Genomic DNA, 56,646 nt, shown 5'->3' with positions numbered 1-56,646 from the left:
TCCGATTATCAAATCAGCCTTACAAGCACAAGCTGATTACCTCGAGGCATTAGAACAATGGCCAGCCGATAGCATGAGCTACTGGTTAAAATGCCGCGATAATGCTTTAAAGCAAGATGCCACTCTAATCGATGATGTGACGCGCTGGCGACAATCAGCATTACACTATGCCATGACCGATCTGGGTTTTTCAGCAGAGCAAGCTCGTTTGCACGCCGAAAACGCTTATCAGGCATTCGCAGATGCCCGCAGTCAAATAACTGTTACTGATGAAGTACTTGAATTACTTGCTAACCTCAGTAAACACTACCGCCTCATCGCCATCACCAATGGTAATGTCGAAGTAGAAAAGTTTAACCTTAATGGTGTGTTTGAGTTAGTTTTACAAGCTGGCCCACACGGAAAAGCAAAACCTCACAGCGCCCTTTTTGATAACGCAGCAAAGCAGTTAGAGGTTACCCACAAGGAAATTTTGCATATTGGCGATAGCTTAGATACTGATGTACAAGGCGCCAATAATGCGGGCTGTCAAAGCGTATGGCTAAACAACCAGGCAACGCAATATCGTTATCAAGGATTAGCGGATATTGAAATAAGTAATATCATGGCACTCAATCATTTGGTTAAAAAGTAACGATTTTGAAAAATTTGTTTTATGCTGAGTAAGTAGGCAACGAAGATGTAAAACTGATGGGCGAAACGGATGAATGCTTTACTTAAATTAATATTGCTACTTTCTCTTAGTTTAAATGGTTACTTTATTTGGCAACTTTTTAACCCAGCAAAGCCGTTAGAAATAGAAACTGTCGCACCAGCGCCTAAAGTACAAAAAGGCACGGCGTTACCAGCCCACTTCCAGCAGGCAGTTGCACTATTTAGCAATCAGTTATTTGATAAAGCAGTTGCTGAGTACACTCAATTACTTGTGAATGAACCTCGCTATGCAAGGCAGCTAAAACGAGCTTGGCAACAGCAATTAGAATCATGGCTTTCCCATCAAAAATTCACTTTAAGTGAGCAATTTTTAACGGCCTTTTTAAATAGCCACCCTTACGATGTCGCTATGCTTGAGCTTGATGCTAAGCGTTTAATAGCACAAGGTGATACCCAACAAGGGATCATCAATTTACTGGCTCTTAGCAACCAATTAGACAGCAATGATAAGCAACAACTTAACAAACAAATTAATGAGATAAGCACATCCTATATTGATGAACTTATTGCGACGCAACAATGGCAAGCCTTACTTAACAGCAGTCAACAATGGCTTGATTACGCGCCAGGTAACGCGCATTACTTATATATCCATGCATTAGCTAACTATCATTTAGAAGATTATGTCGCAAGCCAAATTACCCTAGATCAACTGCCTGAAGATCATGACTATAAACCACAGGCTGAGCAATTACACCTGTTGATTCAACAAGCCTTAGCAGGTGTTGAAGTTATAGAGTTAACCGCTCGAGGTTCACACTTTTTAGTAAACAGTATTATCAACGATGATATTGAAACCGAGCTGATGATCGACACAGGCGCTAGCTTTACTGTAATTAACCAAACATTATTGAACTCGCTTAACACCCCAGCCAATTACCTTGGCACCTTGCAAGTAAACACAGCTAATGGAATTGTTGAAGCACAGCGTTATCAGCTCGAATCATTTCAAGTCGGTCAACAACGTATTCGTGATTTTGAAGTGCTGGTAATAGAAAATCATGCTGGCTATGGCTTATTAGGTATGAACTTTTTAGAGAGTTTTAAGTTTAATATCAATCAGCAAGTGAATGAGTTAGAGTTGATAAAGAACAATTTTTAAGGACAAACAATGACTCTTAACGAATTCCTGGCGACATTAGCAAGCACACCACAGCAAATTGAGTTTACCGATACCATGGCGGTTATAGACAGCAATTATGATTTTACCCCAAGCGGTTTTAACAATCATGGCTTGCTTAGTGAGGCAAATGAAAATAATGGCTCATGTAAAATTTTTGCCTTTGCAAAGCTTAATCAACTAAGCAAACAAAATACCCTAGATTGTTTTGGCGCGTTTTATCGTGATGACGTATTACACAATCCTGAAGGGCAAGACCATATGAACATTCGCACCTTTATGCTTGCCCCTGAAGCGACCCCTTTCTTAGGCATTACTTTTACCGAGCAAGACGTGCTTAAAGCGAAGTGATTAAAACCAATAATTAAAGGGTTTTTTCCATAAAATAACGGCAGCCGTCGAGTGGGTAGTTTTTCATCTCGTATTTAACTTGGTAGCCGTTTTTTTCGTAAAAGGGTTTGGCTTGGAAATCGAGCGTATCAAGTTGTGCAGTATTTGCACCAAACGCTTTAGCTTTGCTCTCTAATTCAGCTAACAATCGTGTCGCAAGCCCTTTACCACGTGTCTTATCATCACACCAAAGCCAACTAATAAGCAGCCAATTACCAAATACTTGGCCATGAATACCAGCAACAACACTGTTTTGTTTATTAACGAACTTAAAGCCTAAAGGAATACGCTCGGCATTAAAATGTGCGGCGTTGAAAGCCACAATATGTTCTCTTAGCTGGTTGTTTAGATCAGCTGAGTCATCACTTTTTAATTGATACATAGCATACCTATAAAATGTTATGACTCAGTATACGCTTATATCGTTAATCAGTATAAGTGGTTCTTGCCATAGGGTACTTCGAGCATGTTACTCGCCAGCTTTTCGGGCTGACCACACATTTCATCATAAGCACTGGTGTGGCGTAAAACCATATCGCCATAACTTAGGTGATCAAGACGCTTTTGAATATGCAACGGACTGAGATCTCGTATAAATTTACCTTGTTCATCAGTAACATAATACTCAACGTTATTTATTACCACAGACACTTGATACAGCGCCATTTCCAACGAATGAAGGATAACTTTTTGCAGTGGCTGATGGTCTGCAAGCTCTGATAACTTGATAGGCATGTGCGTTCCTCTTTGGTGGTGGAACTATTTATACGTGATTTTGATATACTGTGATCAAATTAATTGTACAAAAATCACTCATGCCAGAAAAAGTACGACTTGCTAAATTTATTGCCCACGCGGGTGTTTGCTCTCGAAAGCAAGCATCGCGCTTGATAGATCAAGGTGAGGTAACAGTAAATGGCCGTGCCGCAAATCATATAGATCATGTTGATGAGCACGATGATGTGATTGTACTTGGCGAAAAAATATCAGAAAAAGCGCCACTCACCTACTTTGCTTATCACAAACCCGTTGGTATAGATTGCAAATTAAATGCTGACGACCCAACCAGTCTTATTCATAGTTTACCTAAAACCACACGGGTTTACCCAATTGGCCGGCTCGACAAAGACTCCCGAGGTTTGTTGATTTTGACCAATGACGGTGAGTTTTGTAATCAACTGATCCACCCTGATTACCATCAACCAAAACGCTATTTAGTTACAGTAGATAAGCCCCTTGATGGGGACTTTTGTGAAAACATGGCGAGCGGTGTGCCTGTCGATAAGCAAATAACCCTCCCTTGCACGGTGACTCAAGTCAACGAAACGCAGTTTTGCATCGTCTTAAAACAAGGCTTAAATCGGCAAATACGAAAAATGGCTCGTTTTTGTGGCTACAAAGTCATCGACCTGTACCGCACAGATATCGCAAAGCTTTCACTCACCACGCTGAATTTGCCCGAAGGACAAATAGTCAGTATCAAAAAAAGTGACATTCTCTAACAAAAAAGTTTGCATTAATTGATTACGCGTGTAATCTTTAATTAAAGATTACATCTGTAGGCATAAAAATGATTGAACTTTCTAAAGCTGAATTCGAAGTATTAGATGCGGTATGGCTTGGCTACCCAGCCACGGCAAGTGAAGTAATTGCGCGTTTAAGTGACGATAAAGAATGGCACGAAAAAACCATCAAAACGCTACTAAGCCGTTTAGTTAAAAAAGGCGCTCTTAGCTTCGAGAAACAAGGCCGCCAATATAACTACACTCCTTGCATCGCCCGTGAAGAATACACATTAAAAGAAAGCCAAAGCTTTATTGAACGCTTTTTTAATGGCCGTATTGCGCCATTGGTGAGTGGTTTTGCTAAATCAGAGCAACTTTCGCAACATGACATTGATGAGCTAAAAAAGGTCATTGATGATTGGGAAAAACAGCAAAAATAAGGCGTTGTTATGTTAGATGCATTTTTTAATTGGCTGTTAGATCAACAGCTTTTGATCTCATCTGCAATTATGTTTTTATTGCTGCTAGAGCGAAAGCTGCTAAGCCAGCTTTCGGCACGCTTGGTTTATACACTCTGGGCGCTATTACCGATTAGTTTATTGCTAGCGAACTTACCAAATCACTTAAAACCGATACAAAACGACTTTATCAGTAAGCTGACTATCACACCAAACACAGTAATAATGCCGCAGTTTACGCTCACTTGGTTTGCTATTTATGGCTTTATTAGTGCAGCACTGCTGATCACTGCCGTATATTTTCATTACCGTTTTCTAGCAAAACTGCAATTAGAGCCAATTACGCTTGATCATCACAAAAACCAAAGAATGTGCCTTTACCAAAGCAACCAGGTGAGCTCACCTATGGTTGTAGGAGTTATAAACACCAAGCTAGTGCTGCCTACAAACTATCAAAGCCACTACGATAACCATGCTTTAGCGCTTATTTTAGAGCATGAATCAGTGCACATTAAACGCAAAGATAACCTAATTAATGCCATCGCGTTAAGTGCCACTATTTTGCTGTGGTTTAACCCTGTCGCTTGGCTTGGTTATGCAAGTCTGCGCCGTATTCAAGAGCTTTCATGTGATGAACAGGTACTCAAAAATAAATCGACAGAACAACGAATTTTATACAGTAAGGCATTAGTGCACTGTGCAAGCTTTAGCAGAACAGGCTTAATGGCTTATTCACAATACGGAGATAAAAACACCATGTTACAACGTCTAAATCAAATAAAGCAGATCGACAACAGCTCATTTATTGCAAAAACAGCGTTAGTTATTTTTACAACAGGCATGCTTAGCAGCTTTGCCATTGCAAAACAGCCGATGTCCGTTGAAAAGACAAAGGACTATCAAGCGGTGATGCGCGTAGAGCCGATATACCCAATTCAAGCTGCGGAGCAAGGTATTAGCGGTTCAGTCGTTTTGAAATACGATATTTTACCAACAGGAGCCACCAGCAATGTCAGTGTGGTAAGTGCCGAACCAAAAGGTATTTTTGACCGACAAGCCAAAATAGCATTAAGACAATGGCAATATGCGCCATCTGAATCTGGCTTTAAAAACGCCTTAGTACAACTCGATTTTGCCTTAGATGAAAACTATCAAGCAAATGACTTAATAGAAAAAATTAAAGTTAGCTCCAAGTAAGAGAAACAACTTAAGACCCTAAAGCAAGCGCCTTATTTAAGCCGCTTGCTTTGTGGTTTTTAACTCATTGCTTTGTAACTAGAGGCAAAGAGCAATCATTGCCACAGCGCTTACATAGCCAACAAGCCAGACTAATGAGCGTAAAATATCCTGGTTTATGTAGTAGAAAATACAGTACAACACGCGAGCAACAACATGCACAATCGCTAGGGTCTCAGTTACCTGATAGACATTATTGCTACCTATTACGACTGCCAGAGCGACTGCAAAAACAATCAACGATTCAAAGCTATTTTGATGCGCTGCCAACGCACGAGCACCAAAGCCGGTTAGTTTAGCTTGTTGATCGCGTGGGTGCTTATTGTCGTAGCCTGCCAACTTATTTTGTGCAAAAGCCACAGGTGCTTTGGCCAAATATGGTATAAGTACTGCGATGAGTGCGCAGATAATCAGTGTTGTCATGATATTTCCTTATTTTTTAACCGTATTAGCTTACCCTAGCGCAAACAAAAAAAAGCCGCTACTTATAACAGCAGCGGCCAGCAATAGCATCATTGTCACTATAGTCTAAAGTCGGCATAAAAGCCCTGCGGCATATTGTCACAGCTGAGTTTTTCTCAAGTTGGTCGATAAGCTAATGCCCTCATACTTTGGTTTTGTTACTCTAACCGCCTCTCCTTATTAATTTATTTTCAATATGACTTGGATTTTCTTAACTATTTTTGCGGCATTTATGCAGTCGTGGCGCAATGCACTGCAAAGTAAACTGAGTGCAACAGTGAGCGTTGCAGGGGTAACGCTTGCTCGCTTTATTATTGCCAGCCCGATTGCTGCACTGTATTTATTTGTACTTTATCAGTATCAAGACGCCGCACTTCCTGACTTTAATCTGGCTTTTATTGGCTACATTGTTGGCGCCAGTATCGTCCAAATCGTTGCCACCGGTTTGATGGTAAAACTGTTTAAAATGAATAACTTTGCAGTCGGCGCAGGGCTTGCAAAAAGTGAAGCACTGATGGCGGCCATTTTAGGTGTTATGTTCTTTGGCTCAGCACTCTCACTGCTAGGTTGGGTTGGCGTATTTATTGGTGCAATTGCGGTATTGCTATTAAGTGGCATCGCGAATGTTAAGCACTTTAATTTGGGCACTGCACTGCTTGGGCTTGCTTGCGGCACTTCTTTTGCTCTCTCTTCATCATGGATCCGTGAGGCAAGTTTAAATTCAGGACTAACTTTCCCGCACTCTGCCGCTTGGGTATTGTTACTGATAATCAGCTTACAAACCCTGATGCTATGCGTGTATATTGCATTCAAAGAGCGCGATACATTTAAGAAAATGTGGCAACACAAAGGCACCACGACCGCTGTCAGTTTTTGTAGCTGTTTAGGTTCAATCGGTTGGTTTAGTGCCATGAGCTTGCAGCATGTTGCTTATGTAAAAACGCTGGGGCAGATAGAAGTATTCTTTACCATTTTGGTATCGATTCTTTGGTTAAAACAGCCGTTAAAACGCCAAGACACGGCGGGGCTTGTGTTAATTGCACTGGCAGCCATTCTGGTAATGCTACCAAATTAGGCTTGTTCCTAGTCATTAAAAAAGCGGCATAGCCGCTTTTTTAATGACTAATTTTTAGCGTTATCACACCGCTAATTATCAGCAATACTCCGGCAATACGGCCAAATGTGGCGGCATCCCCATAAAATAAAATACCAACTAAGAAAGTGCCTGCGGCTCCTATGCCCGTCCATACCGCATAAGATGTTCCCATCGGAATATCCTTTTGCGCCAACCACAGCATAAAACCACTAGCGACCATAAACGCGACGGCAATTGCAATGCCTAACCAGCGACTGTCTGCCTGTTGAGACATTTTAAGGCCAACAGGCCAGCCAATTTCTAAAAGACCTGCAACTATTAAATACAACCACGCCATTAGTTATCTCGCTTTTTCAATATCACGTCATACAGATCTTCACGGCGGTCTTTTAAGTTTCTAACAGTACCTTCACTGTGAAGGATTTTCAGCTTATCCATATCTAAATCACTGAATAGCAGCATTTCGGTATTCGGTGTTGCTTCATTCAAGGTCGCATCATGCGGGAATGAGAAGTCAGAAGGAGTAAGCACTGCTGATTGCGAATACTGCACGTCTAAGCTCTCAACCTCAGGTAAGTTACCAACCGAGCCTGCAATCACAACATAACATTCATTTTCGATTGCGCGTGCTTGCGCACAATGGCGTACACGTAAGTAACTATTTTTTGTATCCGTCCAAAATGGCACGAACAAAATATCTAACCCTTGCTTAGCGAGAATACGTGACAGCTCAGGGAACTCAACATCGTAACAAATTTGAATACCGACACGACCCGCATCGGTTTCAAATACAGCAATTTTATCACCGCCTTGGATCACCCAGTCATTTTGCTCGTGAGGGGTAATATGAATTTTGCGCTGTTCATCGATTTTACCGCTGCGGTGGCATAGGTAGCTGACATTATAAATCTTGTCATCTTCAGCAAGCGGCATGGAGCCTGTGATAATATTGGCATTGTATTCAACCGCCATGCGCGACATTGCATCACGGAAGGTTTCTGTATATTCGGCCAGATAACGAATGGCTTCCGTTTGATTGCTTTGCTCGGTGAGGCCCATTAACGGGGCATTGAAAAACTCCGGAAACAGAATAAAGTCACTCTTATAGTCAGACACCGTATCAACAAAGTATTCCACTTGCTTAAGCAGCTCTTCAACAGACTCAACACAGCGCATTTGCCACTGTACGGCACCGACACGGACAATTGATTTGGTCGACTCAAGTACCGTATCAGTCGGCTCAAACATAATGTTATTCCACTCAAGTAAAGTGGCGTAACCAACTGATTCCTGATCTTCAGGAAGGTATTTTTTAAGTAAACGTTTAACTTGGAAGTCATTAGATAGTTGAAAGCTTAAAATCGGATCGTACAGCTCTTTGTGGTCAACTTTTTCGATGTACTCCATCGGAGTCATCTCTGCACTGTGATTGTAATAACGCGGAATACGCCCACCCGCTAAAATGGCGCGTAAGTTATACTGACGGCACAGCTCTTTTCGTGCATCGTATAAGCGACGACCCAATCGCATACCTCGGTGAGTTGATGAAATCACCACATCTAAACCATAAAGAGCATCACCTTCAGGATCACTAAATACTCGGTCATGGCCATCAACAATATCTTCGTAGGTATGTGGGTTAGAAAAGCGCGCGTAATCTACCTGAACACTCAGGGCGATGCCGACTAAGACACCATCGTCAACAATACCTATTTGCCCTTCCGGAAACTGGTCTATTAGCCTAAAAATAGTATGGCTTGGCCAAGCTCCACCAAGCCCTGGGTACGCTTGATCCATGAGGGTCTTTATTTGTGGGTACTGTTCTTTGGTTAGATTACAAATCTCTAAATGCGTTTTTTCCGCCGGCATAGCTACTCCTTTTTAGGCACGAGAGAATAATCACAGCAAACATTGCTCAGCATGTTTCTAGATTAGCTTTAACTAGAGTGGCATCAAATGCCCACTCTGCCAAGCCCCAAGCTTAACAAACATGATGTGAACAAACGCTTAGCTTCATTCATAAACATCAGTGACATGCGTTTACAAAGCAAAAGCGAGCAATTATAAACCTGCATTGCTCAACTTTTCATCTATAATTACGCTACTCTCCATGTGTATTTGAGGTTGGATTGATCAAACACTTATTAAAACAATCAAAGCAATCTGGCTTAGAAGAGATTGAACACGTTAAATTTCTGATTATTTCTAAAATCGCCTATTTCGCGTTGATTGTTCATGTCTTGCTGATCCCCGTATTTGCTCACATAGGTGCAAATACGCTTGCTTTAGTTAATATCTTGAGTGTGCTTGCTTGGGCAAGCGGCATCTTTTTAATTAAACAAGGGCTGACTTCACTGGCTCTTAGAGTATTTTGCCTTGAAGTAATTATTCATGCGGTAATTGTCTGTGCCACCCTTGGTTTAGGCGCAGGGTTCCAGTTTTACCTTTGGACTGTGTCTTGTATTTTAATGATCGATTATCAATTAACCTTTAAGCGTGCAGCTTTATATAGCTTAGTGATGATTGCGATATTCGCCCTGCTATATGTATTTTTTTCAGATGTTCAGTACAGCTTTGCTTACCCAGAATTACTACCACATGTAAATGTAATCAATATTATTATTGCCGGTTTACCTATGGTCTATGGCATGGGTCTAATCAGAGAAATCACTTTGTCGCAACGGGTTGAGTTAACAGAAATGGCAGCCCGCGACCCTCTCACCAAGCTTTATAACCGCCGTTTTGCTAAAAAATTAATCACTGCAGCACATCAAAAGAGCATAGAGCTTGAGAGCAGTCTTTGTATTGTTATGGCAGACATTGATAAGTTTAAAAGTATTAACGACAATTATGGCCATGAAAAAGGGGATACGGTGCTCGTTAATGTTGCAAGGCTAATTCGCCAATTTATTGATGATGAAGATATAGCGGTACGCTGGGGTGGTGAAGAATTTTTAATTTTATTAACTAATACAGATGCAAAGCAGGCCTTTACAAAAATTGAAACCTTACGTTTAAGAATCGCCGAACTAGAAGCGCATCATGAATTCCCCGATCTCAATGTCACTATGAGTTTTGGGCTTATTGAATGGCAACCGCTCGCTTCAATAGAAAAAATGCTACAACACGCTGATGAAGCGCTGTACAAAAGCAAGCACGCAGGACGCAACCAAACTACCATTGCTAAAGGTCAACGCCCTGCTTTCAAAGATGCTGATGCGGTTAATTAACCGCATCGATAGTGATACTGTGGGCAATCTCTTGTGGCAATAATGGCGTTAAACCATTACTAACATAATCGTTAAACCCGGCACGATAAAATTCTGACAATGGATGCCCTGATTGCCCACCAGGAATAGCCATTATCGCTTTATCTAAGTGCCCAGGTTGAACAATAAAGCGCTGTGAAGCACCAAAGCTACGTCCTTGCACCGAAGGCATAAAAGTATCCCCAAACCCAGGCTCCGTGGGCATATTCAATAAGCTTTTCAGTGCAGGTATTTGCTTGGCAAATGGGTGCTCTATCACTAATTCGTTAACCTTGCCCCACTCCCAGCTGTGCGGGTTGTTACCGTATTGTTCGGTTAGTTTAGTGATAACGCGATCAAAGGCTCCTATCATTTGTTGTTGCCAGTTTGCATACTCAGGGTTTAACCATGCTTCAGGCTGCGCTTCGATAAGTTGCCAAACAGCAGGTTCTAAGTCTCGTTTAACTGGTTTTAAGCTGCTGTCGAGGGCTTTTAGCTTATTCTCTAACGGGCTAAATAAACCGTTAATCACTTCACTGCGGTAGCGTTTTACTAAGGTGTAGCCAATTGAGTCGCTACAAGCACACGCCTGCCAATTATTTAGCTCTTTTAAATACAGGGCATATTTATCGCCTGCGGTGCTAAGCTGTTTGACCAGCAGTTTATGCCAAGAAGTTAAGAATCGAGCTTCGTTATCATGTTGTAAGTCATAAAAATCTTGTTCGTTGAACTGTTGTTTTTCAAATAAGCGGTCGCGAATTTGTGCCGAGCGAGCCCCCATGGCATAAGCACCATTACCAAAGCGCTGGTCATCCTCTGCGGAAACAACTCGTGAGTTGCCTGTCCATAAACGGCCACTTTCTGGGTTTTTAACAAATGGACGCTGGGTTTCGTTTTCGTGCCACTGTGCAGGATACGCTTGCTCAGCCACCGCTAATTGATGGGGCTCTTTACGGGCAGGCACGGCTCCCATATTCTTCCAAGCTGCGTTACCTTTATCATCAACAACCATCAGATTTTGTACAGGAATACCCACCTCAGCCGCAAGCGCTAGTGCATCATCAACTGTGTTTGCTTGCTCAAGCTTAAGTAACTCCATATCAACCGCATACTCATGGTGGGCAACCCAGCTTAGCGCATAAGGTTTGCCATTAATTTCTTTAACTGGGCCATACTCGCTCATGGTTAAAGCGTAATTTTCGCTGTTGCCGTCATTGAGTAAGATAGGTTCATCTATCTGCCAGGTTTTCTCTTTACTCTCAAGGGCTATCCAATCGGCTGTATCTAAATAACCATTGGTGAATCCCCAAGCTATCTTATTATTGGTACCAACAACAATGGCAGGAGCCCCTGGTAATGACACACCAGTGATTTGCTGCATTTCACCATTGAGTGGGTAATTGAGCTGGGCACGGTACCAAATGATTGGCACAGCAAACGATAAATGCATATCGTCAGACAACATTGCAGCACCAGTTTCAGTTAACTGCCCAGTAACCGCCCAGTTATTACTGCCAAGCTCCTTTCGGTCTGCAATTTCAGTCATAGCCCATTGAGGGTCTTTGAGATTAGGAATACCGCCGTCATAAGGCGCTAATTGGCTGTTGTCGAGTGCCGCTTGATAAAGGCTAGGCTGAGTAATAAAGTCGACCATCGCCTTACCATATAAATCTTCGATTTCGATCAGTGTTTTGTCGCGCTCAAAGGTGGCCGTTTGTAAATCTAAATACATACTAAAAATGATTAGTAAGCTGTCTTCGCTTTGCCAAGGTTTTGCGTCAGCGCCAGTCAGTAAATATTCAAAGCTATCGAAACCTACTTGCGCATGGCCTTCATTAACCCCATTCGCATACGCTTTTAATAGCGCTTTATCTTTTGCTGGTAACTGCGCAACAGCAATCTGACTGCGTTTACGTAACTGATGAAAACGCATTTTTTTATCAAGCCCAACGGCAGCTTTGCCAAATAACTCACTAAGTTCACCTGCTGCATTGCGGCGCAGTAAATCCATTTGAAAGAATCGGTCCTGACCATGAGCAAAACCAAGAGCATAGGCTGCATCTAACCGGTTTTCGGCATGAATAACAGCCTGTCCTAAGGTATCTCGCTCAATCTTAACTGATTGCGAAATAGCTTCGCTTTTACCGCGACCATCAAGTGCCGGTAAACTTAAGTTTAATACGCCATAAACAAGCCCCGTTGCGAGTAACATTACAACGAACAAACCTATTAGTAACCATTTGATTATCTTAAACATGCCAATTATCCTTGCGCCAAAGTAACACTATATTAACCTGAGTTTTGTTAAAGAATAGTGTTGCGATACAAATAATTGCAATTAGTACTCTTAGTTTGCTGTTCATTGTTAATTACCACAGAAATTGTCTATAGTAGGTAAATAGTATAAATCCTGATATTTCTCATGCCGCTAGCGACCGAAACAGATAATAAAAAACTACAAAAACTGAAGCTAGCCTTCTGGTTTTCACTTGCCTGTATCATCGTGATTGGCCTTGTAATCGACCAAATTAATTACAGCCGAGAGAAAGATGCTTTTCGTGCTCAAGAGCTAGCAAAAATAAGCGCCTATCGCGCAGAGCTCGAAGCAACAATGGTTTCTAACATTCAACTTGTGCGCGGTCTCGCGGTTGCCGTTGCTGCCGAGCCTAATTTAGATCAAGCTCGCTTCACGCAAATAGCCAGCCCCTTATTTTCAACGTCTTCAGAGCTTAGAAACATCGGCGCAGCCCCTGATATGGTTATTCAGATGACTTATCCTCTTGTGGGTAATGAGAAATCTATCGGGCTAAACTTTTTAGAAAACCCAGCGCAGCGTGACGACGCAATTAGAGCACGAGATGAAAACCGTATTGTTATGGCCGGCCCCTTAGAGTTGGTGCAAGGTGGTCAAGCATTGATAGCAAGAATGCCCGTATTCACTCCACCAGAACTCACTTTTTGGGGGCTCCTCTCTGTTGTCCTCGATATAGACAAAATTTACACGAACTCGGGGTTAATCGCGCTAAGTCAGCATTATGATATTGCCCTACAAGGCAAAAATGGCCTTGGTGCTAAAGGTGATTTTTTCTTCGGCTCTAAGGACGTGCTCAACACAAACCCTCTGAGCTTTAGAATTAACTTTCCAGGTGGTGAGTGGCAGATGTACGCCACACCAAAATCTGGATGGCAGCCACCAAGTTCTGCTATTTGGCCGCTTAGACTGGCCATTATTCTATTTTGTATTTTATTTGCAGGCGCCTCTGTATTCTTTTTGCGCATGGTCGAAAGACAGTACAAAAGCGAACGTATGTTAGAAACCATGAGTAGCCTTGCTAAAGTTGGCGCTTGGTCTTTTAATCTAGAAACAAGAACCGTCTATTGGTCTGATATGACCAAGCAAATTTTTAAGTTTCCTCTTAATGTACAGCCAGAGTGGCCTGCTAACTTTACACATTTCAAAGCTGGTGAAAGCCGAGATAAAATTCGTCGCCTTAACGAGCGTGCAATCAAGTATGGTGAGAGTTTTGAGACCCAAGTGCAAATAATCACTGCTGAAGGTGATGAAGTTTGGGTACTGTTACATGGTGAAGCCGAGCATAAAAATGGCCGTTGTATAAAACTTTTTGGTTCACTGCAAAATATTGATACCCGTAAGCGAGGTGAGCTAGAAAACAACAAAATAGCCTTACATAACGAGATTTTAGCTTCTCTTACCGTTAATGATGCGGTACTGACTGGTAACCTTAACTTATCTAAACATGTGATTGTGCAAGCAATTTGTCACGCTTTTGATATTGATCGCGCTAGTATTTGGCTATTTAGTGACGATCGCCAATCGCTCAATACCTTTGCTATTCACGACCAAAGCCAGCCTGAATTTAGCGAGCCGATTTCACTGCAACAATTTGAATTTCAAAATTATTTTGATGCCATTAACAATCACGCTGTAATTAATGCCAGTGATGCACAGCAACATCCACTGACTAGTGACCTACGTAGCAACTACCTTGATTGGTTTAATATACGCTCAATGCTGACAGTGATCATTCCTACTGGTAGCAAAACAATGGGGGTTGTGTGCGCCGAAAAATGTCATAACCGCAGACATTGGAGTAAAAATGAAGAAAGCTTTTTAATCGCAGTTGCGGCACTCATTGGTAGTTTACACGCAAGTCAGCGCCGTATAGAGACAGAGCAGCAACTCGTTCAAGCGAAAGAAGCTGCTGAACAAGCAGTAAAAGCCAAAAGTGAATTTTTAGCAAGCATGAGTCATGAGATCCGCACCCCTATGAATGGCGTGATCGGGATGCTCAATATCATCAAACAAACCAAACTAGACACCCAGCAAAACCACCATATAGATTTGGCGCAATCATCGGCTGAATCACTATTGCATATCATTAACGATATTTTAGATTTCTCTAAAATTGAGGCCGGTAAGCTCGATATTGAAAATGTTAGCTTTAATGTATCAAAACTACTTGGCGATACTATCGAATCGTTTGCCATTAAAGCAGAACAAAACAATACCAAGTTACTGCTAGATACCACACAACTGAATCACGGCTTTATTATTAGCGACCCAAATCGGATTAGGCAAATTATCAATAACCTAGTTAGCAATGCGGTTAAGTTCACAAAAGATGGTGAGATTATTGTTATCGCCAAGCTCGAAACAAACAACGAAGAATTGTTCTTGAACTGTTCTGTTATTGATTCGGGTGTAGGTATTAAGCCTGAAAAACAAGCCGCTCTATTTGACTCATTCACGCAAGCGGATGCATCAACTACACGCCAATACGGCGGTACAGGGCTTGGCCTTGCAATAGTAAAACAGCTGTGTCAGTTAATGGATGGTGATGTCAGTGTGGTTAGTTCATACGGGGAAGGCAGCACCTTTAATTTTACTGTAAAAGTTAAACGTGATCATACAAAGCAAGCGCCAGAGCCTAGCCACATTATAGATAAAAAGCATATTTTAATTGCTGATAATTGTAAGCTCAGTAGCAATATTGCCAAAAAACAATTGCAGCTATGGGGAGCAGAGGTCGAGACCTATACTGATATGCCAAGCTTACTCAATCGTGCTGCAATGCCAACCGATAATGGCTGCGATGCAATTTTAGTGGATTATCTTTTTTATAGCAGCGCAACAAAAGAGCACCAACAAGCATTCTTAAAATACTTTAATGCCACCAGCTGTAAACGAATTTTAATGGCCCCAATGAGTCTTACTGAAAAACAAACGAGACAAACATTAAAAGTTGAGAGTATTATCTTTAAACCATTAACGCAGTCTGATTTATTTAATTCACTGGCAAACGACAAGTACATTGAACAGCAGCAGGTTAATAAAGAAACCTTAATAACCAAGGTCGTGACCAGTAGCGGTAGCGCTGAGTCGCAAGTGTTACTGGTTGAAGATAATAAAGTGAATCAGATGGTGGCAGGTTCGTTGCTAAAGCAAGCAGGCATTAGTTTTGATATCGCTGAAAATGGCCTTGAAGCAATTGCACAACTTTCAAGCCGAGAGCAAAGCCCCTACCAATTAGTGTTAATGGATTGCCAAATGCCAGAAATGGATGGTTACCAAGCAACGCGAGCCATTCGGGCAGGTGAAGCAGGCGCAGCTCATCAGGGGGTTAATATCGTCGCACTCACTGCAAATGCGATGCAAGGTGACAAAGAACGTTGTTTAAACGCAGGTATGAACGACTATGTCACCAAGCCCCTTAAATTTGACTCGCTCAATAAAAAGTTAGCAGTGTGGCTAAGCACTGAAGAATAAAAAGAGAGTAAAACCATGCAATTATCATCAATTCAACAACGTGTTATTGGCTGTTTACTCGAAAAGCAAAGTACAACACCCGAACATTACCCGTTATCTTTAAATTCACTGACTAATGCATGTAATCAAAAGTCTAACCGTGAGCCTGTATTGTCTTTAACTGAAGCGCAAGTACAAGATACCCTCGATGAGCTTATTGCATCACGCTTAGTGACGGTTGATGAAGGGCTGTCAGGGCGTGTAAATAAATATGCTCACCGCTTTTGTAATACCGAATTTGGCAGTTTGCAGTTTACTGAGCAGCAACGCGCCATTATCTGTTTGTTACTGTTACGTGGCCCGCAAACACCAGGCGAACTGAGAACTCGCAGCAACCGCCTCGCTGAGTTCAGTAACGTCAATGAAGTCGAAGCCGCATTAAACGCACTCATTGAACAAGAACATGTTGCACGCTTATCACGAGAGCCCGGCAAGCGAGAGAGCCGCTACATGCACTTATTTGTTGACCCAGACAGCATTACTGAGGACATGGCTGCTAATGAGCCAGTTCAAGATAACAGTAGTGAAGTGCAACAATTACGAAGCGAAATCGAAGATCTTAAGCAACAAATTAACGCAATAAAAGCACATTTAGGTCTTTAATAAAAACCGCGCCCGTAACATAATGTACAAAACGCTGACAACCACAACGAAAAATAGGAGCTCTACCATGCGTGCCGACATTCTGGCGGAAATGAAAGTCCAACCAACTATTGATGTAAAAGCGGAAATCACCCGTCGTGTTAACTTTCTTAAAAGCCGACTTATTGCTGCGCACTCTCGCTCACTTGTATTAGGGATCAGTGGCGGTGTTGACTCATCAACCTGTGGCCGTTTATGCCAATTAGCCGTTGATGAATTAAACCAAGAACATAACACCAACGAATATCAATTTATTGCTGTGCGCCTACCTTACGGCGTACAAGCAGATGAAGACGAAGCACAACTAGCCGTAGATTTTATTCAACCAAGTAAGCGTATGACGGTTAACATTAAAGCGGCTGTCGATGGCATGCATGAACAAGCAATGGCAGCGGTTGTTGGTGGTGGTGCTGAATTACCAGAGCAAGCTAAAATCGACTTTATCAAAGGAAATGTAAAAGCACGCCAACGCATGGTTGCGCAATATGAAATTGCCGGTTTCAGCCAAGGCTTAGTTGTTGGTACCGATCACAGTGCTGAAAACATCACTGGCTTTTACACAAAATTTGGTGACGGAGCATGTGACCTGGCACCTTTATTTGGCTTATCAAAGCGTCAAGTTCGTGCGCTTGCTGAGCACTTGGGAGCGCCTGCTGTACTTGTACATAAAGCCCCAACGGCCGACTTAGAGTGTGATCGCCCAGGTCTGACTGACGAAGAAGCGCTTGGCCTCACTTACGATCAAATTGATGATTTCTTAGAAGGTAAAGAAGTCAGCAATGAAGTCGAAGAAAAGCTAACAGCAATTTACTTACGTACTCAACATAAGCGCCAAGCGATCCCAACGGTATACGACGAGCTTTAAAAACGGTTAAAACACTAAAAGGGCAATAATAGTTGCCCTTTTTCCTCCCTCTTACAGTCCCTTAGCAATATTCAAAACCTTCAATCACTCATTATCGGCCGCGCTAAATGATCTAGAGCGCTATGCTTGACGTAAAAGTTAGCAACATGATTGCAGTAAAGATGAAATAGTTCTGTAATTTGGTTTATAGTTGTTACAGTTAAATACATTACATTTCAAATCAAAAATCTAAGGTTTTATATTAGTTTATGTCATCGCCCATTTTAATTACTGGCGCAGGCCAACGTATTGGACTCGCTCTGGCCGAGCACTTTTTAGCGCAAGGGCAAGAAATCATAGTCACTTACCGCACCCGCCATGAAGCAATTGATGTGCTTGCAGGTAAAGGCGCTATTTGCATCCATGCTGATTTTAATAGTGACCAAGCTATCGGGCATTTTATCGAAGAATTAAAAACCCATACCAACCAGCTCAAAGCAATAATCCATAATGCGTCTAGCTGGGATTGCGAAGCAAATAACCACGATTACGCAGACCTGTTTGATAACATGATGCGTATCCACGCCAAAGCGCCCTACTTAATTAATTTAGCAGCTTCTGATTTGCTTCTGCATTATCAGCAAAACAGTGGTAAAGCCGCAGATATTATTCACTTAACCGATTACGTAGTTGAAAAAGGCAGCCCTAAACACCTTGCTTATGCAGCAAGCAAAGCGGCGCTTGATAATTTAACCAAGTCGTTTGCCGCTAAATTTGCACCAGACATTAAAGTGAATGCTATCGCCCCTTCGTTAATTATTTTTAACGAACACGATAGCGACGAATACAAAGCTAAAACATTAAAGAAATCGCTAATGGGCATTGAGCCCGGCTGCGCCGAGATTATTAACAGCGTAGAACTATTACTAAGCAGTCACTACATTACAGGTCGTTCTATGCCTGTTGATGGTGGCAGACATTTAAAATAACGAATTACTGAGAAAGCTATGCACGATGATTTAAAAAACAGTTACCAACAAATAATTACCGCGGTAGGTGAAGATCCTGCTCGTGAAGGATTACTCGACACACCAAAACGCGCAGCAAAAGCGATGGAGTATCTGACTAAAGGCTATCGTCAAACATTAGATGAAATCACCAACAATGCGGTATTTACTTCAGATGCCGATGACATGGTATTGATCCAAGACATTGAGCTTTACTCTATGTGTGAGCACCACTTGCTGCCATTTGTTGGCCGCTGCCATATTGCTTATATTCCTGATGGCAAAGTGCTTGGTTTATCAAAGTTTGCGCGAATTGTTGACATGTATGCGCGTCGTTTTCAAATTCAAGAGCAATTAACCCATCAAATTGCTAAAGCGGTTGAAGAAGTAACTGGCGCGAAAGGTGTTGGTGTAATCGTTGAAGCAAAACATATGTGTATGATGATGCGCGGTGTTGAAAAGCAAAACTCAAGCATGCGTACATCGGTTATGTTAGGTAACTTCAGAGCCGATCCAAAAACCCGTAACGAGTTTTTACAACTAGTTAGAGGGTAATGATGGCCAACGCAATTATTAATGTCACTAACCTCAGGCTACGAACCTTTATAGGTTTTAACCCTGAGGAACGTGAGAAAAAACAAGATGTAGTGATTAATTTAGAAATTCATTACCCTGCTGATCAAGCTTGTGAAACTGACGCAGTCGATAAAGCGCTAAACTACAAGACCATTACTAAAGAAGTGATCAGCCTTGTCGAAGAAGGCCACTTTTTGCTGTTAGAAAAACTGGTTGCTGAAATTTTAGCTATTTGCCACCAGCATCAAAGTGTTCACTATGCCAAAGTACGCGTCGATAAACCTCATGCGCTGCGCTTTGCGGATTCTGTATCACTGACCCTTGATTGGCAAAAAAGCTAGAATAATTTATCAAGTCCAAGAGCAAAGGCAAGCACAGCTAAATAACGTGCGCCTTTGCCTAAGGTCACGAGTAACAAAAAAATTGAAAACTTAACCCTAAAAATTCCGCCAACAACCGTTAAAGGATCGCCGACAATAGGCAGCCAAGCAAACAACAAACTGTAAATACCGTACTTATTGAATTGCTGTTCGGCTTTGTCTATCGAGTTTTGTGAAACGGGAAACCATTTACGGTCTTTAAATCGCATGACTTGCGTGCCCAGCCAATAATTCACACAACTCCCAAGCACATTACCCACGGTTGCACTTAACCATAACAACCAAAGTAGATAGTCACCACTGGCTATCATAGCTGTCATTACTAATTCTGAAGAGCTAGGTAATAAGGTTGCGGAAATAAACGCGCTGAAAAATAACGATAAGTAGGCCATAAACATCACATAAAAAAGCTCAGCAAATGGCTGAGCTTTTAGTATATGGCAATTAGTTTACTTTATAAATTCTATCGCCATTGGATATTTAACTTCTTTACCATCGTTGGCTTTAATCGCCGATACTACCACCATAATCAATGAGAATAGCGCTACTAATGGCAGCAGAATGACACCCACGACAACAAACATCAGCATAAAGCACACAATGTAAGCAATCATCATGGTTAATTGAAAGTTTAATGATTTGCGACCATGCTCAGCAACAAGTGGCATTTCTTCTTTTTTTACAAGCCAAACAATCAAGGGCCCAATCACCGAACCAAACGGGAAAAGCAAGCCAGCTAAGGCACTTAAGTGACAAAACATTGCCCATGTGCGCTGCTCTTTATCTGCCACAATTATTTCAACTTTTTGATTATCATCCATTTTAAATTCCTTGTTATGGGTCTGTTTGTATCTCTACTATAAACCGTAATGACCTTTTACCCTAGTTAAATTGGTTAAATTTAAAACTCTCAACCAGCAAAAAAGGCTGTAATCAACGTCGTGATAAAAATGTGATAACTTCGTGAGGGTTTCTGGATATTGCTATTCGATACTGGTTTTGAATCATCAAAAACAGGAATCTCACATGAAAGCTTTACCTTTAACTTTATTCGCTGCATGCGCATTAACTAGCCTTGCAAGCCAAGCTGCTGAGCTTGATATAAAACTAACTAACCTCACGCAAGGTTTACACTTTACCCCTATTCTCATTACTGCCCATAACAGTGATAGCAAACTTTTCAGCGTTGCTATGCCTGCTTCTACAGCCCTACAGACTATGGCTGAAGGTGGCAATCTCGAGCCATTAATGACTGAAGCCACAGCCGCAAACAGTGACATGGTTGCCAACCCAGCTGAAGGTTTATTGGCACCAGCAAGCTCAACGATGGCGAGCTTATCCACTAAGGATAGCAATAACTACTTATCTCTTACAGCCATGCTACTGCCTACCAATGATGGCTTTGTAGGTTTAGATAGTTGGATGATCCCAACAGAGGCTGGTACCTACACTATTTATCTCAATGCCTATGATGCAGGCACCGAAGCCAATGATGAGCTTGTTGTTGAGGGTTCAGGTATGCCGGGCACGCCAGGCATTCCTGCCGCACCGGGTGGTAATGCAGGTATGAATGGCAGCGGCGTCACCAGTAGCGAAACCAATATGATGGTGCATATTCATCCGGGTAATTTAGGTGACGACGATTTAGAAGCAGGTATGAGTGACCTCGATAACACAGTACACAGATGGTTAAACCCAGTTGCGATGCTAACAGTTACGGTTAAATAGGAGGTTATTATGCGCTTTTCAAAAAGCTTAATTATCCTCGCATTGAGTGCCGGCCTTGCGGCTTGTGGGGATTCAGATAAATCATCAGACAACATGGATGAAGCGCTGGAAGAAATGACAATGGAAATGGGTGAGATGGCAACAAATCATCAATTTATGGTGGAGGTAGTCAATCTCACCGCTGCCCAGCCTTTCTCCCCTGTCGCTGTGATTGCTCACACCGAAGGCATGCTTTGGCAAATTGGCGAGCCAGCATCTGAAGCTCTTGAAATTATGGCTGAAGGCGGCGATAACAGCGAGCTACTCGCGGCAGAAATGACAATGCAAGCAGCTTCAGCAGAGAGCCCATTACCACCAGGTGAGCAAGTCACGTTGACCCTGACAACAGGTGAGCTTAATTCATTAAAAATCAGCTTAGCGACCATGTTGGTGAATACAAATGACGCGTTTACCGGTCTTAATGCTATAGACGTGTCTTCGTTAGCGGTTAATGAGTCAATGTCTCGCACTAGTTTTGCCTATGATGCAGGTACAGAGGCTAACTCTGAAGCACAAGGCACGATCCCTGGTCCTGCCGACTCAGGCGAAGGTTACAACGAAATGCGCGACGATATTAACCGTGTTGCAATGCACCCAGGTGTGGTTAGTCAAGATGATGGCCTGACAAATTCTGTGCTCACCAGCCAGCATAAGTTTGATAACCCGGTTGCTCGGATCACGATAACGCGGACGCAATAATAATCGCACTCCTTACACCGAGGTCATAAGGATGTGCCTCAGTGATTTGGAGTGAACCATGCACCAAGAAAAATTATTAATCGTCGAAGATGATAGAGCAATCCGCCAACTTATCAGCACACAATTGCACTGCCTAAACTTACATATTGATGAAGCCTCGAGCGCTGAAGCTGCAATAAAGAAGCTTTCCAGCTCAAGTTACGGCTTAGTACTGCTTGATATTAACCTGCCACAAATGGATGGCTTGAGCTTATGCCGCAAAATTAAAGAGCACTATCCAAGTATTGCCGTTATTTTACTGACCGCACTCAGTAGCGATATGGACAGAGTGATTGGTCTGGAAATGGGCGCTGACGATTATATTTGCAAACCTTTCTTCGCCAGAGAATTACAAGCACGAATAAAAACACAATTACGGCATAGGTCACAACTTATGGCAGCTCAATCACATCATGAAGATAGCGCTCAAGCGGCAATTCAACTTGGCGAACTACACATTGAATTTGCCAGCCACCAAGCATTTTTAGCTGACCAAGCAATTAACTTAACCGCCACCGAATTCGATTTACTAGTCTATTTTGCTAAACACCCAAACCATGTTTTTAGCCGCCAACAGTTACTAGACCAAGTGTGGGGCTACCAACACAGCGGCTACGAGCATACGGTCAATTCCCATATAAACCGTTTACGCAGTAAGTTTGAGCAACATCACCCAGTCAATTTTATCGAAACAGTTTGGGGTGTTGGCTATAAACTAAACCCCTGTCAATTGAGTGCAAGCTAATGAAATCAATGACGCTATATCAAAAACTCGCTTGGTCATTGGTGCTTATTTTTAGCCTGTTGTGCGCACTCGTTTTAAATTGGAGTAAGCAATTAGAACAAAGCTCTGTTCATCATGCTCAGCAAAACTTGCACCTCCAATTAGCCGAGCATTTAGTGCACGACAATCCACTGATCAAACAAGGTGTGTATGACTATGACGCACTAGAAAACTTATTTCACACGCTGATGATACTCGGTCCTGCATTTGAGTTTTATTTTGTAGACCCAGAAGGTCATTTACTGACTTATTCAGCTAAACCAGGGCAAGTCGTTAGGCAGCAAATAAACTTAAGCCCAATACAGCAGCTACTCGACAACCCCACTGCCACACCGATTTATGGTGATGATCCGCGTAGCAAGGATGGCGTAAAAATATTTTCGATCGCGCCAGTTTATAATCAGCAACAGCTGCAAGGCTATTTATACGTGATTATTGGCGGGCAAGCTTACGATACAACCCTTAATAACATTAAAGCCAATGATAATCTTTGGCTTGCCGCTATGTGGTTTGTTGCCGCCTTAATTGCACTCTTTATTGCGATGCTGCTGTTGTTTCGGTTTTTCACCTTACCGCTCAAAAAACTCAATAAAGAACTTAATAAAATAGAAGCGGCTAACTACAGCCTTACCAAAATGTCATTGGATTCTAGCTACAGTGCTGATGATGAGATTGGCAATTTAAGCAAAGGCATTAATGCCATGCTGGCACGTATTGATGAGCAGTTTCAGTCATTACAGCAAGCCGATAAGCAACGCCGAGAGTTACTCACTCACTTATCACACGATTTACGTACGCCGCTATCTTCACTGCACGGCTTTCTTGAGGTGATCAATAAACCGGATAGCCACTTAAACGAGCCTGAGCAACGTCATTATCTCAACCTTGCAATGGATAACTGCCAGCAACTAAAACAGCTGATTGAACAAATTTTTGAGCTGGCTAATTTAGAGTGCGGCCAAGTGAAAATACAATCCGAGACCTTTAATTTGGGCGAATTAATTTATGATTGTATAGCAAAGCTTGCTCTAACTGCGCAATCAGCAGGAATTTCACTCAAGGTTGTTCCCGAAATATGCGATTTTACCGTGACGGCAGACATTGCAAAATTAGAGCGGGTGCTTACAAACTTAATCGAAAATGCCATTCGGCACACCCCACATGGCGGTGAAATAGCCGTTAAAGTTAGCCAGCAAAGTGATCAGTTATACGTGGCAGTGTCTGATACCGGGGTTGGTATTCATGAGGATGAACTCAATGCGATTTTCGAACCTCACTATCAGGCTCGTAATAGTATAAAACGTGGCTCAACAGGCTTAGGACTTGCTATTTGCAAGCAACTGCTCACCCTAATGGATAGTGAAATAAACGTAAAAAGTACCTTAGGAAAAGGCAGTGAATTTCGCTTTAATTTAGCTATGCAGGCACCCGCTTAATCACGGATGCCTGCGTTGTTATTATTTTTCAATACCCGCCAAATCGAGCATAAAGGCGTAATATAAAGCGGTATCTTGCAAGCTTTTAAAGCGCCCAGAAGCACCGCCATGCCCTGCTTCCATGTCGGTTTTGAACAGCAACAGGTTATCATCGGTTTTATATTCACGTAGCTTAGCAACCCATTTTGCAGGCTCAAAATACTGAACTTGAGAGTCGTGTAAGCCGGTGGTGACTAGCATATTTGGGTAAGCCTGCTTCTTAACTTGGTCGTACGGCGAATATGACAGCATGTAATCGTAATAGACTTTATCGTTCGGGTTACCCCACTCGTCATACTCATTCGTTGTCAGTGGCAAGCTGGCATCTAGCATGGTCGTGACTACATCAACAAAAGGCACTGCTGCAATCACCCCTTTATAAAGTTCAGGCGCTTGATTCACAACAGCCCCCATTAGTAAGCCACCTGCACTGCCACCCATGGCAAAAATATTATCCTTATCACCATACTTTTGAGCTGCTAATGATTTAGTCACATCAACAAAGTCATTAAAGGTGTTTTGTTTTTTCAGCAACTTGCCATCTTCGTACCAAGGACGACCCAGCATTTGTGAGCCACGGATATGCGCAATCGCAAACACAAAACCACGATCGAGTAAGCTTAAGCGTGAGCTAGAAAAGCTCGGATCCATGGTCGCACCATACGAACCATAACCATATTGCATAAGCGGATTCGAACCATCTTTTTTGAACTTGTCTTTACGATAAACAAGGCTAACAGGAACATCGACACCATCTCTAGCCGTCACATAAACTCGCTCAGAGGCATAGTTGTCAGGGTTAAAATCACCTAACACTTTACGCTGTTTAAGCAGTATTTTTTCGCCACTTTCTAGGTTGATATCGTAGCTGCTGCCTGGCGTGGTCATACTTGAATAGTAAACACGTAAGTTAGGGTTATCTAACTCACGATTGCCATAACTGAAGACCATGTAAGTTGGGTCATTAAATGCAACGACTTGCTCTTGTTGGTTACGAAGGTCGCGAATAGTGATTCGGGTTTGCCCCATTTCTCGCTCTTCATAAACCAAGTGATTGTTAAATAACTCAATACCTTCAAGTTTCACGTTATCACGACCAGCAATTAGCGTTTGCCAGTTAGCTTTATCATGAGCCTTATCGCGGTGCACTTTCATCAGTTGAAAGTTAACTGCATTTAAATTAGTAACGATGTAATACCAATCACCTAACTTACTGATGTCATATTCAAGACCAGCTTCGCGTTCAATAAAACGTTTTGGCATTGCTTTGACATCATTGGCATCAATAACCGAGACGCCAGACGCACTGGTGCTGCCATGGCTAATATAGATTTCTTGTTGGTCTTTACTCTTATAAATACCGGTGTAGTAACTGGTATTTTTCTCTTCGTAAACGAGTTCGTCGTCGGCTTGAGGGGTGCCTAGTGTATGGCGATATACTTGATAGCCTAACAGCGTTTGTAGGTCTTTTTTGATATAGTAAAAGGTTTTGTTGTCATTAGCCCACACGACATCACCTTCTGTACCTTCAAGGCTTTCTGTGAGCATTTTACCTGTGGTTAAATCTTTTACTTTAATTGTGTAAATACGACGACTCACAGTGTCTTCACCATAAGCCAGCAAATTGCCATTTGGGCTGACAGCTAAACCTGTTACGGCAAAATAGTCATGATTTTTAGCAAGCTCATTCACATTTAAGATAACCTGCTTACTTTCTCCTTGGCTATCTTTGCTGCGCACATAAACCGGGTATTCGTCATCACCCCGCGTTTGTGAGAAATAGTAATATTCCCCTTTTTTTGTCGGTACCGTATCGTCATCCTTCTCAATACGCCCTTTAAGTTCTTCGAACAGGGTGTTTTGTAGTGTTTGTGTATGCGCTAACTTGCTTTCAACATACGCATTTTCAGCATGCAAATGGGCAATAACAGCGGCATCTTTGCGCTTATCATCACGCATCCAATAGTAGTTATCGACACGAGTGTCTCCATGAATGGTCATTTCATGGGGTATTTTTTTGGCGACGGGTGCTGCAACCTGAACTTGCCCTGTAATAACGGCTTTTTCTTTATTATCTGGGACTTTATTACACGCTGATAGAACAGCTAAAGAGAGTGCCGCTAGGCAAAGTGAATGGCCAACTTTCATGGGATTCCTGTTTTCGTTTTATTATTCTGTCTCCAATATAAGTAAAAAAACTGCAATATATAAGTAGCCTTTGTGAAGCAATGTAAAAAGGGAGCCGAAGCTCCCTTTTATCACTTACTTATCAAGTAATTACTTTTGCTTACGACGACGCATAAATGCGAACGGTGCAGCAAGTAATGTTAACCATGCTAGTGAACCTGAAGAAGATTTTTTCTTCTCTGGTTCTTCCGCTTCAACTGGTTGCTCAGACGCTTCATCAGCTAGGTTGTTAACTGTAACAGTTACCATAGCAGACTCTGAAACATTACCTGATCTGTCAGTTGCAACAACTTCTAGTTCAATTGATGTTAAACCAGCGTCATAATCAAGTACGTCTTGATTCATAACTACAACATCACCTGAAGATGTTACTGAAATAGCTGTTGAACTTGAGCTAATCACAATGAACTCTGTAACAGGGCTTGCTAAATCAGCACCATAAGTTGCTTCTAGCGTACCAATTACCGTACCGTTTTCAGTGTTTTCATCAACAGAGAATTCAGTATCAGCAACAACTGGTGGAGTATTCGAGTCTGATTCAGGTGTTGCAGCATACGCTTTAGAACCCGAGTCTGAAAGAATCATGAAGTCTTCACCTGCATTGTATAAAGTAGCTGAAGCACCTGGTTCAATTGAGCTAACAGCTTCACCAGCTTCATCTACAAACATTGCATATACATCACTTGATGCATCTGTGAATGTGTAAGTACCCATTGCAACATCACCTTCTTCAGTTGCAATTGGTGTCCATGTTTCTTCTTCTGTACGGAAACGAACATCTACAGTTGCTCGACCAATGTCATCGGCTGTTAGGCCAAATGCTTCAATACAGCTTTGCATTGTAAGGTGGTTGTTACCGATAATTTGGTAATAATTATCTAAGAAACCAGAAGCACTACCATAGCCGTGAGTAAAGGTAATTGCAGTGCCCGGCTCAACATCGTAGAACCACTCTAACTTACCATTTTGTACTGTAACATCGTAAACACCATCTTGGTCCATATCGAAGTCAGCCATGAAACCACCCACGTAAGAGTGAGTAATTCCCTCGTTTAGCACTAATGTAGTAAGTGTTACATAACCGCTTTCACAAATTTCAGCTGATACAGCAAATGTTTCGATTGATGCGCCTACTAAATCAAAACGTTGGTCTTCATCAATATCATCAGTCATTACTGTAGGAGCAAATACAGGATCAAGTGCTACCGCACCTGTGTTTGTTACTTCATGTGCAACGCCGTTATCAGTCACAACTGGCATGAAGCTCATTGCCGCATTTGCTTTTGGTAATACGTGATAAACAAGGTGGAATGCTTCATCGCTGCCGTCAGAGAAGATTAGCGCACCATCAAGCTCTAAGTTAGTTAAGTCAGCCGTAGCATCTTGAGAACCAATATTTTCCTCAGTTAAAGTCCACTCAGGTAAAGTTGCAGGATCAATCGTCGCTGTCACGTCAAATGACATTGTTTGACCTGCTGGCACTGTAATTGACTCTGGGTAGTCAAGTGAGAATGAACCACGCTCAACATCATCTGCATAACGCTGCTCAAGAGAAAGTGTATACACTTGGTCTTCGTTAGAGAAGTTCTTAACTTGAACTGTTTTAGTAAGCTCAACTGTTTCTGATGCGTTTACTAAACCAAACGAAAGAGCAGCTTGTTTAGTATCTGCAGCCCATGCAGCAACTGGTAAGTTAGCCGCTTTGTTTACATCAACAAGACCCGCACCGATATAACTAATTGGTGCAAGCTCAGCGTCTGGGTTAATCGCTAACGGCTCCATAGTTACATTTAGGTTTGCCGTGTTCATTAACGTCGCTTTAATTTCAAACGCGTTACGCTCTGGCAGCGCTTCTTTTAATAAGCTCACCGCACCTGCAGTAATAGGACCCGAGAATGAAGTACCTGTTGCGCCAGTAAGACCATCACCAAGACCAGGATGAGCAGTCATGATGTTTACACCTGGTGCTGTAATCTCTGGTTTTAACAGCCCGCCCATTGAAGGACCACGCGATGTGAAATCAGCAATCGCGCCAGACATAACAAGACGCTCAACTGTTAGGTTAAACGTACCGCCCGCTTTTAGAGCTGTACCAGCTGCAAACGTTACGCCTACAGAAGGGATAGTAACAGTTGGATCTGAACCGCCCATAGGTGCTGGCGTTCCATCGTCAGTATTGTTTGCAATAATAACAAACTCTGCGCCTTTAGCTTGTGCTGCTAATACTTTAACTGTAAATGCACATGCACCACGGTCGATGATAACGCCTTTACCTGTAAAATCAACGTCGTCAGCAAACGCTTCACAAGCCGTTTGATTTGCATCTGGGTACACAAGTTCCAAGTTTTCATTAGTGTAGCTAAATGCCATCTGTGGACCAAAGCTGGCTGGCTGCACAACAGCTTCTTCACCATTAACTGTACCACTACCAACTGATTCTTCACCGGTAGGGTGAGTCATCGCACCCACTGAAAGAGCGTTTTCAGTTGTACTTGGGCCACCTACGATGAATGGATAAGCACCATCATTACCAGCAGAGATAACAACGTTTGTACCAAGTTTAACTGCTTGGTTGATGAATAGGCCAACTGCATCGTTTGCAATATCACCGTAATCGCCACCAAGTGACATATTTACAACATCAACACGGTCGCTCATATCACCGTCACCATTCGGATCCATTGCACTTTCAAGAGCTAAAAGTTGTGCAAGGCCTGGACAGCCACTATTACATACAGAGTAAACAAATAAATCTACGTTTGGTGCAATACCGTTAACAGAGTGAGAAACGTGTGTACCGTGGTTTGTATCTACATCAATAGGATCGGCATCATCGTTAATGTAATCATAACCGCCTAATACCTTACCTTGTGGCCAATCTACTGACGCAGGGTCTGCAATTGCTGCAGCATATGCTTCATCAGTACCCGCACCACCAAAAGCGGTATGAGTGTAGTCAATACCTGTATCAAGCACAGCAACGCGAACACCTTCACCTGTTGCTAAACCATTAGATACTAAAGGAGTTGCTTCAATATAGTCAGCGCTGTCAGCAACATGCAATTCATAATCGTATACTGGGTAAATGCCCTCAACTTGAGAGTTCGATAGTAACTTAGCAACATCTTGCTTATTACCATTGACTACGATTGAGCTTACTAGTGTTGATGTTTTAGCGACAACTTTTACAGGCAAGTCCATACTGTTGATTGCTTGCTCTACGCTTGCTTGCGCTACTTTTGCTTGCGCTTGAATTGACGCTACATCCGCGCCCATTGTTTTAGCATTAACTGATGCTGGAGCATTTAACTTAATTAACCAGCTTGTAGCTTCGCGATGAGCTTTTTGTTCTTTTTTAGTTACCGCGCTCGATTGGATTAATTTTTTGCCGGCAAGATTATATTTAGAAAAGTCATTGGCTTGTGCACTAGCGCACATTGCACTGGTTACAGCCAAAGCAACTGCAGTTCTTTTTATTAGATTTTTAGACATGGGTTCCCCTGGGATATGTTATGTTATCGTCTAAATAGTGATTGAAACAAAGTTTCAGAACCAATATAAAACGGAAACCCTAGCAAGAACAACATTTCTGTTACATAAGAATTACATCCAGCTGAAACAAAGAGCACTAAGTTTAAGTAACGTATTGTTTTAAAATGATTTAAAGATGCAAGCTAGAGTTGTAAACATTTGTAAATGAACAGTGTATTGAGTTTTATTAAATAGAGTACTTTCAATGAATTCAGAAGTAATCAACATTCTTACCATGGCAAAGGTGATTCAAACGGCTGTTGCACCCGTCTTTTTAATTACCGGTATTGCAGCAACGTTAGGCGTGCTTTCAAACCGCTTAGCGCGTATTACCGATAGAGCTCGGCAGTTAGAACGTAAGCTTAAAGTCAGTACCGATGAAGACTTCAATAAGTCGCTGACAACAGAGTTAAGGGCGCTGTTGAAACGCTCTCGCTGCATTCATATCGCATTTAGTTTAAGTGTACTCAGTGCCTTATTAGTATGTGCTGTGGTTATGTGTCTATTTTTATCGCATATCCAATCGATCAACTTAAGCGTGACAATTGCTAGCTGCTTTGTGGCCGCTATGGCGCTGTTGATATGTGGATTTTTATCTTTACTATGCGAGGTTTTCTTAGCAACGAGAAGTATGCGCCGCGGCATGATCTTCGCTGATATAGATATAAATGATTAAATTAAACTTAAGTTAAGATTAACCGCAATACACTTGAATATTATATTGAGCTAAGATACAACTCAGTTAGTTTACTTTTATGACATCTTAAGGGGCAAAAGGAATGAAATTAAAACAATTAGTAGTAGGCGCAATGCTATCTACAATGGCACTAGGCGCATCAGCAAATTCTGTATTTGAAGAGCCAAGCGATGCAATCGAGTACCGTCAGGCAGCATTTTCAATGATCCGCGTACAAATTGGTGACATGGGCGATATGCTAAAAGGAAAAGTACCTTTTGATGCAGAACGTTTTCAAAAGCGTGCCGACAATGCAGCGGCATTATCAAAAATGCCTTGGGAAGCTTTTGTAGCGGGCTCTGATAAAGGCGATACATCTGCACTAGCAGCTGTATGGAGCGACAACGAAACCTTTATGAAAAAAGCTGTGGCTTTCCAACAATATGCTGATGAGCTAGCAGTTGCAGCACAAAGCGGCGATAAAAAAGTAATTGGCAAAGCATTTGGCGCATGGGCTAAAGGCTGTAAAGATTGCCATAAGTCTTTCAAAGACTAGTTAAAAATTTGAACTAAAAAGGCGCTTTATAGCGCCTTTTTTAATGTCTTGAATTACCTAGCCAAGCAAATAGCTGAGCGGCTCTGCACCCCAAGTCGTAAATAGCACCACTAAGCACACTGCAAAAATAACAAAAGCTATCAACGGTGATTTAGTAACAGGCTCAGTAACCGCAACTTGGTCGCTACTACCCGTTAGCATAGGTTTCACTAAGTTTTTTCCTTTAATGCGGTAAATCACAATCGCCAATACATGCAACACAATGGCATACAACAAAATGTCAAAGTTTAAGTGATGTAACCAACCGGCAAAATCTACGGTATCTGAGGATACATGCTCGACTAGTGGACCATCCGTTAATATATCGTCACTAGTCATTAAGCCAGAGGTTAGCTGCACAATGAGTAACGCAAAGAAGGCTATCACCATATAACTACCCGCCGCGCCGTGACCCGCCTTATGTTCATTGCTTGTAAACGATTTAATTGCAGCAACAGGTGAATAAATCAGTGCAGAGAGCTTTGCCGTTTTACTACCAATAAGGCCCCAAACAAGACGTGTAATAATAAGCGCTAGAGTGAAGTAGCCTGCAGCAAAATGCAGCTCCAACATACCTTCTTCAGCACTAAAATAGAGGGTTGCGATGGCCGCAACTAATAACCAATGGAAGCTTCTTATAAAGCCATCCCATACTTTAACTTTTGACATTGTAACTTTCCCTTTAAAAGACGCTAATGACTTGCAGATATGAAATTTTAGCAACAGGCTCGGCTATACATTATTGCAAACTTCAGTTATTTTGACACACCTCTATTTCAGCTGTTTTGATCTGAGCCATAACAACAAACATGAGCGATAAGATGCATACATCAACAATAAGAGCCTTGCTAAAAGGATTTTTCGACATGCTCCCCTTATGCCTTGCGGTGTTACCTTGGGGAATTTTATGTGGTTCATTAGCAGTTCAAAATGGTTTCAGTGCTTTAGAAACACAAGCTATGTCGTTGTTGGTATTTGCAGGTTCAGCACAGCTCGTTGCGATTGAATTAATGGCAGGCAATACGCCGCTTTTAACTATTTTATTTACCACACTCATTATTAGCTCACGGCACTTTTTATATGGTTTAGCTATTCGCCACAAAGTCATTGACCAACCCTTTCGTTGGCGACTGCCAGTGAGTTTTGTGCTAACCGATGAATTATTTGCTTTTTCGCATCATCACAAAGCCTACCGCACAAAAGTTCGCCTTATTTACGCACTCAGTGCCGGCTTTAGTTTTTATATTGCCTGGAATATCTGGACCTTACTAGGTATTGTCGCAGGAAGCTTACTTCCCGATTTAACACACCTTGGCCTTGATTTTGCCATCGCTGCCACGTTTATTGCTTTAGTTATTCCAGGTGTAAAGAACCTTGCGACACTGGCTACAGTGATCACCGCAGGCGTTGTAGCAACACTATTAAAAAGTCAGGGCTTTCAACTTTGGCTTGTCACCGCGGCTCTTATCGCTATGACTGTGGGTTACCTAATTAGTCGCTGGCAAGCAAAAGAGGAGCATACACTATGATGACCACCATTTTATTAATGGCGTGTATTACCTTCTTCACACGTTACTTATTTCTGCACCGCGCATTACCATTCAAAGTCGGCCCGAAAATGCAGCAATTTTTAAGTTTTAGCGCCCCTGCCGTACTCACCGCAATTTGGGTGCCCATTGTGTTTATTAATGACGAAGGGATAAATCTAGATTGGCAAAACCCTTACCTAAGTGCTGCTGTTGTGTCTGTTATCGTGGCCTATAAAACACATAACATATACTACACAACACTGGCAGGAATGGGATTATTTATAATTTTAAGTTAGCAGCGATGCTTAACGCCAAGTAAGAAAAACCGCTGATTAAAATTTACCCTTTTAGAAAAACTCCAAGCAAGTTAAAATCAATGCAACAATAATAAAAAGTTATCATTATGAGCGAATTTCACCAACTTTCTGCCACCAGCCTACAAGGCCAAACCGTTGACTTTTCTGATTTTGAAAACAAGGTCGTACTTGTTGTAAATACAGCAAGTAAATGTGGCTTCACTCCACAATATGAAGGCTTACAAGCACTGCATGAAAAGTATCATGAGCAAGGCTTAGTAATAATTGGTTTTCCATGTAACCAATTTGGTAAACAAGAGCCTGGGGATGCGAAGGAAATTAAAGAAGGCTGCCTAATTAACTATGGCGTTAGCTTTTTAATGATGAGCAAAGTCGATGTGAATGGCGAACATGCTCACCCTGTTTTTAGATACCTAAAATCAGAGTTACCGGGATTTATCACCCGCAAAATAAAATGGAACTTCACCAAATTTTTAATTGGTAAAGATGGCAAGGCAATTAAGCGCTATGCGCCACTGACAAAACCTGAACAGCTCGAGTCAGACATCGCAGCTGCACTGGGCAAATAACAAAACCTAAAAGCAATAAAGAGGCAAATTGCCTCTTTATCTAAATTTATGCTTAGTCGTTCAAGTACTCGTCAAAGTCGTCATCGCCTAAGTTTCTGCGCAAGCGTTTTTGTTCAAGATAGTCTTCCAACTTCTTCTTTACGCGTTGCTTTTTCTTGTCGTGTTGATTACGCCCGACCATTTCGTACTCGTCTTCAACAAAATCGTCATCTAGCGCGTCATAACTAAATGTCTTACCCACAACCCACTCCATAAAGTGTTTGAGACCAATTCTTGAGATTAAAATTTGCTCGATGAATTGGCAAAGATTAAAAAGCTCAGTAGTAATTTAGTATCTAAAAAACCACCAAAATAAAGCCATACACCCATGCTAAATAGGTCATATGTCAATATTGTGAATAAATAGCGCTAAATTTGATTTCTGAAAAGTGAGAGTTTTTTATCGTTTCGATAAAAGTCATTTATGCATGTGTATTTTTTAGTTAATTTGACTAAAAAATGGTTAAAAAGTTATTCCCCGCAATTTTTGAAAAAGCCTCAAAACACAGCAAGATTTTGAATTAATTGAATTTATAAATTTTGGCATTCAATTTGATTATGTATTTGTGTCATTTCAAACAGGAAAGAAAAAAATGAAAAAGTTATTGTTAGTAAGTTCTTTATTTATCGCTACCGGCGCAATGGCTCATAACGATAATGATACAAATATTTCATTCAGCGGTGAGCAGTGTGATGTTGAATTTATAAATGATGTACGCATTACACCAAGCGAGTTAGAAGTATACACAGCCGATAATCGCACTATGAAAATCATCGATCAACACACTTTATATATCGATGGTCAAAGCGTGTCGCTTGATGCTTCACAACAGCAAGCAATTGCAGATTACTCAGACAGCTTACGCAGCCAACTTCCTGAAGTAGCAAATATCGCACTTGATGGTGTAAAAATAGCTGGTGTAGCCATCGAAGAAGTATCAAATGCTTTCAATATTGATGGCCTAAGCGACATTTCAGAATTAATGGACGATATCAGCGTAGAAGTACAAAACGCTTTCTATCAGCAAGGTGCGTTCACCATGGGTCAGCAAAATTTCGAAAAATTTGGCCAAAACTTTGAAGACCAATTCGATGAGCAAATCGAATCGGCTGTCGAGTCAGCCATGATGCAATCGATGGGCAGTATTTTAGTTGCGCTAGGCTCTGAACTTTTAGGTTCAGGTGGCGACATGGATGAGTTTGAGCAACGTATGGAAAACATGGGCGCACAAATCGAAGCGCGTGTAGAAACACAGGCAGCTCAACTTGAAGAGCGTGCAGATGCATTATGCGGCAGCTTTGCTGATATCGCTCATAAAGAGCAAGAGCTAGTGGTTCTAGTACCAGAGCTAAAAGAGTATCAACTATTTACTTTCAAACAGAATGCAGAGTAATTGACTAATTAACATCCCTGAACCAAAACACTTGGTCCTTTCGCGCAGAGCTTGCTCTGCGCTTTTTTATTTTTTGGCCAGCACAGTCAGCTGCGATAACGTTTTAATTGCCTGCTCTAAATTCTCAGACCAAGGCAAGCCATAACTTAAACGAAAACAGCTACGGTACTTTTTACCCGCTGAGAATATCAACCCTGGAGTAATGCTGATCCCCGCCTCTAATGCCAAATGGAATAACTTTACCGCATCATATTGGCTACCAAGGTCAACCCAGATAACACAGCCACCCTGCGGATTACTAATACGCGCACAACTTGGCATATATTGCTGCAGGCACCAAATCATACGCTCTTTGTTGGTACTTAAGCGCTGTCTAAGCAAACGAATGTTACGGTCGTACTCACCGCTAGCTATAAACTCATACAAGGTCCACTGGTTTATAAGTGGCGCAGAGCAACTAAGCGCGCGTTTGTGTCGTCTTGCTTGTTCAGCAAACTTACCGGCAATGATCCAACCAATGCGGTAACTGGGGGCAGCTGTTTTTGAAAACGACGCGCAGGTGATCACTAAGCCCTTTTTTGAATAGGCTTGTGCAGGCGTGGCACGCTTAGCTGTAAAATGTAAGTCGCCATATACATCATCCTCAATAAGCACCACATCACGCTGCTCTAAAAGTGCCACTAATTGCTCACGCTTGTCATCAGGCATAAAACTGCCAACTGGGTTATTTAATGAGGTTGAAAACACACAGGCTTTTATATCATGCTCATCGAGTGCTTGAGCCAAATCATCTAGCCAAATTCCTTCATCGGGGCACAGCGGTATTTCCAGTGCCTTTAAGCCTAAGCTTTCAATTAATTCGATAATGCCAAAATAACAAGGCGACTCGATAGCAATAACATCACCGGGTTTAGCGACACACTTAAGGGCAATCGCCAACGCTTCTTGAGCACCATTGGTGATCACTAGTTCATCGCTATCAACCCCAATGCCAAAATCCAGATAGCGATGAATGAGTTGTTTTTTAAGTGGTGCAAAGCCATCCATCGGGCCGTAATTAATTGCCGATGCGCCCGCTAATGTCATTACTCGGCGCATTGTTCGTGCCAGTGCTTTATCTGTCGGTGCAGCGGCTACAGGGTTGGCGATACCAAATGGCACCACATTAGCCTTATGGATGGCACCATAAACTTGCTCTATTAAGCCTTGCTTATTGACTGTGGTAGGTTCTCGACTGAGCCTAACTCGCTTTGGTCGTGACTGATTTAACTGTGAAGACTTTAAAAAGTACCCTGACTTTTCTCTTGCTTCAATCAATCCTTGCCCTTCAAGTAATTGATACGCCTGTTTTACAGTAGGAATACTAATATTGAGCTTGTCTGCCATTTTTCTGAGCGAAGGTAACTTTTCACCCGGTAATAACGAGCCTTGCAAGCAAAGATCTCTAACTAGCTGAATAACTTGTTGATATAAAAACTCACTGTTACTACGACTGATAACTTGTGACATAGCCCACCAAACTGTATAGGTTGCATTTCTAGTTTTCTGTATATGTTAAGTATACAGAAGAGGATTAAAATGAACATACTTTCAATTTTTGGGTACTAACTATGAAAAGCGCCGCTCTCTACCTTGCTACAGTACTGATCTGGGGATCGACTTGGCTAGCTATTGAGTTTCAACTAGGTGATGTTGCTGTTGAGGTCTCTTTATTTTACCGCTTTGCCATTGCAGCTATTTTAATGTGGGCCTTTGTGCTCATGAAAAAGCTACCTATGCATTATTCACTGCGTGATCACGGATTTTTTGCTTTATTAGCCTTATTTAACTTTGGTTTAAATTATTTAGTGCTGTATTGGGCGCAGAACTATCTCACCTCAGCAATGGCCTCAATAGCGTTTTCGATGTTGCTATTGATGAACATTATTAACACCCGCTTGTTCTTCGCAAAGCCAATTGCGAAACGAATTTACTTTGGTGCTTTACTCGGCGTAATGGGTATTGCCAGCTTGTTTTGGCCACAAATTCAGCAATTCGACTTGAGTAATGGTGCGTTGGTCGGGTTACTACTTGCGCTATCTGGAACCTTTGTGGCTTCATTGGGGAATATGGTCAGCGTTCGAAATTCACAACGCAACATTGGCGTACTTCAAGGCAATGCCTGGGGTATGTTATACAGCGCTTTAGGCCTAGCTGCTTATGTTTTAGTCAGTGATGTTGAGCTTACATTGAACGCCCCAAGTAGCTATTGGGTATCGCTCTTCTATTTAGCAGTATTTGGTACCGTAATCGCATTTGCTTGTTACTTCGCGCTACTTAAAAACATCGGCCCTGAGCGCGCAAGCTATGTGATCGTATTATTCCCACTGGTTGCAGTGGTGTTAAGTACCTTATTTGAAGGATTCGAATGGCAAGCGAATACCTTTATGGGTTTTAGCCTAGTGTTATTCGGTAATGCTATCGTGCTGACTCCAACTCGACAAATTAAAGCATTTTTTGCTGCGCGTAACTTGCAGCAAAAAAGCTCCGTCCCCAGTTAGAAGTGACTATGTCGCCTCTAACACCAAGCGCTGGCAAATTTGCCGGCGCTTTTTTATGGCATATGAAAACGAAGTGCTTGTTTGTGAATCTTAACTTTAGCCGGAGTAAAACCAACAAGCTCACCATCGGCTTCTATAGCCAACCCTTTCGTGGTGACCTCTGCAGTTGTTAACTGGGTATATTCTAGCGCTTGCAAACCATGATGCTTTACAAGCAGTAAATACAAAAAGCTGATCAGGTTTTTCAACAAACCGCCAGCTGGCATGCAGTAGCAATCAAGCTGACCATCATTTAACTTTGCACGAGGGGCAATCTTTAAGCCACCACCAAAGTAATGATGATTAGCAAAAATCGTCGCTAAATTACTGTAGCTGAGTGCTTTACCATTAAACTCACCCTGAAGTGACTGTGCCTTAAATGAAAATAGCTGCTTGATGCCCTGCCAAGTGTAGCCAAACGAGCTAAAACTTTCGGCTTTATTTAGTTGAGTCACGACTTCAGCGTCAAAACCTATTCCCGCCACATTAATAAAATAGCGCTGATTGATTTGTCCAACATCGATTAACTCAGTACGGCTATTAAAAACAGCGTCATACCAAGCCTGTTGTTTACACGCAAAGCCACGAGCAAAATCATTTCCTGTGCCTGCCGGAATTAACGCGATAGCACAGCGACTCATCATTAATGCATTAACAGCTAAATGCAGCGTCCCATCACCACCAATCACCACAACTTGAGTTTGGTTTTTAGCCAAAAGCGCTATATCAGCGCAATCATTCTCAAACTTGCCTGTGGTTAAATACAATTTAGGCTCAATCTGTCTTTTTTTACATTCTTTTAGTAGCCAATCAACACTGTTTTTATGATTTTTTTTGTCACTTGGCTTTATTATTATCAACATCAACGGTTACTTCTTTTCTTGCATGGCAAAAACACCACACTCGTTCAAATTATATTAATCTGAATAATTAGTCACTTTCTCACTCTAAAAACGCATAAATAAAAATAATAAAAACTAAAAACCTTTATTTACCTACACTTCAGCGTTAAAGAAACTGCATAAGCATGCAAGATATCACTTAGACAAAAACTTAACCCCATGTTAATAAAAGGCTTTTGGATTAGAAAAAGTTATCCGACAGACTCAATTTTTATCGTTTTATTTTTGTCCAGTTTGATTGCAAAATACTCACGTTTTCAACCAAACACAACCCGGAGCAAAGTAATGAACCCAATTAATACATTAAACCAAAACGCTGCAACTCATGTTGCCGTAAAACCAACAAACCGCAAAGCAAAAATGTTGGCAAAACTGAATCGCTACGGCAAAAAGTTAGCTCTTGGCGGCGCAGTACAACACAAGTAATCCCCAACCATGGTTACTTTATCGGTGCAGTAAACACCCAACCACTAACGAAGATCCTTCTTTAGCTCCTCCGTTTACTGCTCCAACCCCTTTCTTTTAAGTTAAAAACAGCAATTAATTAAACCTTTTTACAAAAAACACCCTCTTTACGCTCAAAAAACAAGCAAACAAACTTTTTCCTATTTACACAGCCGATTCAGCTAAGTATTATTCTCGCATCACGACGTGGAGAGATGGCAGAGTGGTCGAATGCACCGGTCTTGAAAACCGGCAGGGGTTTGTAGCCCCTCTAGGGTTCAAATCCCTATCTCTCCACCACTTATTTTTATTTGTTGATTAATTTCAGCAAATTACAATCAGAATTATGCGCTGGAGAGGTGGCCGAGTGGCCGAAGGCGCTCCCCTGCTAAGGGAGTATAGGGTTTGTAGCTCTATCGAGGGTTCGAATCCCTCCTTCTCCACCATTTTATTGTTAAAAACCGCTTTTAAGCGGTTTTTTTATGCCCGAAAACTTGCACACTTCATTATATTTCATGCATGCTAAGTATCTATTTGCTACACAAAGTGATGCTATGTTTCGTTTTGCATTTTTTACTCTTGCCCTATTTGCCAGCGCCAACAGTCAAGCCACTATTTATAAGTGCATGATTGACGGGGTTGCCACTTTTACAGAGAAACCTTGTGGAAAAGACGCGGTAATCGTGAAAATTGCACCGCCACCAGCAACTAGCCAAACACCAGCTACAGAGCAGCCGCAAAAACCACAAAAGCCTGCCGACTTAAGTGTTGAAGATTATTTAAAAATTCAAAAAGCCGATCGTGAAATAGACCGCCTTCAACTAGAAATCAAAGAACTACAAAAACAACAAAGTGAGCGCATCGATAAACTCAATAATATGACGCAAGATGCCGCAAACAGATTAGGGGCAGCGTCTATTGATGATGCTATCAGTAAACAAAGTGAGCGTATTAACGCTTACTATAAGAGCCAAATAAGCATCCTCGAAAAACAGGTAGCACAGTTAGAAGAAAACAAAAAGCAGCTCAGAGAGCAAGGCACGCAATCCAATTAGCTTAACTTACTAAAACTGGTCAGACATGATATAACAACATTTGCTGATTTAGTTTAGGGGTCAATTGATTTGCACATTCACACGCTCGAAGGTTATATTCAAAATATCTATTTAGTTGAATATCCAGATAAATTGATGCTGCTTGATGGGTGTTGCCGTGCTGATGTTGATACAGTATTTGACTATATTACCGAACAACTAAAGCGCCCCATCACTGACTTAAAACTGATTGTAGTCACCCATATGCACCCAGATCATGCCGGTGGAGCGCATGCACTAAGAAAGTTAAGCGGCGGCAAAATAGCGACGTCGAATGCTCCAGGTCAATGGTATAGAGGCATTGATGGTTTCTTAATGCATTTAACCGATATCGCTTTAGCTTGGTGGGTCGCAGGTAGGTTAAATAAAAAACGCCACAACCTTTGGTACAGCCGCCATCTAGATGCAGATTATTACCTCGCAACTGATGCAACCCTACCCGGCTTTGACGATTGGCAAGCACTACATAGCCCAGGTCACACTGACCGAGATATTAGCCTGTATCATATTCCTAGCGAGCGAATTTACATTGCTGATTTACTAGTGAAAGTAAAAGGGCAGCTTGTACCACCCTTTCCTGTTTTTTACCCAAAGCTGTATTTAAGCTCTTTGTTGATGCTAAAAGCGCTACAACCAAAACGGATTATGTTTGCCCACAGCAATGAAGTCAGTATTGATGACATCGACTTTGAGCAAATTTTAGCGCTGGTCCCCAAAAAACCAATGACGCATTGGCGTTCAGTCAAAGCAAAGGCTCGACAAGCACTTAATTTAAAGCGCTTTTCACAGTCGTGATAAAAGTATCTATATCCTGCTGATCATTATAAATATGAGCAGAGACTCTTAAGCCTAAGTGACGTTCATCAACCGCAATATTCGCAGCCTCAAGCGCAGCTTTAACAGCCGCTTGTTGCTCGCCAAAATGCATAATAGCCGTACCAGAGCATTTGTCAGCCTGTATGGGTGAGCGCATATAATCAGCTAATTGATCATGAAACTGAGCGAGCATTGCTAAGTTATGAGCACGTACTTTCTCAATACCAAGATCAGCAAAGTAATTAATACTATTCGAAGCCAGAATATAAGGTGCAACTGAAGGGGTACCGCCCCAAAAGCGCAACGCGGTTTGATGATAAGCAAAGTGCTTAATATCAAATTCAAACGGATTTTGATGAGAAAACCAACCAACATCTTGTGGCTGACAAAGTGAAAGCTGTTTGCTGTTAACCCATAAATAAGCAGCACCAGGTCCACCACATAACCATTTGACACTCGAGCCCAACATAAAATCGGCATCAAGCTTAGTTAAGTCGACCTCTAAAATGCCCGCAGACTGCGCAACATCAAGTAAGCTTAATGTGTTGTGTTGCTTTGCAATATTGATAATTTCGTTAATAGGCGCTTGCTGACCCGTGTTTGAATAAACATGACTAATAAAGACTAAATCAATATCATTATTCGCTAAATATGACAGCCAAATCTGCGCATCAGTTAAATCTTCATGCTTACCAATAAACACGATTTCAGCACTTTCAGGTAGGGCTTTTTGCATCGCAAAACCCATACTTGGAAAGTCACTTTCTGCCATTAACACTTTGCAATTTTCTTGTCGCAGTCGCGGGTGCGACATCAACAGCTTGGTTAAACCACTCGATAAGTTAACTTGTGGACAAAATAACTCACTTTGCGAGTTAAATAATTTAGCGAGACTACTCGTAAATGCCTCAACACCTTGCAACCACTGTTGCCATGGTTCTTTATTTTCATTTTGCCAAGCAGCAAAAAACTGCTGATGAAAATGCTGCTCAGCAGATTTTAAGGGTCGCCCCACAGAATGATTAAGCAAATAGCTGCCTTGTGGAATTACAAAATCGTCTTTACTCATTACTTAATCCACTGCTTTAACTTAGTTAAATCATCAAACCGAGTTCGAATATCGTCCCGTTTTGCTGCCGCACGGCGATCACGTAACTGCTCTAGTGAGTTAAGTAACACATGTAAAGGTGGCCCACTGGCTGTGACTTTATCCATATGTTGTTGCTGCATTTGCTGTGAAGGCTGCGCAATGTATTTACTGACCAATTGATTATGGTGGCCAATGGCAGTATCACCATGCAGTTTACACACTTGAATAAACAGCTTTAAATTAGTTTGTAACCATTCGCTATCGCGCTCAGCTTCTGCTGCTAAAAAGTCATCCATAATGCTTGTCATACGCATGCTTTCACGCAGGATCTGCTGGTCTTCAGGCATCATATACAAGAATTTATCCACCAGCATTTGCGAGTAACTAGGTTCATTAGCAAAACAAAGACCAAGCAGTAAATCGATAACATTAATGCCCGCAAAATCACCAGCATTCGCGCCACGATATACCTCTTTACCTACTCGATACGGCTTGTAATACGGGCGTACACAATAGAAAAAGCGGTCTGTATCGAGCTTGTTGTATAACGTATTATTCGACTCAATCACATCAAGCAATGCTTGTTTTGCCACTGCGAGTAAATCTGCCGCGATAGGGTGTGATATCCCTAACGGCTGAATTTTTAATAAAGCATCTGCCGCGCGCTTATACGCTAAAATGCCCTTGGTATTGTAATCAATAAAGATTTTCTCATCTTCAAGGTCAGTAAAGCGCTTATACAAACCATCAACCGCTTTATTGTGGGTTGTTAAATGTGCCGTTGCAAAACGCGGGGTAACACCAATGGATGCACCAATGTGCATTGCCAACGCAGAGGCTTCAACAAGCGGTGAACTTGTTTCACGAGAAGGCTCAGTGATTTCGTGGCGACGGCATGCCGCCATATACAAGCCAACATTACCTAATAAGTCAAAGGCGTTATCAAAGCCTTCATCGGTATTGCCTTCTGCCAGTAAAGCACGAATATGCTCATTACCTTCTTGCTCTAATTGACGTTTAAGGTGCTCACCGACACCCTCTACATTCGCTTTATCGTCTTGTTTCCAATATAGTTTTTCTAATTCGCTGTTGATCTCAACAAAACGGGTGCGAAGCCAGCTATCAAATGCCTTAGTGTTCTCAGTCACAGGCTCACTCCAAAATAATTATATTGCGATAATGTTAACAGAGTTCAATGAGTGCTAATCGCCAAAATATAGACTAGAATCCATCTAGATTAGTGAAAATCACTCAAATAAAAATGAAATTAGATAAAAAAGACCAACAATTACTTAATGCTTTACAGGATAATGCGAGAACTTCTGTCTCAGAGCTGGCACACTCGGTTAGCCTGTCCGATACCCCTTGCCTACGCCGCATTAAAAAGCTCGAATCAGCAAATGTGATCAGTGGTTACCATGCTGCCATCAATCCTAAAGCCGTTGATTTAAATGTGTCTGTGTATGCCTTTGTTCGCTTAAACCAGAACTCTGTTGCCGCTGCTGAGCAATTTGAACAGCAGGCAGAGAAGCTTGACCATGTACTTGAGTGTTCTGTTATTTCAGGCTGTTATGATTACCTGCTGAAGATCGTTGCCGCTGATTTAGAAAGCTATGAAAGCTTTGTGAAACATAAATTAGGTAGTATTGATTGTATTGCAAACATCGAATCAACAGTCGTCTTAAAACAAGCGTTCACTAAGCGTCATTTACCGCTCGCTTGACGCAGCTTGCTTGCAAATAAAACATAACTCGATAAGCTAAAAACAGGCTTTAAAAGGATGCTTAAATATGAAATTCATCAACTTAGTTGCTATCTCTTGGGCCATCAGTGGGCTCTTTAGCAGCTCATTAATGGCGCAGCAACAAACCTGCCTTACTCAGCTTGAAGACCAAAAACTGATGATGAAAAGTAAGCGCGAAGGACTGTTTAGAGAGCCATTACCACGCACCCATAGCACCTTTAGCTATAATATCGAGCAAGCATTTAGTGACTATTTAACCGCTGCTTACCTGCAAATTAGTAGCGAAAACCCGCGTGCTAATTTGCCATGCCCTGTTTACACAGACACCTATCAGCAGCTTGTTGCACAAGGCGCTCGACCAGCTAACGCGACTGTTGCCGATTTAATAAGCCCATTTGAACTTAAACAGGCCAATAGCCGTAAAGCAGTGCTCTTGATCCACGGTTTAACCGACTCACCCTTTACCTATCACGACCTTGCACAAGTGTATTATCAACAAGGGTATACGGTACGCACAATTTTACTACCTGGGCATGGTACCGCTCCTGCAGCACTTAGAGACATAGATGCCGATGATTGGCAAAAGGCTAGCGTGTATGCCATTGAGCGCACATTAAAAGACTTTGATCAGGTGATATTAGGGGGGTACTCAACCGGTGCTGCACTGGTTATTGATTACTTAACTCAAGGCCCGGTCGATAATAAAATTTCTGCTGCTATGTTATTTTCACCTGCAAGCGAGCCACACAATAAAAACGGTTGGCTAGCGAAATGGGTCGATGCGATTCCATTTGTAAATTGGATTGATAAAGACGCGGACCTTGATTTTGCCAAGTATGAGTCGTTTCCATTTAGTGCAGCCTCAGCTAGTCACGAAGCAATGAGCCGTATTAGCCTTGATGAGCTACGTCATCGCCAACTCCCTAATGTAGCGATATTTAGCACCTTTAGTGATGTTGACACCACAATAGATAACCAAGCGACCTTTAAAATTTTAACTAAGCTGCACGACCCAAAAACGCGCAAGAATAACCAGCTTGATCGGCTTGTATACTATGGTGATGACGATAATATTCCCGCCAGCTTTCCAGCTGATTACCGAATAATTCGTGATGACTGCGACACCGATGACTGTAAAAAAATCAAAGGAATGTCACATATTGGTATTGTTAATAAACCCAGCAACCCTTACTACGGTCGCACAGCATTGTATCGCAATTGCGGAAGCTACTTAGATGACGACAAGCTTTATACAGCCTGCAAATACCAAAAAGACGTTGTGATGGGTGAACGAACAGCCGAAAATTTACAAGCGCACAAACCCTTTGCGCGACTCACGTTTAACCCTTATTTCGATAAGCTTGCTATGCATATCAACGGTTTCATCAAAGATATTGAATCGGCTGCACAATGAGTGAGTTTAGCCACCGCTGGTTTAATCAAATAAGTGAGATTGATGCCACTCTTTGGCAGTCATTTTTTGATGATACACCCTTTACTGATCACGCTTTTTTAGCGGCATTAGAACAAACAGGCTGTGTGAGTGAAGAGTCGGGCTGGCAACCTATGCACCTAGCAATTTACCAGCAAGAACAGGTCATAGCCTTACTACCCGGGTATCTAAAACACCACTCTTATGGTGAATATGTATTTGACTGGGCTTGGGCTGAAGCCTATCAACAACATGGCCTAGAGTATTACCCTAAATGGCTGTGTGGCGTACCATTCACACCTATTGCAGGGCAACGAATTAGTATAAATCACGATAACCCCACTGAAGTCTATGCTTACACTCAGCATGTACTCACAGCAACAGCAGCGCAGTTAGGCTGGTCAGGTTGGCATATAAATTTTTGCCACCAGCAACAAGCGACAGCATTAACTAGCGATACCGTAATGCAACGTCATGGCGTGCAGTTTCAGTGGTTTAATGAAGGCTATAATTGCTTTGAGGACTTTTTAGCTTCACTCACCGCAAGAAAGCGTAAATCACTCAAAAAAGAACGCGCTAAAATAACTGAACAGCAGATAGCCGTAGAATGGATCGAAGGTGCTGACATCAGCAAACAGCACATGCAGCAATTTAGTCATTTTTACCGCCAAACCTATTTAAAGCGCTCAGGCCACAATGGTTATTTGAATACCGCCTTTTTTGAGTTATTACAGCAAAGCATGGCCGACAAACTGGTGTTAATGTTCGCTAAGTATCAAGGAGAAGTGATTGCCGCCACACTCAGTTTTAAAGATCAGAACTGTTTGTATGGTCGTTACTGGGGAACGAACTATGAGCTCGATAGTTTGCACTTTGAGCTTTGCTATTACCAAGGTATTGAATACTGCATTGCCAACAAACTTAATCAGTTCCATTCTGGCGCACAAGGTGAGCATAAAATAAGTCGCGGTTTTAAGCCCGTATTTACCTATTCACTGCATCATATTCAGCACGGTGATTTTGCAGCTGCCATTAGTGATTTTATAACTAGAGAACGCCAACATATGGCGCTCTATAAAGCCCAATGCGAAAGCTTACTGCCTTTTAAACAGCAATAATTGGTTATTCGCTGGCATTTGCACATCTTCAACCAAGGTTAAGCCTGCTTGCTCTGCAAGTTGGCAAATCGCTTCAAAATCACGAATAGCACTATTTGCATCTTGCTGTTTTAAAAAAGCATCGAATTCAGCATTACTAGCACTGGTAAACTTACCTTGGTACTTAAATGGTCCATAAATACACAACTTACCTTTTGGCGCTAAATGCTTTGCTACACCTTGGAAAAAGCGCTCCACCAGTGGCCAGCTAATAATGTGCATTGTATTCGCCGTAAAAATGGCATTCACAGTTTCAACCGGCCAAGGATCATTAAGATCGAGTGTCAGTGGCGCATGCAAGTTAGTTAATGCAGCTTCTTGATGCCATTGTAAAATCCCCGGGTGATTAACCTCGCGATCACTACAATGCCACTGCAAATGTGCTAAATGCGTTGCAAAATGCACACTATGTTGCCCAGTACCTGAGCCGACTTCTAATACATCCGTCACATCAGAAAAGAACTCTGCTAATACGTTTAAAATAGGTAATTTGTTGTTTTCACAGGCTTGAGAGAAGGGTTTATCCATACAAATTAGTGCACCATGTTTGGTAATTAGTGCACAACAGTAAAGCAAAAATAAATAATAAAGTCGCGGTGAATTTATTAGTTAAAAATATAAAGCCATTATTTTCAACAAGTTAAATTTATTAATCAATATTGGTACAGCTTATGCTATTTCTTAAGTGAATTAACCAATAGGAGTAATATTATGTATATCTCACCCTACACCGCTGTAGATGCAGCACTTGCAGCCAGCGAACGTGCTGAAAGCGAAAAAGCCGCCTTAACAAGTTGTGACGACAGAGCAACCGTGATCGATCTTCTTTCTCAATGTAACAAAGAAAATGTACAGGCGCCGAAAAAACATGAAACAGACCAGATTTTTATTCTCGGCTACAATTAATCACACACAGTTAATCCATTCAGTCTTAGCTTCATTATCAGCGGCAAATGAAATGTGTTTGCCAAAGACCTGGGCTACATGCCCCTGCACTTGTTGCTAATTATGTTGAAGCGGGTTTAAACATTGCACGCTATTACGAAAAGCATCACAACTTTATTTTGCAAGAGCTGTATCTAAGACGCACCTTTCATGAACTACTTGAAAAGATGTGTGATTCATTAGTGCATAATGCAATTCGTAAACAATGTTTGGCTCAGCTTTATAAACCGCAACTTGCGCTAAAGCGTTACTACAAAACTCATAACTGTATTGAAAAGTATTTCAGTTTGGAGCGAGAAGCGTGCCTTCTCAGCCAAGAATTTAACCCGATTTAGGAGTGTTTATGAGCCAATTTAGAACCGAATCAGATAGCATGGGTGAGCTACAAGTCCCTGCCAATGCTTTGTATCAAGCTCAAACGCAACGCGCTATCAACAATTTTCAAATTAGTGGCTTAGCCATGCCTAAGCAATTTATCACCGCCCTCGCCTACATTAAGCAAGCTGCCGCTCAAAGTAATGCTGCTTTAGGCCATTTGAGCCAAGGTAAAGCCAAAGCCATTGAGCAAGCATGCCAAGAGGTCATCGATGGTAAGCATTTTTCAGAGTTTCCGGTTGATGTATTTCAGACAGGCTCTGGCACTAGCTCAAATATGAATGCCAATGAAGTCATTGCAACGCTGGCGAGCCAATTTGCAGGGGAAACCATTCACCCCAACGATGATGTGAACATGGGACAAAGCTCAAATGATGTGATCCCCACTGCGATTGCTGTAAGTAGCGCTATTAACATCATTTATGAGCTGTTTCCTAAACTCGATAAACTCAGTCAAAGCCTACAAAGCAAACAAGCCGAAGTAGGCCATATTGTTAAAACCGGTCGCACTCATTTAATGGATGCAATGCCTGTGAGTTTTGCACAAACACTGGCTGCATGGCAGTTACAAGTGGATCATTCAATGGCAGGCATTCGCCAAGCACTCGAGCGAGTTTGTGAACTTGCACAAGGTGGTACAGCAGTTGGTACCGGCATAAATGCCGATCCAGCGTTTGCCGGTGAGTTTTGCCAACACTTGAGTGAGAATGTAGGTATTCGCTTTAGCCCAAGCAAAAACTTCTTTTATAACATCGGCTCACAAGACGCCATTGTTGCGCTGTCAGGCCAGCTAAAGGTACTTGCTGTAGCACAAATGAAAATAGCCAATGACTTGCGCTGGATGAACTCTGGCCCACTTGCAGGTCTTGGTGAAATTGAACTTGAAGCTCTACAACCGGGCTCATCAATTATGCCGGGTAAAGTAAACCCTGTGATCCCTGAAGCGGCAACGATGGTCAGCGCACAAGTAATTGGCAATGACGCTACCATTACAGTGGCTGGTCAAGCGGGTAACTTTGAGCTCAATGTAATGCTACCTGTGATTGCCTTAAACATTTTGCAAAGTATCGAACTGCTGGCAAATAGCAGTGAAGCTCTGGCAGATAAAGCGATTGCCAGCTTTAAAGTAAACCAAAGCAATGTTGATAAAGCGCTCGCTAAAAACCCAATTCTGGTTACTGCACTTAATCCGGTGATCGGCTATAGCAAAGCCGCAAAAATTGCCAAAATAGCTTATCAAGAAGGTCGCCCTATTATTGATGTTGCTGCTGAGCATACGGATATTTCGCGCGAAGAACTGAGCGAGTTACTGAACCCAGCCAAACTAACCCAAGGTGGTTTGTAATACCTATTTATTGCAGATAGCTGTAAAACTTTTATCTTATTGTAGCTCTGTGAATACAGAGCTACTTACTGAAAGCTAACGTTTTTATTGCTCCACTTTGAGCAATGTGTATGATAGTGAGTACTTATTCAACGATTTTTAGGTATGTTATGCGCTATCCACTATTGGCAATTTTATTTCCTGTGTTATTAACTGCGTGCTCGGACGCTGCAACTAATGAACAAGCCGAATCAACGGCAACCAACAATAAACTTGTCGAGGCACCAAAAGCCGTTGAAATAAAAAACTCTGAGGAAGTGACCAAAGCAGCCCCAGATAAAGCCACTATTAGCTCTGCCCATGAGCAACTTAAACAATTAATCGATGATCCAAGCTGTGACAACAGCACCCAATGTAAAGTATTACCTGTTGGTAGTCGTGCCTGTGGCGGCCCAAGTAGTTTCATTGTGTATTCAACTAAAACAGCTGACACTGCTGAGGTTGAAAAACTTGCAAAAGATATCACCGCCCTTGAAAAGCAATTTAACGCAGCAAACGACATGATGAGTATTTGTCAGCATCTAACCGCACCAGGTGCGCAGTGTTCTGAGAATACTTGTGTTAGAATCGAAGGCTCAGCGGCAAGTGTATACTAAGGAATAAGCAATAATGGTTCGTTCATCGACTTTCAAGAAACTTTTCATCACCACAACTGTGTTAGCAAGCATTGCTTTAAGCGGTTGCGAAACAACAACGTCGGGTAGCTCTGCACGCGTTGATTTAGGTGATTTAAATGATCAGCTGAACGATATCGTTAGCAATAATAGCTGTACTGCGAGTTTTCAATGTAAGGTGTTAGAAGTTGGTGAGCGAGCATGTGGTGGCCCAAGTCGCTATGTGGTTTATTCAACGTTAAACAACACGCAAGAGCAAGCAGAGCAACTTGCAGAGCGAATTACAGCGGCTGAGAAGTCATCTGATCAAGCATTAACTGTTAACGATTGCTCACCAGTTCTGCCTGTACAATCGCTGTGTATTTCACAGCAGTGCCAAGCAATCGAGATTAAGTAAACAATGCAATAAGGCCGGAAACAATCACCACGCTGATGATACAAATCCCGGCCTTATATATGTACTTAACCTGCATTGTGTTATGCACCCAGTAAGCATAAATGTAGCGAACAAAGTAACTTGCAGCAGTGCCAAATAATGCAAAAATAACTAAATACGCAAGTAAAATAATATCCACAGTCATGCCACTTCTTTAAAACATCTAGTCTCAGTGTAAGGGCTTAAAGAAGTAAAGGCAAAACCTTAGCTTTTTTTACTGTGTTCAATGAGTAATTCAGCCACGCGCTGCTTCACAGCACGCTTATCATCGGCTGCAACACCAAAGCGCTCAGCCAATAAAGCAATCTCTTCATCATTTAAGTTAAACGATAAACGCTGTCTGGTTTTTTTCGACTTAACGTCGAGCTCCAAAATCTTACGGATCATATCTGATGGCGTAAGCTCTTGGTCAATGGCTTGCTTCTTAATTGATTTTTGCACTTCAGAGCTTAAATCAAACGCCATTTGCGTGGCTCTAACGGCTTGCTCCTGACGCTGCCATTTGGCTTTTGCATCACTCACTTGGCATCCCCAGGAAATAAGTCAACAATATCGCTAATTGGTCTGGTTAACGTCAGTGATACCTCTGTTTCACCGCCTTCCCAAATCTCAATATTTAAACTATGCGATTCATCATCTGAGCTTAAACAAATCATTTCACACGGTTCACCGCCTTCATCTTCATAACGAGGTAAAGGCTTATTACGGTAATCCTTATTATGGAAATAACACACATAAGGTGATTCTGATTGTTTGTAGCTCGATGCTAAAAAGTGACTAAAACGCTCCGGGCTATTTTGTACGTTAATTGCCGTTAATTCGTCTTCATCAAAAATACGAGCGAACTCATCAAGGGTAAAAATCTCATCAACATCGTCGCGTTGAATTTTGATCGCAAAATTTGCCCATTGCTCACCGTCATCTGATTCAATTTGCAAAAACACCACTTGGCCAGATTCACTCTCGAGTACCAACTCATACTCTGCACTACGTTGGTACTGATACGTTTGCACATCAATAACACGCAGTGTCTGTCCTTTTAACCAGCTTGGGTAAGCGAACGAATCAATCACCGTCAGCATATCACCAACGAGTAATTGGCTTGGATCAGTAAGCTGACGCTCTGGTGCTTTTTTAGATTTGAAAAAGTTAAACATTGGCTGACTCCTTGTTGAAGCAAAAAAGGTAACCCAGTGCGTGGGTTACCTTTTGTCTTTCCGTTAACTGATTAGCTATTTTGTTTTGCTTTAATACGCGCCAAAATATCCGCGCTTTTCGGGTTGGTATCACCAATACCCGCTTCAGCCATTTTCGCTTTTAAATCATCGCCATTAGTATCAGCTTCTAGTTGCTTAGCCGCACCTAACTGGTCTTGACGGTCTTGCTGACGCTGCTTAATACGCTCTAGAGACTCACGTGCAGATGTCATTGATGAGCTATTAGTATTTAGCGTGCTATTAACAGCCATTGTTGCTTGCTGAACACTTTCAGTCGTTTTAACCATTGTTAATTGACGTTGGTTTTCTTTAATCGACTTTTCAGCATCTTTAACTTGCTGCTTTAGTTGCACAATGTGGTTACTAAAACCAGCTAATACTTCTTCGTGCTCTGCTTTCTCAGCTTCAAAATCACCGATTTTTTCTGCGATTTCTAATGCTAGCGCTTCATTGCCTTTTTCAAGTGCTTGGCCTGCATACGCTTCATGTTCTGCAATTGATGCATCTAGTGCGCTAATTTTACGCTTCGTTTGCATCTCTTTTGCCATTACTTCGGTCAGGCTTTTTTTAGCGCGTTGTAGGGCATTTTGTGCATCAGCAATTTCTTGTTCAAAGATACGGATACCGTTTGCATCAACAATTGCTTGTCCTGCTTCACGAGCGCCACCACGTACAGCTGTAAATAGTTTCTTTAAAATACTCATAATCTTAACTCCAGAAATTGCTAATTAATCGTTTAAATAAATGGTCACGGCTTCAAGTGCATCAATCGCATTGTCTGCCAGTGTTACCAACTCATGGGTAATATCATCAAACGATGAATTAACCGATAACGCGCCAAAAATAGCGTATTTATCATCAATTTTTGCAAATGCACTTAATGGAATTGGTACATTTAAACGTAGTAACGTTTCGTTTAACTCATTACGCATATCTGCTTGTACTTCGTTTTCAGCAAACAGGTAGCTAATACAAAGTAGTTGCTCTTCTGTTTGGGTAACAAAGATAGGTAACTCATCATTCCCATCGACGATAACTTGTAACACATCTTGCTCGCCTTCGTTGGCAATCAAGAAAGACTCAAAGCTCACACCTTCTGTTTCAAAAGAAGCCAGTTTGATTGATAGTTCATTTAATTCCATGTCTCACCTTTTTACGTTTTGACATATTATGTCTGAGTTAAGATTTGCATAGCCGACATATTATGTCAACTATAAAATATCAATTTTTGTACAATTCGGTTTCAACTTGCCACGCTTGGCGGTAATAATCATATAAGGTTCCTGAACCTAATCTATTGACTTCAATCGTGTTTACTTGTTCAAAAAAATGATTCGGAAACACAAAAGAAGCCAATAAATATTCTTTGCTTACCCAACGAGATGGCACCGGTAATTCGTTCGTTTCGCGAATTCGCTGACTTGCTGATTTGCCAGCGGTGGTCGCGATAGTCCAACCCCATTGACCAAACGAAGGAATATTTTGTTGGTATTGCTCAACATAACCAAAGCCAGCAGCTTTCATTGTTTTAGCAATACTTAAAAATGCTTTCTTCGCATGATAAGGCGATGTTGATTGCACGGCCACAGCCCCATCAGGTGCCAACAACTGACGCACATGATTATAAAAATAATCACTGTACATCTTATTAAGATCAGGATGATTAGGGTCTGGTAGGTCAATTAAAATAGTGTCAAAGCGCTCGCCTTTAGCAAGCATTGCTTCGACTTCTAAAAAGGCATCTGCAATGCGAATATCAGCCCGGGGATCGCTCATAGAGTGCTTATTTAGCGCTGTTAAACGTGTTCTGATTTCTTCTGGCGCATCATAGTCGCCGACATCATTACCAAATAAGTTTAACAACTGACCATCTAAGTCAACCAAGGTGACATGCTCTACTGGCCACTTCAGAACATCACGCAATGCAAGCCCATCACCACCCCCGATGATCAACACGCGGTCATGGCGATTTGAGGCCAACATAGCAGGATAGACAAGCATAGAATGATAAATTTGCTCATCCACACTTGAGAATTGTAAACGGCCATTGAGGTAAAGATCGGTAATTGCATTGGGCTGATTGCGGCTCAAACGCTCAGTTAAAACTAGGTGCTGATACTTAGTTGCTTGCGAATAGATAACTTTATCTTTGTATAAAACATTGCTTAGGTTTTTCATCCAGCTGGTGCCAAGCACGAGCACAAACGCAAAAAACACCAACAACAGCACATGGCAAACTAACAGTAACTTAGCGAAGCGAACATGTTGATGATAGCGCCATAGAAACACGAGACCGGCAATAATATTAAACAACGCCGTCCAAGCTGCTGCTTGCATAATTGGCATCGCAAGCATAATGCTCACCCAAATAGCAGCACCGACACCGGCACCGATATAATCCGCCCCGTAAATAGTTCCCGCATTATTTTCTAAAAAGCGGCCATAAACTTGCTGGCGAATACGCGCAATCAGCGGGATCTCCATACCGATCAATAGCCCGAGTAACAGACCAAACACATAGGGTAAGAAACGTGACCACTCTTGTAGCTTTTCAAATACATAGCCATTAAGTACGGTATCTGCAGGCAAGTTAAAAATTTCGGAGAAGATATGCGGCAGTGAATAACTGACAGCGATAACGCTCGCTATCGCTAAAATACAGCCCATGCCAACCAAAGCAATTATGCTCTCTAGCCACGCGAAAGCAGTAAATGCATCTTTAAACCAACGTGCTAAAAATGCACCGATACCCATAGCGACAATCATGGTACCGATCATGGCATAAATGGCACTCTCGACCGAGCCTAAGACACGACCAGCATAATGAGATAGCAGGTATTCATAAATAAGGCCGCACCCAGCGAGTACGGCCATAACAGTTATTAATAGGAAATCATGCCCAAGTAGATTGGCTCTACTTGGGGCGCTTGTTGTAATAGACACTTAATTAGGCACCTAACAAGGTTGCCATAGTCGAGCCAATCGCAAATGAGATTGCTGCAGAGATAGCTGCAACACCCACGTTCTTCTGGCGGTTCACTTCATCTGAAATATCACAACCAGATAGGATGATTTTGATAGTCACTAAGTGTAGTAAAATGAAAGCAACTAAACTCACTGCTGCACTTAATGCCCAGTAACCTAAACTAGCAACAATGTTGTCAGCCGCATAAGGAGCAATACCTGATGCAGCAGTTAATGCCAATGCACTACCCACTAAAAAGCCAGCATAACGAATACCTACTGCTAAGTTACCGTCAATAACCGCTTGTTGTAAGCAATCACCACTGCGATTAGTACGCTTGAATAACTGCACTCGATATTGACTGATCAGTAGCATCGCAATGCTGCCAATGGCAAAAGCTGCGATCACAATTGGAATACCATGCCAGCCTTCGGTCGCAACCCAAAATAAAGCTGAGCGAATGACAATCGCCACACTAACTACATGACCAAAATCAATCAATGCAGCAGTCGCATTACCTTTTACGATTTCGTCATGCAGGCTCACTTTACGAAGCGCTACCTTGTCTTGGAAGAAGTGACCTAGCTTGATAAGCACAATCGCCATCACACCATAACCTAGCATTTGTAATGCTTCTTGTTGTAAAGTCGGTGCAAATGCGCCGCTGCTCACGCCACTAAGAACAATAGCAAGTGCCACAAGCCCAGCCGCAAAACTAATACCAAAAGCAAAATTGTCACGCTCAGTTATTTCATCATTAGCGTGTAAGTTAGATACCCAGCCTTTAATAAATTTTAGGCTGACAAATAAAGCGATAATGATTGCAAAGTCGATTGCTAAAGCTTGCAACGACCAAGTTGTTATTCCATTAAATTCATACATGTGTTGTAACTCCGGTGGTTATTCTTTTCACTACTTACCGCGGCTAATGCCACGTGATGTTCTGCTCGAGCTGTTACGTAATGACCCAGAGCTTCTACTGTAACTACTGCTAGAAGCATAGCTACTACGTGTGCGTGGCGGCGTATAGCTGCTACGGCTTAATCCAGATGCGCCACTACGCTTCTTGGCATACGGACTAGTGAATTGTTTACCTTGGCGTTGATAAGACTGACGAGTACGTGTCTCTACCGTTTGTTGTGCTTTAATCTGTTTTGGGCTCGAATAACGGTAACGGCCATAGTCATTGTAATAGCTGTACTTTCTGTGGCGGCTCCAGCGACCATACTCAACTCGGTCGAATACATCGCCCAACATGCGATACATCCCGTACCAAACCCAAAAGCTGGTACCGCTGCTATTCGTTTGCCATTGCCCATAGTTAGGATTACCAACTAACTGGTTACCAACACTTTCACCTTCAGCGGCCTCACTAATTGCGCCAACCCGTGCCAGTGACCCCTGCGACATATCAGCAAGCATATTGATAGGATCGGTAAGCGCATCTTGAAATAAAGATGGCTTGGCAGCATCACGAATAAGATCAAGTTGATGAAGAGTATCTTCATATGGTGGTATTAGATAAGTAGACTTAACATCAGCTAAGCGTTGTGTAAGACCTGAATAAATAGCCCCTTCACGTGTCGCATCAAGACTAATTACACGGGCGATCTCAGAAAGTTGCGGTTGCTGCTCAGCAAGCACCTTGCCGTATTGTTTAAGTATCGTCGCATTACGCAAAGAGCCATTATCAAGCGCTGTACCGAGTTGATTTAATTCAACTTCAGCTTTTTCTATGGATTGTTGTATTGTTTGTTTCAGCTGCTCTTCTTTCGACTCACAGCCCATAAGCAAGCTTACCAAACAAAACAGGCTAATAAGTTTCCAAGCTTTTATTTGAGACATTCATGTCACCTGATTGTGGTTTAAAAACGCAAATAGTTTTACATAGCTCAGGTACTAAACCAAGATTAAAATTGCAACAAAGGGTAAATTGGGTCGTGAATTGCTAGTTAGCGAGAGTAAAGTTAGCGAGGGGAAAGTTGAAAGAGTAAAGCTTGGAAGTTTGGCGTAGGTTGGGTAGAGCGCAGCGAAACCCAACACATCACAGAGCTATCAGCTTTCAGCCGTCAGCGATCAGCCGCGTGGTGTGGGTGTTTGGTGCTGTATCCGTTCGGCAGAGGTTCTAGGTTCTAGGTTCTAGGCAAAGTGTACTTGTAGGAATGGCTTCAGCCGTGAATGTGTTTGATTGATTCATTCGGCACTGAAGTGCCTCCTACGGGGTTTTGTTGCTGTGGGTGACTCTTTACAGGACAACCCCACAGTTCAGCTGACGTCTGACGGCTGAAAGCTGACAGCTAAAACGCAAAAAAGCCCGACTCTTTCGAATCGGGCTTTCTCTTATTT

General features: G+C 42.0%; 61 protein-coding genes and 2 tRNA genes (1 of these 63 only partly in view). 38 read left to right on the top strand and 25 right to left on the bottom strand.

Features of this window, described 5'->3' with window-relative positions:
* From AUR67_RS11675 to AUR67_RS11665, 3 genes are all read left to right on the top strand, one after another.
* A protein-coding gene (locus AUR67_RS11675; protein WP_058585393.1) for an HAD-IA family hydrolase crosses the window boundary here: on the top strand, positions 1-634 show its 3' portion. The gene continues 77 nt to the left of window position 1, outside the view; the window shows 634 of its 711 coding nt (coding positions 78-711); its start codon lies beyond the left edge, outside the window; its stop codon occupies positions 632-634.
* 69 nt (positions 635-703) lie between these two features.
* Positions 704-1,816, top strand: a complete 1,113-nt coding sequence (locus AUR67_RS11670; protein ID WP_058585392.1) for a TIGR02281 family clan AA aspartic protease — start codon at positions 704-706, stop codon at positions 1,814-1,816.
* 9 nt (positions 1,817-1,825) lie between these two features.
* Complete coding sequence (locus tag AUR67_RS11665) at positions 1,826-2,185, top strand: HopJ type III effector protein (protein ID WP_058585391.1); 360 nt, start codon at positions 1,826-1,828, stop codon at positions 2,183-2,185.
* Between the two features lie 13 nt (positions 2,186-2,198).
* Here the strand turns inward: AUR67_RS11665 and AUR67_RS11660 are convergent, their stop codons facing one another.
* Positions 2,199-2,606 carry a GNAT family N-acetyltransferase gene (locus tag AUR67_RS11660; RefSeq protein WP_058585390.1) on the bottom strand — a complete coding sequence of 136 codons (408 nt, stop codon included), beginning with the start codon at positions 2,604-2,606 and terminating at the stop codon, positions 2,199-2,201.
* 47 nt (positions 2,607-2,653) lie between these two features.
* Positions 2,654-2,959, bottom strand: a complete 306-nt coding sequence (locus tag AUR67_RS11655) for a DUF6482 family protein (RefSeq protein ID WP_058585389.1) — start codon at positions 2,957-2,959, stop codon at positions 2,654-2,656.
* 80 nt (positions 2,960-3,039) lie between these two features.
* On the opposite strand from AUR67_RS11655, the gene AUR67_RS11650 reads away from it, so the two are divergent.
* The 3 genes from AUR67_RS11650 to AUR67_RS11640 all read left to right on the top strand — a co-directional run bounded on the left by AUR67_RS11650 (position 3,040) and on the right by AUR67_RS11640 (position 5,384).
* Positions 3,040-3,726: a pseudouridine synthase gene (locus AUR67_RS11650; RefSeq protein ID WP_058585417.1), complete on the top strand. Its 687-nt coding sequence runs from the start codon at positions 3,040-3,042 to the stop codon at positions 3,724-3,726.
* Positions 3,727-3,794: 68 nt separating this feature from the next.
* The gene (locus AUR67_RS11645) at positions 3,795-4,169 is read left to right on the top strand and encodes a BlaI/MecI/CopY family transcriptional regulator (protein ID WP_054554650.1); all 375 of its coding nucleotides are present in this window, start codon (positions 3,795-3,797) and stop codon (positions 4,167-4,169) included.
* Positions 4,170-4,178: 9 nt separating this feature from the next.
* Positions 4,179-5,384, top strand: coding sequence for a TonB family protein (locus AUR67_RS11640; protein WP_058585388.1), 1,206 nt, complete (start codon positions 4,179-4,181; stop codon positions 5,382-5,384).
* A gap of 78 nt (positions 5,385-5,462) precedes the next feature.
* Here AUR67_RS11640 and AUR67_RS11635 read toward each other — a convergent pair whose 3' ends face one another.
* Positions 5,463-5,846, bottom strand: coding sequence for an MAPEG family protein (locus AUR67_RS11635; protein ID WP_058585387.1), 384 nt, complete (start codon positions 5,844-5,846; stop codon positions 5,463-5,465).
* A 235-nt stretch (positions 5,847-6,081) separates the two neighbouring features.
* Between AUR67_RS11635 and AUR67_RS11630 the strand changes: the two genes are divergently transcribed.
* Positions 6,082-6,960 (top strand): DMT family transporter, encoded by an 879-nt coding sequence (locus AUR67_RS11630; RefSeq protein ID WP_082665625.1) that lies wholly within the window; start codon positions 6,082-6,084, stop codon positions 6,958-6,960.
* 40 nt (positions 6,961-7,000) lie between these two features.
* On the opposite strand, the gene AUR67_RS11625 is transcribed toward AUR67_RS11630, so the two are convergent.
* Together AUR67_RS11625 and AUR67_RS11620 are read right to left on the bottom strand one after the other, a co-directional pair.
* Complete coding sequence (locus AUR67_RS11625) at positions 7,001-7,318, bottom strand: DMT family transporter (protein ID WP_054554646.1); 318 nt, start codon at positions 7,316-7,318, stop codon at positions 7,001-7,003.
* The gene (locus AUR67_RS11620; RefSeq protein ID WP_058585386.1) at positions 7,318-8,850 is read right to left on the bottom strand and encodes a carbon-nitrogen hydrolase family protein; all 1,533 of its coding nucleotides are present in this window, start codon (positions 8,848-8,850) and stop codon (positions 7,318-7,320) included. Before AUR67_RS11620 ends, AUR67_RS11625 begins: the two co-directional genes overlap by 1 nt.
* A 260-nt stretch (positions 8,851-9,110) precedes the next feature.
* Here AUR67_RS11620 and AUR67_RS11615 point away from each other — a divergent pair, with 260 nt between their 5' ends.
* A complete protein-coding gene (locus tag AUR67_RS11615; protein ID WP_235591829.1) occupies positions 9,111-10,211 on the top strand; it encodes a GGDEF domain-containing protein in 1,101 nt (366 codons plus the stop codon).
* Here AUR67_RS11615 and AUR67_RS11610 read toward each other — a convergent pair.
* Complete coding sequence (locus AUR67_RS11610) at positions 10,204-12,486, bottom strand: penicillin acylase family protein (RefSeq protein ID WP_058585385.1); 2,283 nt, start codon at positions 12,484-12,486, stop codon at positions 10,204-10,206. The two genes, AUR67_RS11615 and AUR67_RS11610, sit on opposite strands and share 8 nt — an antisense overlap.
* 165 nt (positions 12,487-12,651) lie before the next feature.
* Here AUR67_RS11610 and AUR67_RS11605 point away from each other — a divergent pair, with 165 nt between their 5' ends.
* The 6 genes from AUR67_RS11605 (at position 12,652) to folX (ending at position 19,466) form a co-directional block, all read left to right on the top strand.
* Positions 12,652-16,017 (top strand): ATP-binding protein, encoded by a 3,366-nt coding sequence (locus tag AUR67_RS11605; RefSeq protein WP_058585384.1) that lies wholly within the window; start codon positions 12,652-12,654, stop codon positions 16,015-16,017.
* 15 nt (positions 16,018-16,032) lie between these two features.
* Entirely contained in the window at positions 16,033-16,659 is a 627-nt protein-coding gene (locus tag AUR67_RS11600; protein WP_058585383.1) for a YceH family protein, read from the top strand.
* Between the two features lie 67 nt (positions 16,660-16,726).
* A complete protein-coding gene (gene nadE / locus AUR67_RS11595; RefSeq protein WP_054563697.1) occupies positions 16,727-17,563 on the top strand; it encodes an ammonia-dependent NAD(+) synthetase in 837 nt (278 codons plus the stop codon).
* Positions 17,564-17,811: 248 nt separating this feature from the next.
* Positions 17,812-18,531 (top strand): dihydromonapterin reductase, encoded by a 720-nt coding sequence (folM, locus tag AUR67_RS11590; RefSeq protein WP_058585382.1) that lies wholly within the window; start codon positions 17,812-17,814, stop codon positions 18,529-18,531.
* Positions 18,532-18,549: 18 nt separating this feature from the next.
* On the top strand, positions 18,550-19,104 hold the full coding sequence (gene folE / locus AUR67_RS11585) for a GTP cyclohydrolase I FolE (RefSeq protein ID WP_058585381.1): 555 nt from the start codon (positions 18,550-18,552) through the stop codon (positions 19,102-19,104).
* Between the two features lie 2 nt (positions 19,105-19,106).
* On the top strand, positions 19,107-19,466 hold the full coding sequence (gene folX / locus AUR67_RS11580; RefSeq protein ID WP_054554637.1) for a dihydroneopterin triphosphate 2'-epimerase: 360 nt from the start codon (positions 19,107-19,109) through the stop codon (positions 19,464-19,466).
* Here the strand turns inward: folX and AUR67_RS11575 are convergent.
* Complete coding sequence (locus AUR67_RS11575) at positions 19,463-19,897, bottom strand: YqaA family protein (protein ID WP_058585380.1); 435 nt, start codon at positions 19,895-19,897, stop codon at positions 19,463-19,465. The two genes, folX and AUR67_RS11575, sit on opposite strands and share 4 nt — an antisense overlap.
* Positions 19,898-19,954: 57 nt before the next feature.
* A complete protein-coding gene (locus tag AUR67_RS11570) occupies positions 19,955-20,326 on the bottom strand; it encodes a DUF4870 domain-containing protein (protein ID WP_054563699.1) in 372 nt (123 codons plus the stop codon).
* Positions 20,327-20,531: 205 nt separating this feature from the next.
* Here AUR67_RS11570 and AUR67_RS11565 point away from each other — a divergent pair, with 205 nt between their 5' ends.
* The 4 genes from AUR67_RS11565 to AUR67_RS11550 are packed head-to-tail and all read left to right on the top strand — an operon-like array spanning position 20,532 to position 24,230.
* Positions 20,532-21,233, top strand: a complete 702-nt coding sequence (locus AUR67_RS11565; RefSeq protein WP_058585379.1) for a spondin domain-containing protein — start codon at positions 20,532-20,534, stop codon at positions 21,231-21,233.
* 9 nt (positions 21,234-21,242) lie between these two features.
* A complete protein-coding gene (locus tag AUR67_RS11560; protein WP_058585378.1) occupies positions 21,243-21,971 on the top strand; it encodes a spondin domain-containing protein in 729 nt (242 codons plus the stop codon).
* Positions 21,972-22,029: 58 nt separating this feature from the next.
* On the top strand, positions 22,030-22,755 hold the full coding sequence (locus AUR67_RS11555; RefSeq protein WP_058585377.1) for a response regulator transcription factor: 726 nt from the start codon (positions 22,030-22,032) through the stop codon (positions 22,753-22,755).
* Positions 22,755-24,230: a sensor histidine kinase gene (locus AUR67_RS11550; protein ID WP_058585376.1), complete on the top strand. Its 1,476-nt coding sequence runs from the start codon at positions 22,755-22,757 to the stop codon at positions 24,228-24,230. The genes AUR67_RS11555 and AUR67_RS11550 overlap by 1 nt, the downstream gene beginning before the upstream one ends.
* A gap of 21 nt (positions 24,231-24,251) precedes the next feature.
* Here AUR67_RS11550 and AUR67_RS11545 read toward each other — a convergent pair whose 3' ends face one another.
* Positions 24,252-26,417 (bottom strand): S9 family peptidase, encoded by a 2,166-nt coding sequence (locus tag AUR67_RS11545; protein WP_058585375.1) that lies wholly within the window; start codon positions 26,415-26,417, stop codon positions 24,252-24,254.
* A 129-nt stretch (positions 26,418-26,546) separates the two neighbouring features.
* Positions 26,547-29,948 (bottom strand): S8 family serine peptidase, encoded by a 3,402-nt coding sequence (locus AUR67_RS11540; protein WP_058585374.1) that lies wholly within the window; start codon positions 29,946-29,948, stop codon positions 26,547-26,549.
* A gap of 244 nt (positions 29,949-30,192) precedes the next feature.
* Here AUR67_RS11540 and AUR67_RS11535 point away from each other — a divergent pair, with 244 nt between their 5' ends.
* Positions 30,193-30,663, top strand: a complete 471-nt coding sequence (locus AUR67_RS11535) for a DUF2721 domain-containing protein (RefSeq protein ID WP_054554628.1) — start codon at positions 30,193-30,195, stop codon at positions 30,661-30,663.
* Positions 30,664-30,766: 103 nt separating this feature from the next.
* A complete protein-coding gene (locus AUR67_RS11530; protein WP_058585373.1) occupies positions 30,767-31,219 on the top strand; it encodes a c-type cytochrome in 453 nt (150 codons plus the stop codon).
* Between the two features lie 57 nt (positions 31,220-31,276).
* Here the strand turns inward: AUR67_RS11530 and AUR67_RS11525 are convergent, their stop codons facing one another.
* Positions 31,277-31,927, bottom strand: a complete 651-nt coding sequence (locus AUR67_RS11525; RefSeq protein ID WP_058585372.1) for a cytochrome b/b6 domain-containing protein — start codon at positions 31,925-31,927, stop codon at positions 31,277-31,279.
* Positions 31,928-32,079: 152 nt separating this feature from the next.
* Between AUR67_RS11525 and AUR67_RS11520 the strand changes: the two genes are divergently transcribed.
* From AUR67_RS11520 to AUR67_RS11510, 3 genes are all read left to right on the top strand, one after another.
* Complete coding sequence (locus tag AUR67_RS11520; RefSeq protein WP_058585414.1) at positions 32,080-32,787, top strand: AzlC family ABC transporter permease; 708 nt, start codon at positions 32,080-32,082, stop codon at positions 32,785-32,787.
* The gene (locus tag AUR67_RS11515) at positions 32,784-33,083 is read left to right on the top strand and encodes an AzlD domain-containing protein (protein ID WP_058585371.1); all 300 of its coding nucleotides are present in this window, start codon (positions 32,784-32,786) and stop codon (positions 33,081-33,083) included. Before AUR67_RS11520 ends, AUR67_RS11515 begins: the two co-directional genes overlap by 4 nt.
* A 107-nt stretch (positions 33,084-33,190) precedes the next feature.
* Positions 33,191-33,673, top strand: coding sequence for a glutathione peroxidase (locus AUR67_RS11510; RefSeq protein ID WP_054563709.1), 483 nt, complete (start codon positions 33,191-33,193; stop codon positions 33,671-33,673).
* Between the two features lie 52 nt (positions 33,674-33,725).
* Here AUR67_RS11510 and AUR67_RS11505 read toward each other — a convergent pair whose 3' ends face one another.
* The gene (locus AUR67_RS11505; protein ID WP_082389337.1) at positions 33,726-33,914 is read right to left on the bottom strand and encodes a PA3496 family putative envelope integrity protein; all 189 of its coding nucleotides are present in this window, start codon (positions 33,912-33,914) and stop codon (positions 33,726-33,728) included.
* A 391-nt stretch (positions 33,915-34,305) separates the two neighbouring features.
* Between AUR67_RS11505 and AUR67_RS11500 the strand changes: the two genes are divergently transcribed.
* Positions 34,306-35,106 carry a YggN family protein gene (locus AUR67_RS11500; protein WP_054563710.1) on the top strand — a complete coding sequence of 267 codons (801 nt, stop codon included), beginning with the start codon at positions 34,306-34,308 and terminating at the stop codon, positions 35,104-35,106.
* Between the two features lie 66 nt (positions 35,107-35,172).
* Here the strand turns inward: AUR67_RS11500 and AUR67_RS11495 are convergent, their stop codons facing one another.
* A complete protein-coding gene (locus AUR67_RS11495) occupies positions 35,173-36,615 on the bottom strand; it encodes a PLP-dependent aminotransferase family protein (protein WP_058585370.1) in 1,443 nt (480 codons plus the stop codon).
* Positions 36,616-36,716: 101 nt separating this feature from the next.
* On the opposite strand from AUR67_RS11495, the gene AUR67_RS11490 reads away from it, so the two are divergent.
* Complete coding sequence (locus tag AUR67_RS11490) at positions 36,717-37,646, top strand: DMT family transporter (RefSeq protein ID WP_054563712.1); 930 nt, start codon at positions 36,717-36,719, stop codon at positions 37,644-37,646.
* Positions 37,647-37,699: 53 nt separating this feature from the next.
* On the opposite strand, the gene AUR67_RS11485 is transcribed toward AUR67_RS11490, so the two are convergent.
* Entirely contained in the window at positions 37,700-38,548 is an 849-nt protein-coding gene (locus AUR67_RS11485) for a diacylglycerol/lipid kinase family protein (protein WP_058585369.1), read from the bottom strand.
* A 324-nt stretch (positions 38,549-38,872) separates the two neighbouring features.
* On the opposite strand from AUR67_RS11485, the gene AUR67_RS21285 reads away from it, so the two are divergent.
* The 5 genes from AUR67_RS21285 to AUR67_RS11465 all read left to right on the top strand — a co-directional run bounded on the left by AUR67_RS21285 (position 38,873) and on the right by AUR67_RS11465 (position 40,920).
* A complete protein-coding gene (locus AUR67_RS21285; RefSeq protein WP_166341396.1) occupies positions 38,873-39,013 on the top strand; it encodes a hypothetical protein in 141 nt (46 codons plus the stop codon).
* 227 nt (positions 39,014-39,240) lie between these two features.
* Positions 39,241-39,331: transfer RNA gene (locus AUR67_RS11480), tRNA-Ser, on the top strand.
* A 53-nt stretch (positions 39,332-39,384) separates the two neighbouring features.
* A tRNA-Ser gene (locus AUR67_RS11475) sits at positions 39,385-39,477 on the top strand.
* Between the two features lie 108 nt (positions 39,478-39,585).
* Positions 39,586-40,086 carry a DUF4124 domain-containing protein gene (locus AUR67_RS11470; protein ID WP_161936941.1) on the top strand — a complete coding sequence of 167 codons (501 nt, stop codon included), beginning with the start codon at positions 39,586-39,588 and terminating at the stop codon, positions 40,084-40,086.
* A gap of 69 nt (positions 40,087-40,155) precedes the next feature.
* Positions 40,156-40,920, top strand: coding sequence for an MBL fold metallo-hydrolase (locus tag AUR67_RS11465; protein WP_058585367.1), 765 nt, complete (start codon positions 40,156-40,158; stop codon positions 40,918-40,920).
* Here AUR67_RS11465 and AUR67_RS11460 read toward each other — a convergent pair.
* Complete coding sequence (locus AUR67_RS11460; protein WP_058585366.1) at positions 40,892-42,010, bottom strand: aminotransferase class V-fold PLP-dependent enzyme; 1,119 nt, start codon at positions 42,008-42,010, stop codon at positions 40,892-40,894. The genes AUR67_RS11465 and AUR67_RS11460 overlap by 29 nt on opposite strands.
* The gene (locus AUR67_RS11455) at positions 42,010-43,179 is read right to left on the bottom strand and encodes a PrnB family protein (protein WP_058585365.1); all 1,170 of its coding nucleotides are present in this window, start codon (positions 43,177-43,179) and stop codon (positions 42,010-42,012) included. Before AUR67_RS11455 ends, AUR67_RS11460 begins: the two co-directional genes overlap by 1 nt.
* A 113-nt stretch (positions 43,180-43,292) precedes the next feature.
* Here AUR67_RS11455 and AUR67_RS11450 point away from each other — a divergent pair, with 113 nt between their 5' ends.
* The 3 genes from AUR67_RS11450 to AUR67_RS11440 all read left to right on the top strand — a co-directional run bounded on the left by AUR67_RS11450 (position 43,293) and on the right by AUR67_RS11440 (position 46,325).
* Entirely contained in the window at positions 43,293-43,754 is a 462-nt protein-coding gene (locus AUR67_RS11450; protein ID WP_058585364.1) for an Lrp/AsnC family transcriptional regulator, read from the top strand.
* 67 nt (positions 43,755-43,821) lie between these two features.
* On the top strand, positions 43,822-45,189 hold the full coding sequence (locus AUR67_RS11445) for an alpha/beta hydrolase (RefSeq protein ID WP_058585363.1): 1,368 nt from the start codon (positions 43,822-43,824) through the stop codon (positions 45,187-45,189).
* Positions 45,186-46,325: a GNAT family N-acetyltransferase gene (locus AUR67_RS11440; protein WP_058585362.1), complete on the top strand. Its 1,140-nt coding sequence runs from the start codon at positions 45,186-45,188 to the stop codon at positions 46,323-46,325. The genes AUR67_RS11445 and AUR67_RS11440 overlap by 4 nt, the downstream gene beginning before the upstream one ends.
* Here the strand turns inward: AUR67_RS11440 and AUR67_RS11435 are convergent.
* Entirely contained in the window at positions 46,302-46,892 is a 591-nt protein-coding gene (locus AUR67_RS11435) for a DUF938 domain-containing protein (RefSeq protein WP_058585361.1), read from the bottom strand. The two genes, AUR67_RS11440 and AUR67_RS11435, sit on opposite strands and share 24 nt — an antisense overlap.
* Positions 46,893-47,075: 183 nt before the next feature.
* Between AUR67_RS11435 and AUR67_RS11430 the strand changes: the two genes are divergently transcribed.
* From AUR67_RS11430 to AUR67_RS11410, 5 genes are all read left to right on the top strand, one after another.
* Positions 47,076-47,270, top strand: a complete 195-nt coding sequence (locus AUR67_RS11430; protein WP_054554610.1) for a hypothetical protein — start codon at positions 47,076-47,078, stop codon at positions 47,268-47,270.
* A gap of 47 nt (positions 47,271-47,317) precedes the next feature.
* On the top strand, positions 47,318-47,644 hold the full coding sequence (locus AUR67_RS11425; RefSeq protein ID WP_058585360.1) for a hypothetical protein: 327 nt from the start codon (positions 47,318-47,320) through the stop codon (positions 47,642-47,644).
* A gap of 8 nt (positions 47,645-47,652) precedes the next feature.
* A complete protein-coding gene (locus AUR67_RS11420) occupies positions 47,653-49,029 on the top strand; it encodes a class II fumarate hydratase (protein WP_058585359.1) in 1,377 nt (458 codons plus the stop codon).
* 149 nt (positions 49,030-49,178) lie between these two features.
* Positions 49,179-49,664, top strand: coding sequence for a hypothetical protein (locus tag AUR67_RS11415; RefSeq protein ID WP_058585358.1), 486 nt, complete (start codon positions 49,179-49,181; stop codon positions 49,662-49,664).
* 13 nt (positions 49,665-49,677) lie between these two features.
* Complete coding sequence (locus AUR67_RS11410) at positions 49,678-50,079, top strand: hypothetical protein (protein ID WP_058585357.1); 402 nt, start codon at positions 49,678-49,680, stop codon at positions 50,077-50,079.
* Here the strand turns inward: AUR67_RS11410 and AUR67_RS11405 are convergent.
* The 8 genes from AUR67_RS11405 to AUR67_RS11370 all read right to left on the bottom strand — a co-directional run bounded on the left by AUR67_RS11405 (position 50,072) and on the right by AUR67_RS11370 (position 56,145).
* Positions 50,072-50,257: a hypothetical protein gene (locus AUR67_RS11405; protein ID WP_054554683.1), complete on the bottom strand. Its 186-nt coding sequence runs from the start codon at positions 50,255-50,257 to the stop codon at positions 50,072-50,074. The genes AUR67_RS11410 and AUR67_RS11405 overlap by 8 nt on opposite strands.
* A 65-nt stretch (positions 50,258-50,322) precedes the next feature.
* Positions 50,323-50,640 (bottom strand): hypothetical protein, encoded by a 318-nt coding sequence (locus AUR67_RS11400; protein ID WP_054554605.1) that lies wholly within the window; start codon positions 50,638-50,640, stop codon positions 50,323-50,325.
* Positions 50,637-51,275, bottom strand: coding sequence for a hypothetical protein (locus tag AUR67_RS11395; RefSeq protein WP_058585356.1), 639 nt, complete (start codon positions 51,273-51,275; stop codon positions 50,637-50,639). The genes AUR67_RS11400 and AUR67_RS11395 overlap by 4 nt, the downstream gene beginning before the upstream one ends.
* A 71-nt stretch (positions 51,276-51,346) precedes the next feature.
* On the bottom strand, positions 51,347-52,039 hold the full coding sequence (locus AUR67_RS11390) for a PspA/IM30 family protein (protein ID WP_054563727.1): 693 nt from the start codon (positions 52,037-52,039) through the stop codon (positions 51,347-51,349).
* 24 nt (positions 52,040-52,063) lie between these two features.
* A complete protein-coding gene (locus AUR67_RS11385) occupies positions 52,064-52,477 on the bottom strand; it encodes a YjfI family protein (protein ID WP_054563728.1) in 414 nt (137 codons plus the stop codon).
* Between the two features lie 79 nt (positions 52,478-52,556).
* On the bottom strand, positions 52,557-54,209 hold the full coding sequence (locus AUR67_RS11380; RefSeq protein ID WP_414858337.1) for a polyamine aminopropyltransferase: 1,653 nt from the start codon (positions 54,207-54,209) through the stop codon (positions 52,557-52,559).
* Between the two features lie 73 nt (positions 54,210-54,282).
* Positions 54,283-55,182 (bottom strand): DUF350 domain-containing protein, encoded by a 900-nt coding sequence (locus tag AUR67_RS11375; protein ID WP_054563730.1) that lies wholly within the window; start codon positions 55,180-55,182, stop codon positions 54,283-54,285.
* Between the two features lie 30 nt (positions 55,183-55,212).
* A complete protein-coding gene (locus AUR67_RS11370; RefSeq protein ID WP_058585354.1) occupies positions 55,213-56,145 on the bottom strand; it encodes a hypothetical protein in 933 nt (310 codons plus the stop codon).
* Between the last annotated feature and the right edge of the window lie 501 nt (positions 56,146-56,646).

This window comes from Pseudoalteromonas sp. XI10, from assembly GCF_001469895.1.
In the GTDB taxonomy this organism is placed as follows: Bacteria; Pseudomonadota; Gammaproteobacteria; order Enterobacterales; family Alteromonadaceae; genus Pseudoalteromonas.
Note: the sequence above shows the minus strand (reverse complement) of the source record. Positions and strands in the feature narration are given on the sequence as shown.

Coding starts and splice junctions, on each gene's coding strand:
- AUR67_RS21285 (WP_166341396.1), top strand. CDS start 38,873: ATGAACCCAATTAATACATTAAACCAAAACGCTGCAACTCATGTTGCC.
- AUR67_RS11485 (WP_058585369.1), bottom strand. CDS start 38,548: ATGTTGATAATAATAAAGCCAAGTGACAAAAAAAATCATAAAAACAGT.
- AUR67_RS11535 (WP_054554628.1), top strand. CDS start 30,193: ATGAATTCAGAAGTAATCAACATTCTTACCATGGCAAAGGTGATTCAA.
- AUR67_RS11625 (WP_054554646.1), bottom strand. CDS start 7,318: ATGGCGTGGTTGTATTTAATAGTTGCAGGTCTTTTAGAAATTGGCTGG.
- AUR67_RS11445 (WP_058585363.1), top strand. CDS start 43,822: ATGAAATTCATCAACTTAGTTGCTATCTCTTGGGCCATCAGTGGGCTC.
- AUR67_RS11560 (WP_058585378.1), top strand. CDS start 21,243: ATGCGCTTTTCAAAAAGCTTAATTATCCTCGCATTGAGTGCCGGCCTT.
- AUR67_RS11620 (WP_058585386.1), bottom strand. CDS start 8,850: ATGCCGGCGGAAAAAACGCATTTAGAGATTTGTAATCTAACCAAAGAA.
- AUR67_RS11390 (WP_054563727.1), bottom strand. CDS start 52,039: ATGAGTATTTTAAAGAAACTATTTACAGCTGTACGTGGTGGCGCTCGT.
- AUR67_RS11370 (WP_058585354.1), bottom strand. CDS start 56,145: ATGTCTCAAATAAAAGCTTGGAAACTTATTAGCCTGTTTTGTTTGGTA.
- AUR67_RS11660 (WP_058585390.1), bottom strand. CDS start 2,606: ATGTATCAATTAAAAAGTGATGACTCAGCTGATCTAAACAACCAGCTA.
- AUR67_RS11490 (WP_054563712.1), top strand. CDS start 36,717: ATGAAAAGCGCCGCTCTCTACCTTGCTACAGTACTGATCTGGGGATCG.
- AUR67_RS11575 (WP_058585380.1), bottom strand. CDS start 19,897: ATGGCCTACTTATCGTTATTTTTCAGCGCGTTTATTTCCGCAACCTTA.
- AUR67_RS11510 (WP_054563709.1), top strand. CDS start 33,191: ATGAGCGAATTTCACCAACTTTCTGCCACCAGCCTACAAGGCCAAACC.
- AUR67_RS11515 (WP_058585371.1), top strand. CDS start 32,784: ATGATGACCACCATTTTATTAATGGCGTGTATTACCTTCTTCACACGT.
- AUR67_RS11670 (WP_058585392.1), top strand. CDS start 704: ATGAATGCTTTACTTAAATTAATATTGCTACTTTCTCTTAGTTTAAAT.
- AUR67_RS11600 (WP_058585383.1), top strand. CDS start 16,033: ATGCAATTATCATCAATTCAACAACGTGTTATTGGCTGTTTACTCGAA.
- AUR67_RS11635 (WP_058585387.1), bottom strand. CDS start 5,846: ATGACAACACTGATTATCTGCGCACTCATCGCAGTACTTATACCATAT.
- AUR67_RS11410 (WP_058585357.1), top strand. CDS start 49,678: ATGGTTCGTTCATCGACTTTCAAGAAACTTTTCATCACCACAACTGTG.
- AUR67_RS11450 (WP_058585364.1), top strand. CDS start 43,293: ATGAAATTAGATAAAAAAGACCAACAATTACTTAATGCTTTACAGGAT.
- AUR67_RS11500 (WP_054563710.1), top strand. CDS start 34,306: ATGAAAAAGTTATTGTTAGTAAGTTCTTTATTTATCGCTACCGGCGCA.
- AUR67_RS11665 (WP_058585391.1), top strand. CDS start 1,826: ATGACTCTTAACGAATTCCTGGCGACATTAGCAAGCACACCACAGCAA.
- AUR67_RS11425 (WP_058585360.1), top strand. CDS start 47,318: ATGAAATGTGTTTGCCAAAGACCTGGGCTACATGCCCCTGCACTTGTT.
- AUR67_RS11520 (WP_058585414.1), top strand. CDS start 32,080: ATGCATACATCAACAATAAGAGCCTTGCTAAAAGGATTTTTCGACATG.
- folM (WP_058585382.1), top strand. CDS start 17,812: ATGTCATCGCCCATTTTAATTACTGGCGCAGGCCAACGTATTGGACTC.
- AUR67_RS11570 (WP_054563699.1), bottom strand. CDS start 20,326: ATGGATGATAATCAAAAAGTTGAAATAATTGTGGCAGATAAAGAGCAG.
- AUR67_RS11495 (WP_058585370.1), bottom strand. CDS start 36,615: ATGTCACAAGTTATCAGTCGTAGTAACAGTGAGTTTTTATATCAACAA.
- AUR67_RS11605 (WP_058585384.1), top strand. CDS start 12,652: ATGCCGCTAGCGACCGAAACAGATAATAAAAAACTACAAAAACTGAAG.
- AUR67_RS11395 (WP_058585356.1), bottom strand. CDS start 51,275: ATGTTTAACTTTTTCAAATCTAAAAAAGCACCAGAGCGTCAGCTTACT.
- AUR67_RS11545 (WP_058585375.1), bottom strand. CDS start 26,417: ATGAAAGTTGGCCATTCACTTTGCCTAGCGGCACTCTCTTTAGCTGTT.
- AUR67_RS11470 (WP_161936941.1), top strand. CDS start 39,586: ATGTTTCGTTTTGCATTTTTTACTCTTGCCCTATTTGCCAGCGCCAAC.
- AUR67_RS11640 (WP_058585388.1), top strand. CDS start 4,179: ATGTTAGATGCATTTTTTAATTGGCTGTTAGATCAACAGCTTTTGATC.
- folE (WP_058585381.1), top strand. CDS start 18,550: ATGCACGATGATTTAAAAAACAGTTACCAACAAATAATTACCGCGGTA.
- AUR67_RS11430 (WP_054554610.1), top strand. CDS start 47,076: ATGTATATCTCACCCTACACCGCTGTAGATGCAGCACTTGCAGCCAGC.
- AUR67_RS11380 (WP_414858337.1), bottom strand. CDS start 54,209: ATGGCCGTACTCGCTGGGTGCGGCCTTATTTATGAATACCTGCTATCT.
- AUR67_RS11460 (WP_058585366.1), bottom strand. CDS start 42,010: ATGAGTAAAGACGATTTTGTAATTCCACAAGGCAGCTATTTGCTTAAT.
- AUR67_RS11645 (WP_054554650.1), top strand. CDS start 3,795: ATGATTGAACTTTCTAAAGCTGAATTCGAAGTATTAGATGCGGTATGG.
- AUR67_RS11610 (WP_058585385.1), bottom strand. CDS start 12,486: ATGTTTAAGATAATCAAATGGTTACTAATAGGTTTGTTCGTTGTAATG.
- AUR67_RS11420 (WP_058585359.1), top strand. CDS start 47,653: ATGAGCCAATTTAGAACCGAATCAGATAGCATGGGTGAGCTACAAGTC.
- folX (WP_054554637.1), top strand. CDS start 19,107: ATGGCCAACGCAATTATTAATGTCACTAACCTCAGGCTACGAACCTTT.
- nadE (WP_054563697.1), top strand. CDS start 16,727: ATGCGTGCCGACATTCTGGCGGAAATGAAAGTCCAACCAACTATTGAT.
- AUR67_RS11565 (WP_058585379.1), top strand. CDS start 20,532: ATGAAAGCTTTACCTTTAACTTTATTCGCTGCATGCGCATTAACTAGC.
- AUR67_RS11435 (WP_058585361.1), bottom strand. CDS start 46,892: ATGGATAAACCCTTCTCTCAAGCCTGTGAAAACAACAAATTACCTATT.
- AUR67_RS11385 (WP_054563728.1), bottom strand. CDS start 52,477: ATGGAATTAAATGAACTATCAATCAAACTGGCTTCTTTTGAAACAGAA.
- AUR67_RS11440 (WP_058585362.1), top strand. CDS start 45,186: ATGAGTGAGTTTAGCCACCGCTGGTTTAATCAAATAAGTGAGATTGAT.
- AUR67_RS11375 (WP_054563730.1), bottom strand. CDS start 55,182: ATGTATGAATTTAATGGAATAACAACTTGGTCGTTGCAAGCTTTAGCA.
- AUR67_RS11630 (WP_082665625.1), top strand. CDS start 6,082: ATGACTTGGATTTTCTTAACTATTTTTGCGGCATTTATGCAGTCGTGG.
- AUR67_RS11415 (WP_058585358.1), top strand. CDS start 49,179: ATGCGCTATCCACTATTGGCAATTTTATTTCCTGTGTTATTAACTGCG.
- AUR67_RS11655 (WP_058585389.1), bottom strand. CDS start 2,959: ATGCCTATCAAGTTATCAGAGCTTGCAGACCATCAGCCACTGCAAAAA.
- AUR67_RS11555 (WP_058585377.1), top strand. CDS start 22,030: ATGCACCAAGAAAAATTATTAATCGTCGAAGATGATAGAGCAATCCGC.
- AUR67_RS11650 (WP_058585417.1), top strand. CDS start 3,040: ATGCCAGAAAAAGTACGACTTGCTAAATTTATTGCCCACGCGGGTGTT.
- AUR67_RS11530 (WP_058585373.1), top strand. CDS start 30,767: ATGAAATTAAAACAATTAGTAGTAGGCGCAATGCTATCTACAATGGCA.
- AUR67_RS11525 (WP_058585372.1), bottom strand. CDS start 31,927: ATGTCAAAAGTTAAAGTATGGGATGGCTTTATAAGAAGCTTCCATTGG.
- AUR67_RS11550 (WP_058585376.1), top strand. CDS start 22,755: ATGAAATCAATGACGCTATATCAAAAACTCGCTTGGTCATTGGTGCTT.
- AUR67_RS11540 (WP_058585374.1), bottom strand. CDS start 29,948: ATGTCTAAAAATCTAATAAAAAGAACTGCAGTTGCTTTGGCTGTAACC.